The sequence below is a fragment of the Streptomyces incarnatus genome, from assembly GCF_001027185.1.
Lineage (GTDB): Bacteria > Actinomycetota > Actinomycetes > Streptomycetales > Streptomycetaceae > Streptomyces > Streptomyces puniciscabiei.
Genome location: NZ_CP011497.1, coordinates 1,489,559 through 1,547,229, shown reverse-complemented (window position 1 = coordinate 1,547,229; position 57,671 = coordinate 1,489,559). Strand labels below are relative to the sequence as shown.

The following is a 57,671-nucleotide window of genomic DNA, read 5'->3' as shown; positions in this document are numbered from 1 at the left end:
CCCGAGGGCCCGACCGTCCAGCGCTTCCAGTCCCTCGCCCGCGAGCTGGGCATCGTCCTCGTCCTGCCGATGTACGAGGAGGAACAGCCGGGCGTGCTGTACAACACCGCCGCCGTGATCGACGCGGATGGCTCCTACCTCGGCAAGTACCGCAAGACCCACATCCCCCAAGTGCGCGGGTTCTGGGAGAAGTTCTACTTCCGCCCGGGCAACAGCGGCTGGCCCGTCTTCGACACCGCCGTCGGCCGGATCGGCGTCTACATCTGCTACGACCGCCACTTCCCGGAGGGCTGGCGGGCCCTGGGCCTCGCCGGTGCCGAGATCGTCTTCAACCCCTCGGCCACCTCCCGCGGCCTGTCCCGCTACCTCTGGCAGCTGGAGCAGCCGGCGGCGGCCGTCGCCAACGAGTACTTCGTCGGCGCGATCAACCGGGTCGGCGTGGAGGACCTCGGCGACAACGACTTCTACGGCACGACCTACTTCGTGGACCCCGAGGCCCAGTTCGTCGGCGAGGTCGCGAGCGACAAGGAGACCGAACTCGTCGTACGCGACCTGGACCTGGCGAAACTCCGCGAGGTCCGCGACCGCTGGCAGTTCTACCGGGACCGGGCGCCGGGGGCGTACACGCCGCTGACCGCGCCCTGACCGTACGCCGTTCGACACAGGAGGCAGCATGAGCAGCCGTACAGTGATCCGCGGTGGTCTCGTCATCACCGCCTCGGACGAGATCCACGCCGACGTCCTGATCGAGGACGGCAGGGTCGCCGCCCTCGCGGCGTCCGGCACCCCCGCCGCCGCGACCTTCACCGCCGACCGGGTCATCGACGCGACCGGCAAGTACGTGATCCCGGGCGGTGTCGACGCGCACACCCACATGGAGCTGCCGTTCGGCGGCACCTTCGCCTCCGACACCTTCGAGACCGGCACCCGCGCCGCCGCCTGGGGCGGTACGACGACGATCGTCGACTTCGCGGTGCAGAGCGTCGGCCACACCCTGCGCGAGGGCCTGGACACCTGGCACGCCAAGGCCGAGGGCAACTGCGCGATCGACTACGCCTTCCACATGATCGTCTCCGATGTGAACGACGAGACGCTCAAGGAGATGGACCTCCTGATCGAGGAAGGGGTGACGAGCTTCAAGCAGTTCATGGCCTACCCGGGGGTCTTCTACTCCGACGACGGACAGATCCTGCGCGCCATGCAGCGCTCCGCCGAGAACGGCGGGCTGATCATGATGCACGCCGAGAACGGCATCGCCATCGACGTCCTGGTAGAGCAGGCCCTCGCCCGGGGCGAGACCGACCCGCGCTACCACGGCGAGGTCCGCAAGGCCCTGCTGGAGGCCGAGGCCACCCACCGCGCGATCCGGCTCGCCCAGGTCGCGGGCGCCCCGCTGTACGTCGTGCACGTGTCGGCCATGGAGGCGGTCGCCGAGCTGGCGCGGGCCCGGGACGAGGGGCTGAACGTGTTCGGCGAGACCTGTCCGCAGTATCTGTTCCTGTCCACCGACAACCTCGCCGAGCCGGACTTCGAGGGCGCGAAGTACGTGTGCAGCACTCCGCTGAGGCCCAGGGAGCACCAGGCCGCGCTCTGGAAGGGACTGCGCACCAACGACCTCCAGGTGGTCTCCACCGACCACTGCCCCTTCTGCTTCGCCGGCCAGAAGGAGCTGGGCCGCGGCGACTTCTCCAAGATCCCCAACGGCCTGCCGGGCGTGGAGAACCGTATGGACCTGCTCCACCAGGCCGTCGTCGACGGGCACATCTCCCGCCGCCGCTGGATCGAGATCGCCTGCGCCACCCCGGCCCGCATGTTCGGCCTGTACCCGAAGAAGGGCACCATCGCCCCGGGCGCCGACGCCGACATCGTGATCTACGACCCGCACGCCGAGCAGGTCATGTCCGCCGCGACCCACCACATGAACGTCGACTACTCGGCCTACGAGGGCAAGCGCACCACCGGCCGGGTCGAGACCGTGCTCTCCCGCGGCGAAGCCGTCATCAGCGAGCGGGAGTACACCGGGCACGCCGGACACGGCGCCTTCACCCCGCGCTCCACCTGTCAGTACCTCAACTAGGAGCAGCGCCCATGGACTTCGGACTCGTCCTGCAGACCGACCCGCCGGCCTCCCGTGTCATCAGCCTGATGAAACGGGCCGAGCGCAACGGGTTCACGTACGGCTGGACCTTCGACTCCGCCGTGCTCTGGCAGGAGCCGTTCGTGATCTACAGCCAGATCCTGGCCAACACCACGAAGCTGAAGGTCGGCCCGATGGTCACCAACCCGGGCACCCGCACCTGGGAGGTCACCGCCTCCACCTTCGCCACCCTCAACGACATGTTCGGCAACCGCACCGTCTGCGGCATCGGCCGCGGCGACTCCGCGATGCGGGTCGCGGGCCGCAAGCCCAACACCCTCGCGCGCATCAGCGAGGCGATGAAGGTCATCCGGGCGCTCGGCAGCGGCGAGGAGGCCGACCTCGGCGGCGGCACGGTCGTGAGGTTCCCGTGGATCAAGCCGGGCGCCCAACTCCCCGTATGGATGGCCGCGTACGGCCCGAAGGCGCTGAGGATGACCGGCGAGGAGGCGGACGGGTTCATCCTCCAGCTGTCCGACCTGTATCTGACCGAGTACATGGTGAAGGCCGTGAAGGACGCGGCGGCGGCCGCCGGACGGGACCCCGCCGAGGTCACCATCTGTGTGGCGGCCCCCGCCTACGTCACCGCCGACGACTCGCCCGAGGCCCTCGCGCACGCCCGGGAGCAGTGCCGCTGGTTCGGCGGCATGGTCGGCAACCACGTCGCCGACCTGGTCGCCAAGTACGGCGAACACTCCGCCCAGGTCCCCGAGGAACTCACCGACTACATCAAGGCCCGCGAAGGCTACGACTACTCCCACCACGGGCGCAGCGGCAACCCGGACACCCAGTTCGTGCCGGACGAGATCGTCGACCGGTTCTGCGTCATCGGGCCGGCCGAGAAGCACATCGAGAAACTGACCGCGCTCCGCGCGCTGGGCGTCGACCAGTTCGCGGTGTACGACATGCACGACGCGCAGGAGGCCACCATCGACGCGTACGGTGCCAAGGTCATCCCGGCCGTCAACGCCTGAACCCCTCCTCCGAGTCCACCCCCCACGCCCCTCCTGGTCTCCCCTCCCCACCTCCCCGGGGAGGGGGCCACCCTCCACGACGGGCGCGTGCAACTCGCTCCCCCGGCACTCCGCCGCCCAGCAGTCGCTGACGGCTCGTCGGTTGCTCGTCGCACTTCCGGGGACGAGTCGAGCTCCCCGGAGTCCGCATCGTCATATGAGTCCTGCGATACGAGGTGGTCCTGATGTCCTCCAGTGGAAGAACCCTGGCCGATCCGGCCGTCGCGCAGCAGGTGTATCCGGACGGCCGGGTGGCGTTGTCCGATCCGGCGGTGCTGGACGATTCGCGTTTCGCCAACGCGGACCTGGTGCCGGTCCCGATCGCGCGCCGGACTTGGGGGACTTACAACTATCTCGCCCTCTGGGTGGGAATGGCGCATTGCATTCCCTCATGGACGCTGGCTTCGGGGCTGGTGGCGCTGGGCATGGACTGGAAGCAGGCAGTGCTGACGATCGCGCTGGCGAACGTGATCGTGCTGGTGCCGATGCTGCTGACCGGTCACGCCGGCACCAAGTACGGAATCCCGTTCCCGGTGTTCGCGCGGGCGTCGTTCGGGGTGCGCGGGGCGAACCTGCCGGCGATGGTGCGGGCGGCGGTGGCGTGCTGCTGGTTCGGCATTCAGACGTGGATCGGTGGGGAGGGCATCTTCCTGCTGGCCGGCAAGCTGTTCGGCCACGGCTGGCTGCACGCCGGTTCGATCGGGGGCACGCCGTGGACCCAGTGGCTGTCGTTCGGGGCGTTCTGGCTCGTCGAGGTCGCCATCATCACCCGCGGCATGGAGACGTTGCGCAGGGTGGAGAACTGGGCGGCGCCGCTGGTGATCGTCGGTGCCCTGGTGCTGCTGGCGGTCATGGCCGACAAGGCGGGCGGCTTCGGCCCGCTGCTGGACCAGCCCTCCGCCCTGGGCTGGGGGAGCGGGTTCTGGAAGGTGTTCTTCCCCTCTCTGATGGGCATGATCGGCTTCTGGTCCACGCTGTCGCTGAACATCCCCGACTTCACACGGTTCGGCGGCAGCCAGCGCGCCCAGCTGTGGGGTCAGGCCCTGGGCCTGCCGACCACGATGACGCTGTTCGCGATCCTGTCGGTGTTGGTGACGTCCGGCTCCCAGGCCGTCTACGGGGCGCCGATCTGGGATCCGATCGCACTGAGCGCGAAGATGAGCAACGCCGTCGGCGCCTTGTTCGCGTTGCTGATCGTGATGGTGGCGACCCTGTCGGTGAACATCGCCGCCAATGTCGTCTCCCCGGCGTACGACCTGTCGCACCTGCTGCCGCGCCTGGTCAGCTTCCGTACCGGCGCGCTGATAACCGGCGTGGTCGGCATCCTGATCATGCCGTGGAAGCTGATCGCCAACCCGCACGTGTACATCTTCACCTGGCTCGGCTTCGTCGGCGGCCTGCTCGGCACGGTGGCCGGCATCCTCGTGGCCGATTACTGGATCGTGCGTCGTACCCGCCTGGCGCTGGGGGAGTTGTACCAGCCCGACGGCAGCTATTGGTACACCGGCGGCTGGAACCTGCGCGCGGTGGCCGCCTTCGTGATCGGCGGCGTCCTGGCCGTCGGCGGCTCGTACTCGACCGTGGTCAAGGGCGTCAAGCAGGGCCCCTTCCCCGCGGACGGCATCATCCCGCTCCTCAAGCCCCTGGCCGATTACGGCTGGGCCGTCGGCCTGGCCTCCGCCCTGCTGGTCTACACCCTGCTCAGCCTCAGCCGCAGGCAGGACCAGGACAGCTGAACCACGGACCGGCCGCCGAGCGCTCCTGGGCGAATGCGTGGAGTGCCTGGCGGCCGGTTCACGTACCGACACGCTTGAGAAGCAGCGCCTCACCACCCGCGGCCCGACCGACGCCGAGGGCATGCGGTACACAGGGCACGGCCGGGTGCGCTGCTCCGTGGCTACGCGGCCATGCGCGACTCCTGCACCCGGACCGCCAGTGACCGGATCGTCGGTGCCGAGAAGAGCGTTGCAACCGGCAATGAGACGTCCAGTTCCCTCCGCACCCGTGCCATCAGACGTACGGCCCGTAGAGAGTCTCCGCCCAGTTCGAAGAAGTTGTCCAGGACGGAGAGCGAGGACGCTTCGAAGAAGCCTTGCCACAGGGAGAGCAGAGCCTGTTCCTCCTCGGTGGCAGGGCGAGCGTTGTCATCCTCCGTATCCGGCTCCTCCTCGTGCCGGGCCAGTGCGGCGCGGTCCACCTTCCCGTTCGGCGTCAGGGGCAGTGCATCCCACACGGTCACAAGGGCGGGAAGCATGTACGGCGGCAGGAATTCCTCCGCGGCCTTCTTGATGTCCGCGCCCGTTCGCCTGGCGCCCGCCTCCAGCACGACGTGCGCCACGAGTCGCCTGCGGCTCCGGTCGCCCGGGGCCGTCACGACGGCGCCCGCGACCTCGGGACATCGCAGCAGCGCGGCTTCCACGTCGCCCAGCTCGATCCGGTAGCCGCCGACCTTGACCTGCATGTCGTCGCGGCCCAGAAACTCTATCTCGCCGTTGGGCAGGAGACGTCCCCAGTCACCGGTCCGGTACACGCGTTCTCCGGTGGACGGAGAGACGGTGAAACTCTTCGCGGTCTTCTCCGGGTCGCCGAGGTATCCACGGGCCAGGCCGGCGCCGGCGATGCAGATTTCGCCCACGACCCACGTGGGGCGTGGCCGTAGGAGCGTGTCGGCGACAAAGACCTTCTGGTTCCGCATGGACGTGCCGTAGGGGATGGACGGCAACGCCGTGTCTTCGGGAACGATCCGATGCCAGACCGACCAGATCGACGCCTCGGTCGCACCCCCGAGGCTCCACAGCGTCGCGTGAGGGAAGAACCGCCGGATCTCGACGGGCAGGGCCACGGGAATCCAGTCCCCGCTCATGAGGACTGCGCGCAGCGAGGACGGGACGTCCGGGGACCCGGCATCCCTGTCCGGCGACGACGTCAGGTGCTCGCACAGCATGGCCATCAGGGCGGGAACGCTGTTCCACACCGTGACCCTCCCCTCGGCCATCAGGGAGAGCCAGCCCGCCGGTTCACGGGCGTCCTGCGGACCGGGCAGCACGACCGCGCCACCGGCGGAGAGAGGTCCGAAGATGTCGTAGACCGACAGGTCGAAGTTGAGGGCCGAGAGGCCGAGGACGCGGTCGTCCGCGGTGAGCGACAGCTCGTCGTTGACGTCCAGGATCGTGTTGACCGCTGATCCGTGTTCGATCACCACCCCCTTGGGGACACCCGTGGAGCCGGAGGTGTAGATCACGTACGCGACGTCACGAGGTGTCACCGGGACGTCCGGCGCCGTGTGGACCACGGCGTTCTCGGACGGGTCGGGCGCCTCGACCGCCAGCACCGTGAGGCCGTCGGGCCAGTCGACGGCGTCGCGCAGCGCGGGCTGGGTGAGGACCGTGTCCAGCTCCGCGGCGGCGATCACCGCGGCGAGGCGCTGGGCCGGCCAGTTCGGGTCGATGGGGACGTACGCGCCTCCCGACCGCAACACGCCCAGACTGCCGACCACCTGCTCCCAGCCCTTGTCCATCACCACGCCGACCAACGTTCCGGTCGTGGTGCCGTGCTCTGCCAGGAGACGGGCCACCCGAGCCGATTCCGCGTCGAGGTCGGCATAGCTGAGCCGCCGGTCTCGTGTGATCACGGCGACAGCGCCGGGAGTCCGCGCGGCTCGCTCGACGAAACGGGAATGGAGGGTGTGGTCCGAGGGGAACCCGGGCTCCTGGGTGCGCTGGAGCCTGCCGGCACCGGGCGCAAGCTCGGGGTCGTTCGCCCAGGCGGGCGCGAACCACGCGGAGTCAGCGACAGAGTTCACGAATCAGCCTTTCGTATGCCGCGAACATGGAGTCCACGACGCCCTCCGGGAACACTTCCTCCACCACGTCCCAGTTGAGGATCAGACCGCCGTTCTCCTCGAACGCCGTGTGATCGAGGATGACTTGCGGGGTGCGGACCCCGCTCCATACCGGCGTGCCGGTCTCACCCATGCGGCACAGCGAACCCACGGGACCGGCCTCCTGCCCGCCCGCGGCGGCCCCGCCGATGGTGCTGTTGAAGACGACAGGCATGCGTGCCCGCCCCGCGCTCGCGTCCATACGGCCGAGGTCCCTGAGTACATCGAGGCCGGAACAGGCGGTGTGTTCCATGTCCTGCATCAGCTGCCGCTGGATCCGGCGGGCCGTGTCCCGGAACGGAGCGGCCTGGTCGACCCGCACTTCGAGCAGGCTCGTGGAGGAGAAGTTGCCTATGACGTTCGCGGTGTCCATACCGGCTATCGCGTCCCGCTGCGACACCAGGCAGGTGAGGGTGAAGTCCGGTGTCCTGGACCAGGCGGCGAGCACGTGGCAGTACGCGCCCAGCACGGCCCCCGAGGCCGTCAGGCCGGCTGCCGCGGCATTGCGCTTGAACCGTTCCCACTCCGGTGCGTCGACGCGCAGGAAGCGGTTGGTGAACACGGGGCGCCGTACGTCGGCGAGGCGGACCGCGAGGGGCAGTTGCGGAGCCGGGGGCAGGCTCTGGAGCCGACCGCTCCAGTACGACCTGCTCCGGTCGCTCTCCGCTGCCGCGGCCTGTTCGCGGATCCTGAGCGCGAACTCGTCGAACCCGCACCGCAGCTCCGGGAGTTCCGTGTCGGGGTCCGCGTAGAGCTGCGCCCACTCCTTGAAGAGGACGGAGGTGCTGCTGCCGTCCGAGACGAGTACGTCGATGCCGAAGTGCAGTCGCGTCACGGTCGGGCTGACGGCCGTGGCGCGCACCACGAACAGGGGCCAGCTCGTGACGTCGCACTCCGTGGCCTTCAGCTCGGCGTGTATCGCGGCGAGCCGCTTTCCACGCTCGTCCTCCGTGAGCCGGGTCAGGTCCTCGACGGGGATCGACACGCGGGGCACGCTGCCCCGCACCCGCTGGGTCCCGGTCTCCGGGTCGAAGACGGCCCGCAGCATCGGGTGGCGCCGTACGAGCCGGTCGAGCGCGTGCTCGGCCGCCGCCACGTCGAAGCCGGTCAGGTCGACCTCCACGTACAAGTACGTGGAGACGTTGCCCAGTTCGAAGTCACCGGCCCGGCCCGCGAGATAGGCCTCCTGCAGTTTGGTCAGGGGGAACGGGGCGGAGTCGGGCACGGAGGATGGTTCCTCCCCGGTCCTGCCGGCCTCCGCGCCCTGGCGCGCCTCCTGCCTCGCGGGCGCGGCCACCGGGGCCGGGGCGACGTCCGGCTCGCTGACCTTGGCTGGGCCGGGCTCCTCGGACTCGTCCGACTCCCGGCCGTCATCGGGCCGGAACAGATCCACGATGTGCGAGACGAGCGCCTCCGGAGTCGGGTGGTCGAAGACCACGGTGGCGCCCAACCGGATGCCGAGCCTGCGGCCGAGGCGGACGCGCAGCTCCATGGAGGTGAGGGAGTCGAAGCCCATCTCGTAGAAGGACTGCTGGGCGTCCAGGCGCCGGTGCTCGGTGCCGAGCAGTTCGGCCACACTCTCCTTGACCACGGTGAGCAGGCCGGCGACGCGCTGGTCGTGCGATGCCTCCGGCGAGTTCAGGAGGTCGAGGACGGTGGCCGCCTCCTGCGGGCGCGTGGGCCGGTCGGCCTCGGCGCGCGGCTGAGCGGAAGCGACAGGTGTCTGCCGCGTCCGGGGCCGGAGAGCCGGGGCGCTCGGGGCAGGCGGAGCGCTCGGGGCAGGCTTGGCGGCGGCGGCGGCGGCGGCGACGGTCGGTGCGGGCGGGGCGGCGGGTGCGGGTGCGGGTGCGGGTTCGCGCACCTTCCCGGTCCGGGTCGCTTCGCGTCCTGCCAGGCGGGAGAACAGGAACGGGCCGTCCAGCGTTGCGTCGTCGGTCGCGTCGGACACCGCCAGACGTGCCGCGATCACCGCGGTGGTGCCGCTGCCGAGTGCGGCATCGAACAGGGCGAGCCCCTCCGGCACCGTGAAAGGCGCCACTCCGTTGCGCCGCAGTCGCAGCAGATCTGCCTCGTCGAGGTGCCCCGTCATACCCGTCGCCTCGTCCCACAGACCCCAGGCGACGGAGTTGGCCGGCCGGCCCTGCGCACGGCGCCAGTGTGCGAAGTGGTCCAAGAAGGTGTTCGCCGCCGCGTAGTTGGCCTGCCCGGGGCCGCCGAGCACGCCGTACAGGGAGGAGAAGACGGTGAAGAAGCGAAGGTCGTCCGCACGCGTCGCAGCGTCCAGGTTGAGCGCCGAGTCGACCTTGCTCGCCAGGACACGGTGCAGTTGCTCGGGCGTCATGTTCGGCACGATGGCGTCGTCGAGGAGGCCCGCGGCATGGACGACGCCCGCCAGCGGACGCTCCGAGCGCAGTTGGGCCAGGGCCGCGCGCAGGCGCTCCGCGTCGGCGGTGTCGGCCTCGAGCACGCGAACCGAGGCGCCCAGGCGCTCCAGTTCGCAGGTGAGGGCCGTGATACCGGGCGCCTGCCGGCCGCTGCGGCTGAGCAGTGCCACGGACCGCACGGACCTCTGGGTGACGAGGTGGCGGGCCAGGGCACGGCCGATCGTGCCGGTGCCGCCGGTGATGACGACGGTGCCGTCGCCGCAGTCCGGGAACGAGGTGCCGGCGGAGGCGTGCGGCCACAGATGCGGGCGCAGCACCCTGCCCGCGCGTACGGCCAGCTGGGCCTCGGAACGCAGCAACGCCGCCTCGACCAGGTCCGGTTCGGCGACCGCGGCGTCATCGATGTCGATGATGCGGACATGACCGGGGTTCTCGGTCTGGGTGGTGCGGACCATCCCCCACAGCGCGCTCGCGACCAGGTCGTGCGCCTCGTCATCGGGGACGGCCACCGCGTTCCGGGTGACGAACGTGAGCAGGGCACGCTCGGAGAGGTCCTCGGCGAGCATCCACCGCTGGACGGCCTCCAGCGCCCATGCCGCCGTGTCATGGACGTCAGCCGCGGTCACGGTTCCGGAGCCCGTCGACGCGGGGGACAGGACGACCTGCCAGTCTCCGGGGAGAGCCCTGACGACCATGATGGCTTCGTCGAGCGTGGCCACCGTCACCCCGCCGTGTGCGGTGTTCCGCAGGGACGCGGCGAGCGGCCCGTCGGCGCCCACGACGCACAGGCGACGTTCCCCACCCCGTTCGCCCTCGGCCTCTGCCCAGTCGGTCGTGTAGAGCGTGGCCTCCTCGTTCTCCGGCTGCCGAGCGGGCCGCTCGAGGCCGCGGACCACCATGCGGTCGATGCTCAGCAGCACATGGCCGAGGTCGTCGGTCAGGGTGAGGGCGATGGTGTCGGGAGCCACGCGGCGGGCAGTGGCCCAGCACCGGTCGGCGGCGTCGCCGTCACCGACCCGTACGCCGTTGAACACGAAGGGGACGGCGATGTTCCCTGCTGCCGACGGTTCGATCAGGCCACAGGCCACGGCGGCGTGCAGTGCCGCGTCGGACAGCGCCGGGTGCAGCGCGAAGCCGTTGTGGTTGATGCGAGCGCTGTCCGGCAGGACCACCCGGGAGCGGGCCCAGCCGTCACCGTGCTCTCCGCCTCGTACGCCTTGGAACGCGTCGCCGTAGCCGTACCCCATCGCGCGCAGCCGCGCGTACAGCATGTCGGCGTCGAGGAGTTGGGCACCGGGCTCGGTCTTGAGGCCGGCGGGAGCCGGCCGAGGGGGCTCGGGGGACACCAAGCCCTCCGCGTGTTGGCGCCACTCGGTGTCGGCCGCCGGGCGCGAGTACACCGCCACGGCCCGCTTCCCCTGCGCGTCGGGGCGTCGCGCGGTCACCTGTACGTCGACCTGAGACCCGTCCACCGGCAGGAGCAGCGGATCCCGGAGCACCATCTCGTCGAGGTCGAGGCAGCCGAGTTCGCGCCCCGCCGACAGCAGCAGCTCCGCGAAGGCGGTGCCGGGCAGCAAGGGCGTGTCCTCGACCCGGTGATCCATCAACCACGGGTGGCTCCGGACGGACAGGCGCCCGCTCATCACCACGGTGCCGTCGACCGTCTCGACCACGGAGGTCAGGAACGGGTGGCCGCCGTCCGCGATCCGCGTCCTGCCCGCGCCCGGCCGGACGGCGGGGGGCACGGAGACGGCCGTGGTCTCCATCTGCGACGGAAGCCAGAACCTGCGTCCTTGGAACGGGTAGGTGGGAAGACCGTCCGGAGCCGGACCGCCGGACCACGCACCGGTGTGCAGGGCGGCCCAGCCGACGTCGTGGCCCTGGACGTAGGCCTCGGCGGCAGCCGTCAGGAACCGCTCGTACGAACCCTGGTCCCGGCGGAGGGTCGCGCACACCGGGGCGTCGCTGCCGGCCTGCTCCAGAATCTGGCGCAGCGAGGTGAGGAGCACGGGATGCGGGCTGATCTCGATGAAGGCGTCGTAGCCGTGCGACACCATGGCCGTGACGGTCTCGGCGAACCGGACCTGCTCGCGCAGATTCCGGAACCAGTACGCGGCGGTCAGATCCTGCCCCCGTACCCGGTCACCCTCGACCGTGGAGAAGAAGGTCACGTCCTCCGCGCAGGCCTGGAGGCCGTCGAGTCCTGCCATGATCCGGCCTTCGAGCTCGGCCATGACGGGTGAGTGCGAGGCGCACTTGGCCGGGACCCGGCGGGCGTACACGTCCCGGTCCTCGCACCGGTCCAGCAGACGCCGGATACCCGGTTCGTCGTCACCGGACAAGATGGTGAAGGCGGGGCCGTTGGTGGCCGCGACGGCGAGCTGCGCGCCCGCTTCGCGGGCGGCGGCCACCGCCTCCTCGACGCCGAGCGCCACGGCCACCATGCCGCCGCGTCCCTCGTCCTCCAGCACGCGGCTGCGGCAGGCGACCACACGGGCCGCCTCGTCGAGACTGAGAGCACCGGCGAGGCACGCGGCGGCGACCTCGCCCTGCGAATGGCCGATCACCGCGGCGGGCCGGACACCGGCGAGCTCCCACATCGAGGCCAGGCCCAGCATCATGGTGAAGGTGAGTGGCTGGACGACGTCCGTGCGCTCCCGGTTCGTCTCCCGGTCCTCGCCGGCCAGCACCGCCAGCAAGTCGTAGTCGAGATAGGGCTTGAAGGCTCCCGCGACCTCCTCGACCCTCAGCCGGAAGACGTCGGAGTCCTTCAGGAGCCGCACGGCCATGGCGTCCCACTGGGACCCCTGCCCGGGGAACACGAAGACCGGGCGTCGAATGCGCCGTGCCTCGTCGTGTACGACCGCTGGGGAGTCGGTGCCGTCGGCGAACGCCCGGAGCGCGGCGGCCAGGTGCTCTCGTCCTGCCGCGACGGCGACGGCGCGGTGGGCGTAGTGCTCGCGCTGCGTGGCGAGCGCCTGTGCGGTCGCCGCCACGGACGAGGTCCCGGAGACGAGGTGTTCGGCGACCCGCGCGGCGTGAGAGCGCAGAGCCGCGGGCGTCTTGGCGGAGAGGGTGAGGGCGTGCGTGGTGTCGTCGGAGGCGTCCGCCGGGCTCGCGGAGACCGCCGGCTCCTCGTCCCAGCTCTCCAGGACCACATGGGAGTTGGTGCCGCTGACACCGAACGAGGAGACGGCGCACCGGCGTACGCCGCCCTGTGCGGTGGGCCAGGGCCTGCTCTCGCGCAGGACGTTCACCGACGAGGACCAGTCGACGTGGGAGTTGAGTTCCTCGACGTGCAGTGTCTTGGGCATGATGCCGGCGCGCATCGCGCTCAGGCACTTGATGACACCACCGACTCCCGCCGCGGCCATGGAGTGGCCGATGTTCGACTTGAAGGAGCCGATCCACACCGGTTCGCCGGCGCGGTCCGCTCCGTAGGTGGCCTGGATGGCGTTGGCCTCGATGGGGTCGCCGAGCTTGGTGGCCGTTCCGTGCGCCTCCACGAGCTGGACCTCGCCGGGCGTGAGCCGGGCGTCGGCGAGCGCCTGCCGGATCACCTTGACCTGAGCCTTGCCGCTCGGTGCGGTGAGGCCGTTGCTCGCGCCGTCCTGATTGACGGCGGTTCCCTTGATGACACCGAGGATGCGGCGCCCATTGCGCCGTGCCGCCGAGAGGCGTTCGAGGACGAGGACGCCCGCGCCTTCGGCCCAGACGGTTCCGTTGGCGGTGTCGGAGAAGGTCCGACATCGTCCGTCCGGCGAGAGGGCGCCCTTCTTCGCGTAGTCCACGAACATACCCGGCCCCGTGAGCACGGTGCAGCCGCCCGCGAGTGCCAGGTCCGTCTCGCCGCTGCGCAGGGACCGGACGGCGGTGTGAATCGCCACGCCGGACGACGAACAGGCGGTGTCGATGGTCAGGGCGGGACCTTCCAGGCCCAGGAGGTAGGCGATCCGCCCGGACGCCACGCTCGGTGAGGTGCCGGTGCCCATGAAACCGGCCGTCTCGTCCTGCCACTTCCACAGCGGCATCCCGTACTCGTTCGGCATCAGCCCGACGAACACGCCGGTCTGTGAACCCTTGAGGCTCGACGGGACGATGCCCGCCCGCTCGATCGCCTCCCAGGCGACCTGCAGGAGCACCCGCTGCTGCGGGTCCATGGAGATCGCCTCAGCGGGCCGGATCCCGAAGAAGTCGGCGTCGAAGAGGTCCGCGTCGTGCAGGAACCCGCCCTGCCGCACGAAGCTCGGGTCGTAGAGGTCCTCGGTGTGCCACTCGCGGTTGTCGGGAAAGTCGGTGATGGCGTCCCGGCCCTCGTCGACCAGGGCCCACAGGCGCTCCGGGGTGTTCACGCCGCCGGGGTAGCGGCAGGCCATACCTACGACGGCTATGTCTTCGGGCTCCGTTGTGTGCTCAGCCACGGAGTGCCTCCAGTTCGGTGTTCAGGTGTGCCGCGAGGTCGTTGATCGTCGGGTGGTCGAAGAGCACGGACTCCGGGATCTCCACCGCGGTGGCGGCCGTGAGACGGTCCTGCAGCTCGAGCAGGGACATGGAGTCGGCGCCCAGGTCCTGGAAGGTGCTGTCGGGATCCACGCTCAGCTGGTCGTCGGCTGTCTCGCCCAGAACGTCGAGGAGTTCGCGCTCCAGGAAGGACCGCACGAGCCAGAGCCGCTCGGAAGGATCGGCAGCCTGCTCCCAGCCGTCGAGCAGGGGGCGTGGGAGGGCCTCGTCCGGCGCCGCGGTGGCCGGTTCGGGGGCCGGGGCGAGGGAGCGGCGCGGTGCGGGTCCGTGAAAGGTGTCGCGTTCGAAGGGGTACGTGGGCAGGCCGGGCACCTTGCGCAGTCCTGTTCCCAGCCGAGCTGCGACCTTGGCGATGTCCCCGTGGACGACGTAGGTACCGGCGACGGATACCCAGGCGGCTCGTTCGGCTCCTCCGTCGTGCAGCCAGTCCGCCGGTATGGCCAGGTCGTGACCTGCCACGATCTTCAGGAGTCCGTCGCGCATCTGGTCCCAGCGACCGCCGACCACCGAGACCCGGTGCTCGCCCTCGTCGCGCTGGGCGAGGGACCAGGCCACATCGCCCACGGTGCAGCGCTCCGTGGGGAAGGTGTGTTCCAGCAGGGCGCGGGCCAGGGTGCGGACCGCTTCGCGGGTGCGACCGGACAGACACCACACGGTGTCCGTGGTGGGCCGCTCGGCCGGAGTCCGGGACCCGCGTCGACCGGACGGTCCCGTGGCGCCGGGCGAACTCGCCAGGACCACGTGGACGTTGGTGCCGCCCATGCCGAACGAGCTGACCCCGACGACTTCGTCGGTTCCCAGGCTCTCGTCGTGGTCCACGCCGACGACCCGAAGGTTGAGGTCCGCCAACGGCAGTGCCTCGGGGCTGCGGTGATGGTGCAGGGTGGGCGGCAGCTGACCGTGATGCAGTACCAGGCACGCCTTGATGAACCCGGCGATGCCCGCCGCCGACTCCAGGTGCCCGATGTTCGACTTGACCGAGCCCACGAGCAGTGGCGTTGTCCGCGGGCGCTGCCTTCCGACGGCCTCGCCGAGAGCCTCGGCCTCGACCGGGTCACCCACGGGCGTGCCCGTGCCGTGCAGTTCGACGTAGCCGACCGACGCGCCCGTGACCCCCGCGGCGCGGTGGGCGGCCTCGATCACCTCGCGCTGGGCGTCCGCGCTGGGAACACCGAGACCGGCTCTGCCTCCGTCGTTGTTGGTGGCGCTGCCGCGCACCACGCAGTACACGTGGTCACCGTCGCGTACGGCGGCCTCGAGCGGCTTGAGCACGACGACGCCGCCCCCCTCGGCGCGGACGTATCCGTCGGCGTGCTCGTCGAAGGTGCGACAGCGGCCGTCAGGGGAGAGGCCGCCCCACAGTTGCACCTGGTCGGTGACGTCCGGCAGGAGGTTGAGGTTGACGCCGGCGACGAGCGCGGCATCGCATTCGCCCAGCCGCAGGCTCGCGACCGCCCGGTGCAGTGCGTACAGGGAGGACGACTGACCGGTGTCGACGACTTCGCTGGGGCCGCGCAGACCGAGGTGGTGGGAGATGCGCCCTGCCAGCAGCGAGCGGCTCGAGCCCATGTGCCCGAACCGGTCGAGGCACCCGGAGGCGAAGTACCGCGTCCTGAAGTCGTCCGCGCCGGCCCCCACATAGACACCCCAGCGCGTCGCGCGCAGGTCTCGGGCGGGAACGGAGGCGTCCTCCAGGGCCTGCCACGCGAGCTCGAGCAGGAGCCGCTGCTGCGGATCCATGTGCTCGGCCTCGCGTCGGACGATGCCGAAGAACCTGGCGTCGAACTCGTCGATGCCCTCGATGAAGCCGCCGTGCCGGATGGGGGTACGGGGTTCGGCGGGCGCCGGCCCGGCACGCTCCTCCCAGCGGCCGGGCGGAGCGCTGCCCACGCTGTCCGCCGAGGACATGAGGTTGCGCCAGAACTCGCCCGGATCGGAGGCGCCGGGAAAGCGGCACGACAGACCGATGACGGCCATGGGGGCCGCGTCTGGTTCCGCGTACGTCCGTGTGGGTCGCGGCTGGTGTGTCCGTGCGCTCATCAGGCTGCTTCACCTGCTCCTGCCGTGCCCGGGCCGGATCGCAGTGGTCCGGGGGCGACGACGAGACTCCTGAGCCCCCGGAAGGTGGGGCTGGCCTTCCACTCCATGTGCTGGGGCGGCGTGCGGACGCTGAGTTCCGGACAGCGTCGGACCAGGACGTCGAAGGCGACCTCCGCCTCCAGGCGCGCGAGGTGCTTGCCGATGCAGTTGTGGATGCCGCCGCCGAAGGCCAGGTGTTCACGGCGCGGCGTGTCGACCGTGAAGCGGTCGGGATCCTCGAAACGCGCATCGTCGCGGTTGGCCGCCGCGAAGGCCAGGAACACGATGGAGCCGGCCGGAATGAGCACCCCGCCCACCTCGACCGCCTCGGTGGCGTACCGGTACAGGGACAGATTGAAGGGGGACTGATGGCGCAGCATCTCTTCCACGGCGGTCGGCACGAGCGACCGGTCCGCCCAGACGCGCGCCTTCAGATCCGGCTCCGACTCCAGGACCAGCAGCCCCGTGACGATCAGGTTCGCCGAGGTTTCGTACCCGGCGGCGAGCAGCGCGTACGCCTGGGCGACCGCCTGCGACTCGCCGAGCGAGACGGCGAGTTGCGTCAGGATGTCGTCGGTGCCCGTCTCACGCCGCTGCGCGACGAGGCCGCGCAGGTAGCCGACCATCCGCTGCGCGTCGCTCCGGAGTACCTCGGGTTCCGCGTCACTGGTGATCGTCTGTACCCATTGGTGGAACGTCTCGCGATCCTCGCGCGGAACTCCGAGCGTGTCACAGATGACGCCGATCGAGTAAGGGAAGGCGAAATCCTGGACGAGGTCGAACGACTCGTGTCCTGCGACGGCGTCAAGGACCGATTCGGCCAGTTCCCGCATGGCCTGGCGCTTGGGAGCCACCGCCCGCGCGGTGAAGGAGCTGTTGAGCGGTTTGCGCAGGTCGGTGTGGATCGGCGGGTCGTTGTTCGCCATGTTGTCGTAAAGCAGCGAGCTTCGGTCCTGCGCCTGTCCGCCGCCCTGGGCGCTCGCCGCGAACAACGGCATTGCCTTGTCTATGCTTTTACGGAAACGGGGATCCCTTAGTACGAATTCGACATCCTCGTACGAAGTCACCACCCAGGCACGCAGGTTCGGCGGCAGGTAGGCCATGCCCGTTTCGAGTACGACTTCAGTGGGTTTGTTTCCGCGTTGCTTTATCGCCCGATAGACAGCATGCGGATCTCTGTAGAAATCCACGTCGAGACGGATGGGGCTTTTTTCAGGTATCTCGGGTGTCATGGACTTCTTTCGGTGGAAAAGTCGAGGCGATGTCGCTCGGTGACAGTGGCGCGCCAAGTCGCAGTGCCGGCTTGCGACTCGAAGCCGGCAGTCGGCGAGCCTTCCCGGTGTCAGGGACGGCCGAAGACGAGTGAGACGTTGTGCCCGCCGAAGCCGAAGGAATTGGACAATGCGACCCGGAACTGTCCCGTGCGCGGCTCGTCCGTCACCACATCGAGATCGATGCGCGCATCCACGTCCCGCAGGTTGCGGGTCGCGGGCACGACGCCGTCGCGAAGCGCCAGGATCGCCGCGGCCGCACCCATGGCCCCGGACGCCCCCAGCATGTGGCCGGTCATGGATTTCGTGGCCGTGACGACGGCATGCGTACCCACGGCCCGGGCGATGGCATCGGCTTCACTCGCGTCGCCTTGAGGCGTCGACGTCGCGTGGGCGTGGACATGTTCCACGTCCTGCCCGGTGATCCGCGCGTCGCGCAGCGACAGGGTCATGGCGCGTACCTGTCCCGCCACGTCCGATGCGGTGATGTGGGCGGCGCTTGAACTGGTGCCCGCCCCCAGGGCGGTCGCGTAGGCGCGAGCGGCGCGTGCGCGCGCGTGGTCCGCCCGCTCCAGGACCACGACCGCACCCCCCTCGGCAAGGACGAAGCCGTTGCGCCGGGCGTCGAAGGGGCGGCTGGCGTGCGCCGGATCGTCGTTGGACGTGGACAGCGCCATCATCTGCGCGAAGCCGGCGAGCGGCAGCGGCAGCACGCTGGCTTCCACGCCGCCGGTCACGACGACATCGGCCCGGCCCGCCCGGATGAGGTCCAGGCCCAGGGCGATGGCCTCGGCTCCGGACGCGCACGCGCTGACGGGAGCATGGGCGCCGCCTTGTGCGCCCAGGTCCATGCTGACCCACGCGGCAGGGCCGTTGGCCATCAGCATGGGCACGGTGTGGGGCGAGACCCGCCGTGTCCCCTTGACCTCGAGCGTGTGGTTCTGGTCCAGCAGGGACGTGACGCCGCCGATGCCGGTGCCCATGACGACCGCGAGACGCTCGGGGGGAAGTTCCGGGGAGCCGGCGTCCCGCCAGGCCTCCCGGGACGCGACGAGGGCGATCTGCTCCACACGGTCGAGTCGACGGGCTTCGGTCCGTGCGAGGGAGTCGGCGGGATCCACCGCGAGGCGCCCGGCGATCCGGACGGGCAGCTCCTGGGCCCATTCGTCCTTCAGATACCCAATTCCGTTGGCACCGCTCCGCATTGCGGCCCACGTGCTCGGCATATCCCCGCCGAGCGGCGTCATGGCGCCCAGACCGGTAACCCATACGTCCACTGTTCCGTCATCCCTTCGCTGCTGCCGGTCGGGTCCCCCGGGCCCACAAAGCCGGTAAAGGAGAGGGGCTCCGCAAGACTTCGCACGCTAGCCAATGGTCAGACGTGTCGCAAGAAACCCCAATTCCCGGGGCGTTGAGGATTAGGGGGGTGGCGGATCCCCCCTAATTCGCCGCGCAAAGAGGGCGCGACCGGTCCGGCCGCCGTCCCCTGCGGCGTCGCGGCGGGCGGGCAGCGGCAGAGTGAGGGCCACCGAGGTAGGGGGGTGTCGTTCGGACATGCTTTGATTGCATGAGCAGTGCATGTGGCGGCCGAAACCAGGCGCCCTGGAAGGAGTATGTCCGTCATGGAGTGGGCAGAGCGATGCCGAGCGCAACAACTTCTTGACGAACTCTTTAGACAGGCGCGTGACGGTAGGGGACAGGCCGCTCTGGTTCTCGGCCCCCCTGGTGCCGGGAAGACCGGGGTGGTCGACTACGTCACAGGGCAGGCGGAACGGGCGGGCGTGACCGTGCTGAGCGCCAGGGGATCGGTGGCGGAGCGCTTGTTCCCGCTGGGCGTCGTCGCCCAACTCCTGTCCTGTCTGGGCTACTCCATGGACGAGATCGCGGCCGTGTGCGAGTCGCCCGCGAAGGTCGCCGCCGCGGTGCACGACGCCGTCTCCGCGGTCGCCGAGCGCACCCCGCTGATCGTCACCGTCGACGACGTTCACGACATCGACGGTGAGTCCCTGCGGTGTCTGCTCTACGTCATCCACCGTGTGGCGCCACTGGGTGCCCTCATCCTGCTCACCGGGAGCTCCGACCTCTCCCAGCAGAGTCCGTTACTGGTCGCCGAGTACATGCGCAATCCCAGCTGCTCGCTGCTGCGCCTCGCTCCGTTGTGCGCCTCGTGCGTCGAAGGAGTGCTCGCGGAGCACATGGGGAGCGGCGTCAGCGACCGGACCGTGTCCCTGTGGCGGCGGGCGTGCGGGGGGAGCCCGCTTCTGCTGCACGCGCTTGTGAAGGACTGGGCGGGTTCCGGTGCGCCGGTCGAAGTGGATCAGGGCGCGATCCTCCCCCCGCCTGGTGGCGACGCGGTGCGGTTCGCGGTTCAGTACATCCACGGGCTGATGTCCGACGACGCACTGCGGACCGCACGGGCTCTCGCCGTCCTCGGAGAGTCGGCCACCGCGGAGCGAGTGGAACGCCTCCTGCACCACCTGGGCATGTCCGCCGGTGAGGCGGCACGGTCACGCAGTGCCCTGGAGGCAGCCGGCCTGACCGACGGCCTCCGCTACCACCTGGAGGCGGCTCGTGACGTGGTGCTGGACAGAACCCCGAGGGACGAACGGACGAGGCTGCACCGGAACGCCGCGCTGGCACTGCGCGAGAGCAACGCCGAACTGGGCGAAGTGGCAGGCCATTTGATTCACGCACGGCCCGCCCAGGACCCTTGGGCGGTCATCGCCCTGCGGGAAGCGGCCGCACAGGCCCTCCACGAGCACGACGCCGAACGGGCCATCGCCTTCCTTCGGGCCGCGTACGACGCCGCCGCCGACGACTCGCAGCGTGCGGTGGTCCGGGCCGAACTGGCGCAGGCGGAATGGGAAGTGGACCCGGGGGCGGTTCGCTGGCACCTGACCGATCTGCTCGACGAGCACCGGGCCGGCCGGCTGAGCCGGGAACACAGTCTGCTGCTGGGCATGTATCTGCTGTGGTCCGGGCGGACCCAGGAGGTCAGCGCTCTCCTCGCCGACCTCGACGCCGTGCGGGAGGAGCTGCCCCAGGACGCACGCGCCCGCCTCGACGTGTTGCGGGTGTGGTTCGCGTACTTCTTTCCCACCTACGGCGCGCGATATCGGCACAGCCCCCTGGAGTCCGCGCACGATCCGGGCCGCCGCATCGTGTCCGTGGATCCGCAGTGGGACGGAGCGCTGGTGCTCGCGCTGCTGCTGACCGAGGGACCCACCGACGTCGCGTGCGGAGCCGCCGAGCAGCTCCTGCAGGCGCAGGTGCCCCACCAGCCGCTCCTGGCGCCCACGATGGCCGCGTTGATCTCGCTGATTCGCGCCTCGCGCCTCGAGAGGGCCGCGGACTGGTGCGACCGGCTTGTCGTGGGCTGCTCGGAGCGCACGACCACCTGTCGGGCCGTCCTGTTGACCGCCAGCGCGACCCTGGAGAGCTGGCTGGGCAATTTCACGACCGCGCTGGCCCGCGCGGAGCAGGCCCTGACGCTGCTGCCCCCATCGGCTTGGGGGGTGGCTGTCGGTCTGCCGCTGTCCGCCAAGGTCCTCGCCTGTGTCAGTCTCGGGGACCTCGAGGCGGCGGCCGAATGCTTCCGTGTCCCGGTACCGCAGTCGATGTTCCAGTCCCTGCCCGGACTGCACTATTTGCAGGCGCGTGGTCGCCTCCACCTGGCTGCCGGTCGTCACCAAGCGGCGCTCGGCGACTTCTACGCGTGCCGGGACCTGATGGCCGCGTGGAAGCTCAGGGTGTCCGTCTTCACGGCCTGGCGCGTCTACGCCGCCGAAGCGCTCGCCGGGCTCGGCGACAGGGACGAGGCGGTGCGCCTCTTGGAGGAGGAGCTGGCGCAGCCGGACACGGGCAGCCCGTGGCTGCGCAAGCAGGCGCAGATGCTGTACGACCGGTTGGGCGGCGCCGGCGCCGACGCGGGGCCCGGCATGCGGCCGCCGGTGGCGACGGAGGAGCTCCATACGCTGAGCAGGGCCGAACACCGGGTGGCCCGTCTCGCCCAGGACGGTCTCACCAACCGGGAGATCGCCGAGCAGCTCGGTGTCACGCCCAGTACCGTCGAACAGCATCTGACCCGCATCTACCGGAAGCTGGGGCTGCGGGGCCGTGCGGAACTCTCCGTCGCGCTCAGCTCAGCGTCTTCCTTGGATGGTTGAGCGACACCTCACGCCCGGCGCAGTCCCCGGCCTGCCTTGCGTCCGAGATGGCCCGCGCCCACCAGCTCCCTGAGAACGGCTGGTGGTGCGCAGCCCGCCTCGGGAAACTCGGCGTGCAGACGCTCCAGGATCGCCAGGGAGACGTCCAGGCCGATGGCGTCGAGCAGAGTGAACGGTCCCATCGGGTATCCGAATCCCCGCTCCACGGCGCTGTCGAGTGCCACGACGTCGAGAGCGGCGTCGTCCGTCAACCGCAGCGCGTCGTTGAGGTAGGGAAAGAGGAGGCGGTTGACGATGAAACCCGCCCGGTCCTGGCAGGCCACCGGGACCTTGCCGAGACCGGCGCAGAACGCGCGGCCCGCAGCCGTCACGTGTGCGGCCGTGTCCGGCGTCCGTACCAGCTCCACCAGCTTCATCACGGGCGCGGGGTTGAAGAAGTGCAGGCCGAGCGTCTCCCCGGGCCGGCCGGCCGGAGCCGTACAGGCCGCGACGGACAGGCTGGAGGTGGTGGTGGCCAGAATCGCACCAGGCCGGCAGACCTCCCCGAGCCGCGCGAAGACACCGCGCTTGATCTGCAGGTCTTCCGCGACAGCCTCGATGACCAGGTCGCAGCCGGACAGCGCCGAGACGTCGTCGACGGTGGCGAGCGCGGCCAGCGCGTCCTTTTTCTGTGCCGGGGTGATCCTGCCCCGCCGCACCGCCTTGACCAGCGATGCCTCGATGGCCGCCGCGGCGCTCCGGGCCTTGTCCGTACTGCGCGCCACCAAGGTGGTGCGGAGGCCGGACAAGGCACACACCTCCGCGATCCCGCGAGCCATCGTGCCGGAACCGAACACGCCGACCTGGCGTACCGGCTCGCCGGATGACGGGGAGTCGGGACGCCGCCGTTCGTCAGGGGTCCTCTCGCCCGGCAGGCTCTGGTCGTCGTAGTGGTGGAAGCCCTGGCCGGTCTTCCTTCCCCAGGTGCCCCTTCGAAGCATCGAGGTCAGGAGCGGCACCGGGCGGAACGCTTCCTCACCGGTGCGCTTCCAGTGCGACTCCAGGCGGCTGTGGACCTCGTCCACGCCCAGTTCGTCGATCAGTTCCAACGGACCGGACGGCAGTCCGCAACCGAGCCGCATCGCGGTGTCGACGTCGCGGGGGGAAGCGAAGCCCTCCGCGACCATGGCGGCGGCGCGGTTGAGGTACAGGTGGACGAGCCGAGCGGCGAAACCGCTCGCGCGGTGCCCGAGAACGACGCATTCGAGGCCGATGGCTGTCGCGAGGCGTTCCGCCAGGTCAGCTGTTTCGTCGGACGTCAGTGACGTGCGGACGACTTCGGCGCGCCTGCCGATCGCCGGCGGGCGCAGCAGTCGCAGGCCGGCGATGCGGTCGGGACGCCCTGCGGCGGTGCTGAGCGGGAACAGCGGCAGCGAGGAGGCCGTGGTGACGATGGCCGTGTCGGGTGGGCAGGCCTGACGCAGCCGGCGAAGTACGTCGCGCTTGGCGCCGGGGTCCTCGGCCACGGCCTCCACCACGACACCGACGTCGGCCAGCGCGGTGATGTCGGTGGACAGCGTCCAGGAGACGGACTCGCCGGTCTCGCCGGTGTCGTTGCGCTTGAGTCGTTGCTCGACCCTGGCGATGACGTCGGGGTCGTTGTCCACGCCGACCACCGGGCACCCGGTGGCGGCCACCATGCTCAGCAACGCTTCGCCGACCGTCCCGAGTCCCACGATTCCGACGGCACGGCCGGGTCCCACTATGTCTTGCACGTCTGTTCCTCTGGTCTTCATCGGCTTCACTCCCGGATGTTCAGGGCCGGAAGCGGTTGATGGCGTCGATGTGCTGGGCGCGCATCTCCTCGTCGCGCACGCCGAGGCCTTCCTCGGGTGCGAGGCAGAGGACGCCGACCTTGCCCTGGTGCAGGTTGCGGTGGACGTCGTAGGCGGCCTGGCCGGTGTCCTGGAGGGAGTAGACCTTGGAGAGGGTGGGGTGGATCTTGCCCTTGGCGATGAGGCGGTTGGCCTCCCAGGCCTCGCGGTAGTTGGCGAAGTGGGAGCCGATGATGCGCTTCAGGGACATCCACAGGTAGCGGTTGTCGTACTCGTGCATGTAGCCCGAGGTGGAGGCGCAGGTGGTGATGGTGCCGCCCTTGCGGGTGACGAAGACGCTGGCGCCGAAGGTCTCGCGGCCGGGGTGCTCGAAGACGATGTCGATGTCCTCGCCGCCGGTGAGTTCGCGGATGCGCTTGCCGAAGCGCTTCCACTCCTTGGGGTCCTGGGTGTGCTCGTCCTTCCAGAACCGGTAGCCCTCGGCGTTGCGGTCGATGATGGACTCGGCGCCCATGGAGCGGCAGATGTCGGCCTTCTGCGGCGAGGAGACGACGCAGATGGGGTTGGCGCCGCCGGCGAGGGCGAACTGGGTGGCGTAGGAGCCGAGGCCGCCGCTGGCGCCCCAGATGAGGACGTTGTCGCCCTGCTTCATGCCGGCGCCGTTGCGGGAGACGAGCTGGCGGTAGGCGGTGGAGTTGACCAGGCCGGGGGCGGCGGCCTCCTCCCAGCTGAGGTGGCCGGGCTTGGGCATCAGCTGGTTGGACTTGACCAGGGCGATCTCGGCGAGGCCGCCGAAGTTGGTCTCGAAGCCCCAGATGCGCTGCTCGGGGTCGAGCATGGTGTCGTTGTGGCCGTCGGAGGATTCCAGCTCGACGGACAGGCAGTGCGCGACGACCTCGTTCCCGGGCTTCCAGGCGTTGACGCCGGGGCCGGTGCGCAGGACGACGCCGGCGAGGTCGGAGCCGATGATGTGGTAGGGCAGGTCGTGGCGCTTGGCCAGCTCGTTGGTGCGGCCGTAGCGCTCCAGGAACCCGAAGGTCGGCAGCGGTTCGAAGATCGAGGTCCACACCGAGTTGTAGTTGACCGAGGAGGCCATGACGGCCACCAGGGCCTCGCCCGGGCCCAGCTCGGGCACCGGGACTTCCATGAGGTGAAGGGACTTGCGCGGGTCCTTCACCTCCGAGTCCAGTCCGTCGAACATCCCGATGTCGTCCTTGCGGACGGCGATGCCTCGATAGCTGTCCGGGAGTGGCAGCGCCGTGTAGTCGTCGGACGTCGCCTCCGCGGAGACGATGGCTTCGACTATTTCCTTCACGTGGTTTCCTCCGGGGGCGAGTGCGAGGTGGGGCAGTGCACGCCCGTCCCGCCAGAGATTAGGCGGCCTCCTTTCTCCCGGAAATCCCCTACCGTCGGCGACCGGCTCACCCGTCCCCCCTACTGACCAACCCGGCGAAAGTAGGGGATTGCTGCCGAACCCGCCGTCCGGGCATCATGTGCAAACGCGAGGCTTCGCCCGGTGCACGGTGCAGAACGATTTGGAGTAGGCGGCGTGGTTGGTAACCCCGTTAAAGAAACCGCTTGGGTGCGCAGGTTTCACCCTTCGCCTGGGGCGCGATACCAGTTGCTCTGTTTCCCGCATTCCGGCGGATCCGCCAGCTTCTTCTTCCCGTTCTCGCAGAGGCTGGCGCCGGAAATCGACGTGTGGTCCATGCAGTACCCAGGGCGCCAGGACCGCAGGTCCGAAGCCAATGTCCCGCACATCCACGAGCTGGCCGACCGCGTCGTCGAGGCGGTGGGCTCGCGACTCGACGGCCCCTACGCCCTGTTCGGGCACAGTATGGGTGCAACGCTCGCCTACGAGGTCGCACTGAGGCTGCAGTCGGGCGGAAAGGATCCCGAAGCCCTCTTCGTCTCCGGGCGACCCGCCCCCCACCGCAACGTCGACACGGGACTGCACCGGCTCTCGGACGAGGAGATGGCGGAGGACATCCGCGCACTCGACGGCACCGGCTCGGAGATGTTCGGCGACGCGGACGTACTCAAGATGTTCCTCCCTGCGATCCGCAGCGACTACCACGCCGCGGAGACGTACGAATACGTACCCGGCCCCGTTCTGAAATGCCCCATCCGCGGTTTCACGGGATTCTCGGATCCACGGGTGGAAGTCGGTGAGCTGCACCATTGGGGCGATCACACGGAGGGATCTTTCCGGCTGGATGTCTTCTCCGGAGGTCACTTCTATCTCGTTGACGGCCAGGAGGACATCGCCAGTGAAATCGAGCGCACCCTGTGCGGTGCCGGACACGGTTGAGGAAATGTGGGATTGAGTACGTCCGGGGCGGCCGCAGGGCGTGTCGGGATATTGGGCACGGGTTCGTTCCTGCCGCAGCGTACCGTCGGGAACCAGGAAATAGCGGCCTCGACCGGTGTCACCCCGGAGTGGATCGAACGCAAGACAGGCATTGTTGAGCGCCGCTACGCGGCAGACGACCAGGCGGCGTCGGACCTGGCGGCAGAGGCCGGCCGCCGCGCCCTGGAGAACGCGGGGGTCCGGCCCACCGAGCTGGCCTGGATCATCGTCGCCACCTCCACACCCGACCAGCCCCAACCCCCTACCGCCGCCGTGGTTCAGCGTCTGCTCGGCGCCGACCGTGCCGCCGCCTTCGACGTGAACGCCGTGTGCGCGGGCTTCGTCGTCGCACTGCGGGCAGGGATCTGCCTGACACGGGAGGACGGGCCGCCCGGTGGCCGCACGCTGGTGATCGGCAGCGACGTGTACTCGCGCGTCGTCGACCCGTCGGATCGCCGCACCGCTCCGCTCTTCGGGGACGGGGCAGGAGCGGTGGTACTCGGGCCGGTCACCGAGGCCGGCGGATTCCTCGGTGCAAGCGTGGCGACGGACAGCCAACTGCTCGACCTCATCGGCATCGAGGCAGGCGGGAGCCGGCAGCCGCCCTCCTCCGACACCCTCGCCCGTGGCGGGCACTATTTCCGCATGCGCGGGCGTGAGGTCCGTGACTACGTGACCCGGGAACTCCCGCGCGCCGTTCACGACTTGCTGACGGACCTGTCCGTACCACCGGAAGAAATCCGCCACTTCGTCCCGCACCAGGCCAATGGAGCGATGCTTCAGGACATATGGGGCCACCTGGGGCTTCCTCATGCGCACCTGCACATGCCGGTCGCCCAGCACGGGAACACCGGGGCGGCTTCCATTCCCCTCGCTCTGGACCACGCGCACCGCTCGGGCCGGCTGGAGACCGGAGATCTGGTCGTGCTCGCGGGGTTCGGTGGCGGAATGACCATGGGGACCTCCCTGATCTCCTGGGGCACTCGCTAGTTCGTACCAGGACACAACGACACAAGGACTGACGTGGATCAATCCAGGACACTCGCCCCCCTGCCCGCCGAACCCCCGCCGGGCTGCCCCTTCTCCCCGCCGCGGGAGTACACGAAACTGCGCGTCGAACATCCGGTCAGCCGTGTCTCGCTGCCCGACGGCAGCTGGGCCTGGCTGCTGACGCGCTATGCGGACATCCGCGGCGCTCTGTCGGATGCCCGGTTCAGTTCCGACGTGAACGCTCCGGGATTCCCCCGAAGCGGCATGGTGACCGCCGGTGAAGGCAGCAGCCTCATACGCACCGACCCTCCCGAGCACAGTCGCCGGCGCAGAATGCTGACGCACTCCTTCACCGTGAAGAGCGTGTCCGCGCTGCGCGCTCGCATCCAGCAGATCACCGACCACCTGTGCGACGAGATGGAGGAACAGAAACGCAAGGACGGACCCGACGGGTCCGTGGACCTGGTGAGGTCCCTGGCGCTCCCGCTTCCTTCCCTTGTCATCAGCCTGCTGCTCGGCGTGCCGTACGAAGACCGGGACCTCTTCCAGTCGATCACCGCCACCGTGCTCTCCCGGGTGAACACCGAGGACGAGCGCACCACGGCCCGCAAGGAGCTGCGCGCCTACCTGAGCCACCTCGTCGCCAGCAAGGAGGGGGACCCGGGCGACGACATCCTCAGTGAGCTGGTCCACGAGCGGATGCGCCAAGGCCAGTTGACCCGGGAAGAGGTCACGGGGACCGCCACGCTGCTCTTGATCGCCGGGCACGAGACCACCGCGAACATGATCGGGCTCGGCGCGCTGACACTGATCCGCAATCCACACGCGGCCGACGAACTGCGCACGGACCCCTCCTTGATGCCGGGAGCCGTCGAGGAACTGCTGCGTTTCCACAGCATCACGCGCAGCGGGCCGCGGCGGGCCGCGATCGCGGACGTCGAAGTGGGCGGCCAACTCATCAAGGCGGGCGAGGGAATCGTATGTGCCGTCGCCTCCGCCAATCGCGACCCGGAGCACTTCCCCGACGGCGACACGTTCGACATCCGACGCCGGAACGCCCAGCACCACATCGCCTTCGGGTACGGCGTGCACCAGTGCCTCGGCCAGTCCTTGGCGCGTGCCGAGCTGGAGATCTCCCTGAACACGCTGCTGGCCCGCTTTCCGGAGCTGCGTCTGGCGGTGGAATTCGCGGACGTTCCCTTCCGCAGCGACATGTTGGTCTACGGCTGCCACGCACTTCCGGTCACCTGGTGACCGCTCAGCGACCAGCGGCCTGACACCCGAGGAGGAGAACCATGAAAATTTCCATCGAGACGGACAACTGCTGCGGCGCGGGACAGTGCGTACTGGTCGCGCCGGAGATCTTCGACCAGGACGACGACGGGATCGTGATCCTTCTGGACCCCGCGCCCTCCGACGACGCGCGTGAGGCGGTCGAGGACGCCATCGCCATCTGCCCGGCGGACGTGATCCAGCTGGAATGACACCGGCCGGCGGCACTGGTTACCGAGGTTGAACTTGATGCACCTATCTTCGAGGGAAGGTTTGATCCCATGTGCGGTATTGCCGGCTGGGTTTCGTACCGTCGGGATCTGACGCAGCACTCGCAGGTCCTCGATGCCATGACCGAGACCATGGCCTACCGCGGTCCCGACACACGAGGCACGTGGGCGGGCCGGCACGCCGCCCTCGGCCATCGGCGGCTCGCCGTCATCGACCTGCCCGGCGGCGCACAGCCGATGCGGGCGGACACCGCGGACGGCGAAGTGGTGATGGTCTATTCAGGAGAGACCTACAACTACACCGAACTGCGCGACGAACTCCGCCGCCGCGGGCACCGTTTCACCACGGACTCGGACACCGAGGTCGTGCTCCGCGGCTATGTGGAGTGGGGCGAGGCGATCGGTGAGCACCTGAACGGCATGTTCGCCTTCGCCGTCTGGGACTCACGCACCGAGAAGCTCGTCATGGTCAGGGACAGGCTGGGCGTCAAGCCCTTCTACTACTACGAGACCGAGGACGGCGTCCTCTTCGGCTCCGAGCCCAAGGCGATCCTGGCGAACCCGCTCTGCTCCGCCGTCGTCGGCCTGGACGGGCTGCGGGAGATGTTCTCCTTCGCCAAGACCCCGGGACACGCGATCTGGGACGGGATGCGCGAGCTGCGCCCCGGCCACGTCGCCGTGACCGACGTCAACGGGCTGCGGGAATACCCCTATTGGAGCCTTGAGGCCAGCGACCACACGGACGACCGGCAGGCCACCGTCGCCCACGTCAGGGAGCTGCTGGAGGACATCATCTCCCGGCAGCTCGTCGCGGACGTACCCCGCTGCACGCTGCTCTCCGGCGGTCTCGACTCCTCCGTCATCACCGCCCTGGCGGCCCAGCAGCTCAGGGAGCGGGGCGAGACGGTCCGCACCTTCGCCGTGGACTTCCCGAACCAGGAGGAGAACTTCAAGGCGATCGACCTCGCCCCCACCCGGGACACCCCGTTCGCGCACGCGGTGGCCGAGCACGTGGGGAGCGACCACCGGGACATCGTGCTCCACGGCAGCGCGCTGGCCGACCCGGAGGTACGGCGAGCCGCCGTCGGCGCACGGGACTTCCCCAACGGGATCGGCGACCGCGACAACTCGCTCCACCTCCTCTTCAAGGCCGTGCGCGAGCAGTCGACGGTGGCGCTCTCCGGGGAGTCGGCGGACGAGTTGTTCGGGGGCTACCCGTGGTTCCACGAGGACAGGTTCCGCTACGCGGACACCTTCCCCTGGCTCGCGGGCAAGGGCTCCCTCTTCGAGGCGGGCGGCCTCCTGGACGACGACCTGTCACGCCGCCTCGACCTGCGGACCTACGTCCAGGACCACTATCTCGACGCCCTGAAGGAGGTCCCGCTGAAGGAGGGCGAGACCGGCCTGGAGAAGCGGATGCGCCAGGTCTGCTATCTGAACGTGACGCGGAAGATGCAGCCCCTGCTCGACCGCAAGGACCGGATGAGCATGGCGGCCGGGCTCGAGGTGCGTGTCCCGTTCTGTGACCACCGTCTCGTGCAGTACGTCTTCAACACCCCGTGGTCGCTGAAGGCGTTCGACGGCAGGGAGAAGAGCCTTCTGCGCGCGGCGACGCGCGACATGCTGCCGCGGTCCGTGGCCGACCGCAAGAAGAGCGGCTACCCCAGCAGCTTCGACCCGCAGTACCTCGCGGCGGTGCAGTCCCAGGCCTCCGACCTGCTCGACCGCGATCACCAGGCGCTGGCACTGTGCAGCCGGGACCGGCTGAGCGAGGCGGTGAAGGCGGACAAGGACACCATCAGCCTCCAGCAGCGAACAGTGCTGGAACGCTCGCTCGACCTGGCGATGTGGCTCGATCTGCGGAACCCGACGCTGAAGTTCGACTGATCCGGCCGTCCTCGGGCTGGGCTCGCCCCTGAGACGGGGTCGAGCCCAGCCTGAACCTTCCTCTGGTTCAGTCGCATTGCCCATCAATCCGACAGAAGGAGACCATGTCCAGCGATGCGGCGAGCGCCCAAGCCCCTGAAGACGCGGTCGGTCAGACATCCGATCCAGGCGGCGGGCCTGGCCTGAAGCTGGCTGCTCTCGCGGCCGGGTTTGTCATGGCGACGGTCGACGCCACCGTCGTGAACATAGCCGGTACGAAGATCCGAACCTTGTTGCGCCTGAACTTTTCCGAGCTCACATGGGTGATCGACGGATATGTACTGACCTTTGCGTCGCTGCTGCTCCTCGCTGGTTCGCTGGCAGACCGCTTTGGCGCCAAGAAGATCTACCTTCAGGGCATGGTGGTGTTCGTAGCGGCGTCAGCCGCGTGCGGGTTCGCCTCGAACGGCCCGGCACTGATCACCGCGAGATTGATACAGGGGGCGGGAGCCGCCCTGTTCATGCCGGCCTCACTGACGCTGCTCACGAACTCCTTCCCCGATCCCAAGCTGCGGACCCGCATGGTGGGGCTGTGGACGGCGATCGTGTCCACGTTCACGGCGCTGGGACCGGTGATCGGGGGAGTCCTGGTCGGCGCGCTCGGCTGGCGCAGCATCTTTGTGTTCAACCTGCCGATCGGTGTCGCAGGTATCTTTCTGACCAGGCGATACATCGCCGCGATCCCGGCGCAACGCGTCCGGCCCCGGGTTCTGGGCAACGCTTTGGGAGTTCTCGGGCTCGTGGCACTGTCCTTCACGCTGATCGAGGGGCCCTCATTCGGCTGGTCGTCGGTCCCCGTCCTCCTCTCGGGTGTGGCAGCCGTCGTCTTTCTCGTCGCGCTGGTAGTGCAACAGCGCCGCAGCTCAGCGCCTGTCGTTCCGCTCGACCTCTTCCGCGATTCCCGCTTCACCGCAGCCAACCTCGTCGGGTTCCTCATCAACTTCGGGCTCATGGGAGGGATCTTCATGCTCGGTCTCTTCCTGCAGAACGCGCGAGGAGCCTCGCCCTTTCTGGCCGGAGTCCAGATGCTGCCCATGATGGCTGGACCGCTGGTCGGTAACCTGACTTTCGCCCGGTACAGCCACCGTTGGGGCGTGCGTCGGCCCCTGATCGCCGCCCTGTTCCTCGCGGGCGTGGCCTCCGCGGCGCTGCTCGGTATCGGCGACTCCACGCCGTACTGGATGCTGGCCGCGGCCGTTGGTACCGCCAACTTCGGTATCGGCGTCAGTGCGCCGGCCATGACCTTCGCACTGATGGAGTCCGCGGGCGCGGAGCACGCGAACATCGCCAGCTCCATGCTCAACACGAACCGTCAGTTCGGTGGACTGGTCGGCGTCGCTGTCATCGGCATCGCTCTGGCACATCCTGACAACTGGTATGTGGGAGCCCGTACCTCTTTCCTCGTCACAGCCCTTTGTTACGGCGCGGCCGCGCTGATCACGCTGAAGTACGTCTCGGCGGTGGGCCGTCGGACGGTGTGAAGCGGGACGGGCTTGGACCAGGCGATATCTGCGGAGCTTGCCCACGGCGCGCGCCGCGGGCCGTGCGTGATCCGGGGACGATCCCCCTGGACGCTGCGCTCGCGGTCGCCCTCGGCGGTGACTGGGTCGCGATCATCCACCGGGGCATGGACACCGTCCGCCGCTTCGAGGACTGGGCCACGCCCTTCCTCAGTCGCTACGGCAAAAACCGCACCGGTGGCCGCTCCTGGTACGCGGGCGGCTGGAACTGGCGGGCCGTCGTCGCGTTCCTCGCGGGCGGTGTCCTGGCGGTCGGCGGCGCCGGCTTCAAGCCCCTGATCGACGGCCGGCCCATCCCCGCCCTGTCCTCCCTCGCCGACTACGGCTGGGCGGTGGGCCTCGGCACGTCCCTGGTGCTCTACCTGGCCCTCACCCTACTGACCGGCCGCAAGGAGGCGACGCCGTAAGGGAGTCGGGGGCGCGAGGCGGGTGGGGTCGGAGGCGAAACGGGCTTGGGCGGTCAGCCGGAGTTCGACCCCGACTGCCCGCCCCCGAGCGCGCCCACCGCGGCCCGCGCCGCCTGGATGGCACCCTTGTTGATCTCGTCCGTGCCGGGCGCCTTCTTCGTGTCGAAGTTGCTGCCGTTGTAGGTGACGATCACCAGGGCGTTGGACACCCGGACCATCACCACGCCCTCGCGGGTCTGCTGCTTGTCCTCCGTGGTGAGGTTGACGACCGAGTAGGCGCTGTTCCCGAGCCCCGGTACGGCTCCGCCGCCGCTCTTCTCCTTCACCCGCTGCTCGTACTCCTGGGTCGCCTCCTGGTCCGACCCGCTGATCTCGAAGGACACGTCGAGCCAGCGGTAGTCGTAGCCCTGCAGCGCGTTCCAGGAGCAGGTGCGGCGCAGCCTGGTGTCCGTCGACGGGATCTCCTTGCCGGTCGTCTTCGCGCCCGGCACCAGGGACTTGACGGTCGCCGCGGGCACGCTGGTGCACGGGGAGGGCGCGGTGCTGTACGCCTTCGCCGCCGCGGTGGACGACGGGTCGGAGGACGACGACGAAGACGACTGGGCGGACGTCTGCTGGGCGGTCTGGTGCCCGGCCGCCGCCTGCGGCGCGGCGGGGCCGGACGTCAGCGCCCAGCCGGCACAGGCGAGCACCGCGACCGGCGAGATCCGCGCGGTGAGGGCGAGCGGCAGAGGAAGAGAACGCACGACGCACTTCTCGTGTGGGGGAGGAGGTACGGAAGGGGTCCGCAGGGGTGGACGTGGGACGCCAGTGTCACACGACTCCCTGTGGTGCGGAAGCGGAAACTCGCAGCGTGCGCGGGCGGTTACGGCAGAGCCTTCACGACGTACGGATCTGCCCGTTTTGTGCGGTGAGCCAGCGGCGGGCGCCGACCTCGCTGGGGTACTCGCGGACGGTGGCATACGCGAGGAACCAGCCGACGCACCACGCGGCCACGACCGGCATGATGGGGGCGAGGACGAGCGCCAGGCCGCGTCCGGTCACCGACAGTCCGGGGGTACGTGTCTTGTGAGCACTCATGGCCGCGAGGCTGTCGGCGGGAGTGGGCGGCTCGAGCAGGCCCGCTCGGTGATCCCGGCGCTGCTTCAGCCAGCCCCAGACCACGGCCACGCACGACCCGGCCGCCTGCACCCAGTCCGCCGCCGTGCGCGCCGGCGGCGACCACTGGCTGGTGAACCCGCCGTAGAGACTCAGTGCGAAGAACGCCAGGATCGCCGATGCCACGAGCAGGCCCAAGGCGATGCGCGCGCGGCGCAGCCAGTAGCGTGTGCCGCGCTCGTACCAGGTGGTGCCGAGCCGCGGCAGCGACGGGATCTCGGTGTGGCCTTGTGCGGCACCCATCTCAGAAGATGCTCGAGACGCCATGCCAGATGTCCTTCCCCAGACGCCCGATGTCCTTGCCTGTGTCTTTCAGGACATGACCAGTGCCTACGGCCACTCCACCGATCACACCGTGATCGTGAATGTCCTCGCTCCAGTGCTCGTGCAGGGAGTGGTCGATGAGACTGGTCGACACAACCGCCGCTCCCACACCCACTACGGCCACGGCGGCGGCCGGAGCCTCGGCCGGCAGCAGAGCGGTGGCCAGCGCCGCTCCCGCGACCAGACCACCGACGTTGGCGGTCCCGTCCACGGCGACGGAATGCTGCCAGGACCACCCCTCGTCGTGGTCGCCCTTCGCTTCGAGCACACCACAGGCGCCGGCAGCTGCCACGTCGAGCACCGGCAGTTCCTTGAACACGTCCGGCAATGCTTCCAGTCCCTTGCCCAGGCGGAGCGCGTCGGCGGCGTCGGCCAGCTTGACGTTCAAAGCGCGGTCGTAGGGCAGGTTGGTGCTGCCGTTGTCAGCGCGGGCGATCGCCTCCTCCAGCGAGTCGACCTTGGTGACCGCGTCGCGGTAAGCACTCTTGGCGGGCAGGTCGTCGGGCATCTTGCGGCCCTGCTGCTGGAACACCTTGCGTTCGGCGCCGAGCTGTTTCTTGGCCGCCTTCGCCTCGGCCTTGGCCGCGTCGATGTGCTTACGCGCCTCGATGCCCCCTGCCCGGGCGTCCTCGGCGTCGTAGGCGTACAGGGTGCGCAGTGCGTCGTACAGGGTGATCTTGTCGCCCGGGGACACACCGTCCTTCGCCGTCGCCTTGTCGTACAGCTTCTGCAACTGCTGTGCCGCCACCAGACGAGCGTGCTGGGCAGTGCGCAGGATCTCGTTGCGCGCCGTGGTGTACTCGTTCATCGCGGAGACGGCCTTCTGGTCGGCCGCGCTCGGTGGGTTCGCTGTCATGATCGGCAGAGGCGCCCCCTTGGCGTCGGTGGACACCCCCTTGCCAGCCGCGATGTGCTGCGCGTTCTGGAGGGATGTCTCGCACGTCGACAGCGCGTTGGCCAGCGTCTCGAGGATCCCGCCCGTCGCGTGCACCAGTTCGGCGAAGCCGCCGGCGGCCACCGCGTCCTCGCTCCACTTGCCGCGGAAGGTCGAGGCCGCTTCGCCCTTCCAGCTCGCGTCGTCCACGAGCTTGTCCACGGCGCTGCTGAGCGGCTTGACGATGCCGTCCAGCTTGTCCTTGGCGTTCTTGTACGTGTCGGCCATCGTGCGAAGCCCGCCGATGTCTCCGCCGACCCAGCTGTCGCTCATCAGCCTCCGTCCGGCATCAGGTCCTGGAACACGCCGTGGACGTCCACGTCGTGACGGTGGAAGGAGTCGCGCGCGTACGCGGCTTTGTCCCCGTGGTCGTCCATCCGGTCCGCGAGAAGCAGATGCAGGGAGACGATGAGATCGGCGACTTCCTTGATCGCCGAGTCGAGCCCCGGATCGCCGCCGCTCACCACGGGTGGCGCCACATCGGGATGCAGCTTGCGGTAATTTCCGGCCTCATCGTGGAAAGTCTTCGCCAGGGTGGACAGATCGCTGTACACCACCTTGAAGTCAGCCGTCACTGGCGCACCTCCCGTGCGTAGGCAGCCAGATCCTCCGGCCGCCAGTTGGGGGTTCCGGGGGCCACCCGCGGGTCCAGGACGACCGTGACACCCTGCTCGCGTACGGCCTCGGCCAGTGGTCCGAGCGAGGTGGCCGCCCAGGGCTGGGCCTCGCCGAGAGCGTCGACCAACTTCTCCAGGGTGGTGAACGCGAAAGCCACGGTACCGAGCGCGGGATGGTCGAAGAGCTCGAAGACCACGAAGGGCACGCGCGCGGGGCGGCCCGCCAGGCCCGTCCCGGCGACAGACCTGGGATGTGCCGGTACGAACACCGGTGTTCCGTAAGCCGGTATGCCCGGCTTGGGTCCGGGCCGGTCGTCCGTGCCCGGCCGGGAAGGCGGCGCGTTCTCCACCAGGTCCAGTAGAGCCGAACGGCGCGGCTCCGGGACCTGCTGTGACAGGCCGGTATGCCCGTCCGGATCCGGTTCCAGGAAGTCATGCAGCCGTGAACGTATCGGCGCCCCCACCGCCGTCACCTCTTCCCCGTGGTTCTCTGTGGCCGATCGAGCCAGACCACGGTAGCGAGCAGGCAAGAGGGCAAATCCGGCTATGTCGGGGAGGCGACGTGGGTGTGCACGGAACCCATACGACCGTTTGGCCTGGCCCAGGGCAGCCCTTGACCCGTTGCTGAACCAGCGCTTCCGGCCGGGCCGGAAGCTACGGTACCCGCGCCGTCCACTCCGCCGACGTGAACTTCGTCCGCGCCAGCTCCTGCGCGCGCGCCAGCTCCTCGTCCGTGGTCCTGCCCGGCGCCAGGCCGTACCGCGCGCGGAACGACTCGATCATCCGGTCGATGACCGCCGCCCGCGGCAGGCCGGTCTGCCGGCGCAGCGGATCGACCCGCTTCTTCGCGGACCTCGTCCCCTTGTCGGACAGCTTCTCCCGCCCGATGCGCAGCACCTCCGTCATCTTGTCGGCGTCGATGTCGTACGCCATGGTCACGTGGTGCAGCACGGCGCCCGGGCCCCCGCCGGGGCCGACGATCCGCTTCTGCGCCGCGCCCGCGATCTTGCCCTGGTCGGTCGCGATGTCGTTCAGCGGCTGGTACCAGGCCCGGATGCCCATGTCGCCGAGCGCGCCCAGCACCCAGTCGTCCAGGTAGGCGTAGCTGTCCTGGAAGGACAGGCCCTGCACGAGGGACTCGGGCACCGACAGCGAGTAGGTGATGGTGTCGCCCGGCTCCACGAACATCGCGCCGCCGCCGGAGATCCGCCGCACCACCTCGACGCCGTGCCGCGCGGCGCCCTGCGGGTCCACCTCGTTGCGCAGGGACTGGAAGCTGCCGATGATCACCGCCGGGGCGCCCCACTCCCACACCCTGAGCGTCGGCGGGCGCCGGCCCGCGGCGACCTCGGCGGTCAGCACCTCGTCCAGGGCCATGTGCAGTGCGGGCGGCTGCGGGCCCTCGTGGATCAGCTGCCAGTCGTAGTCGGTCCAGTCCGTGGCGTGCGCGAGGGCACGGCGCACCGCGATGCCCACGCCCTCCGAGGTCAGCCCGTACATCACGGTCCCCGCGGGCAGCGCCGCCTCGATCCGCGCGGCCAGGCCCGCCGCGTCGGTGTCCGCCGGGGCGCCCTCCAGCGCACGGTTCACCGCGTCCAGCGCCTCGTCCGGCTCCAGGAAGAAGTCGCCCGCCACGCGCACGTGCCGCAGCACGCCGTCCGCGGCCTCCACGTCCACGACGACGAGCTTGCCGCCGGGCACCTTGTACTCACCGTGCACCGCCTGGGCCTCCGTCCCTGCCGTCCTCCCCTGCCGTCCTCCGCACGAGATCAACGGCGCGGGTCCGTGCCCTGTTCCCCGGACGGCGACCACGCTCGTACGATCACCCGGACGAGGTACCCGAGCCGAGGAGACGTCTGTCGTGTTCGCCACCCGGCCCACCCTGCAGGGCACCTTCGGCATGGTGTCCTCCACCCACTGGCTGGCCTCCCAGTCGGCGATGGCGGTCCTGGAGGACGGCGGCAACGCGTTCGACGCCGCCGTGGCCGGCGCGTTCGTGCTGCACGTGGTGGAACCGCACCTGAACGGACCGGCCGGCGAGGTACCGATCCTGCTCGCGCCGGCCGGTGGCGAGGTGCGCGTGCTGTGCGGGCAGGGCGTGGCCCCGGCCGGCGCCACCGTCGCCCACTACCGGGGGCTCGGACTGGACCTCGTACCCGGCACCGGACCGCTCGCGGCCGCCGTGCCCGGCGCCTTCGACGCCTGGCTGCTGCTCCTGCGCGACCACGGCACCAAGTCCCTGGCGGAGGTGCTGAAGTACGCCATCGGATACGCCGAGCACGGGCACGCGCCCGTGGAGAAGCTCGGCGCGACCGTGGAGACCGTACGGGAGCTGTTCGAGACCGAGTGGACCTCGTCGGCCGAGGTGTACCTGCCCGGCGGCCGGGCACCCCGCCCCGGTGCGCTCTTCCGCAACCCCGCCCTCGCCGCCACCTGGAAGCGGCTGCTGGCCGAGACCGCGGGCAGCGGCGACCGGGAGGCCCGGATCGACGCCGCCCGCGAGGTGTGGCGCTCCGGCTTCGTCGCCGAGGCCCTGGTACGGCAGTCCGGGCGGCCCACGAGGGACACCAGCGGCGCGCGCCACACCGGCACGCTCACCGGGGCCGACCTCGCCGGCTGGTCGGCCGCCTACGAGACCCCGGTGAGCTACGACTGGAACGGCTGGACCGTGTGCAAGGCCGGCCCCTGGAGCCAGGGCCCCGCCCTCCTCCAGCAGCTCGCCCTGCTCCCGCCCGAGCTGCCCGCGCACGGCTCCGCCGAGTACGTCCACCTGCTGATCGAGGGCTGCAAGCTCGCCATGGCCGACCGCGAGGCCTGGTACGGGGACGCCGCCGAGGTGCCGGTGGCCGAGCTGCTCTCGGACGGCTATAACGCCGGGCGGCGGGCCCTGCTCGGCGCCAAGGCCTCCTGGGAGCTGCGGCCGGGCAGCCCCGGCGGACGCACCCCGCGGCTGCCGGCGCAGGCGTACGCGCGCGTGGGGACCGGCGACCGCGGCTTCGACCCGATGGGTGCCGGTGAGCCGACGGTCGCGGAGCTCCCCGGGGAGCCGCAGGTGGCCGCCGACGGCACGACCCGTGGCGACACCTGCCACCTCGACGTCGTGGACCGCTGGGGCAACATGATCGCGGCCACGCCCAGCGGCGGCTGGCTGCAGTCCAACCCGGTCGTGCCCGAGCTGGGCTTCCCGCTCGGCACGCGCCTGCAGATGACCTGGCTGGAGGAGGGCCTGCCGAACTCCCTCACCCCCGGCCGCCGCCCGCGCACCACCCTCACCCCGTCCCTCGCGCTGCGGGACGGCGTGCCGGTCCTGGCGTTCGGCACGCCCGGCGGCGACCAGCAGGACCAGTGGCAGCTGCACTTCTTCCTCGCCGCCGCCCTGCGGCCCCCGGTCCGGGGCGGTCTCGACCTCCAGGGCGCCATCGACGCACCGAACTGGCACAACGACGGCTTCCCCAGCTCCTTCTACCCGCGAGGCCACCGCCCCGGCAGCGTGACCGTGGAGTCCCGCATGGACGCCGAGGTGGTCGGGGAACTGCGGCGACGCGGCCACGACGTCACCGTCGGCCCCGCCTGGTCCGAGGGACGCCTGTGCGCGGTGGCCCGGGACCCGGAGACCGGCGTGCTGTCGGCGGCGGCGAACCCGCGCGGCATGCAGGGGTACGCGGTGGGCCGCTGAGTGATCGTCCGGCACCCGTTCTTCATCCCGATTTCACCCGCTGTGCACCGGGCGGGCGGGGATTGTCAGTGGGGCGTGGTCTCATGGAGGGCATGATCGAAGCAATGACGGAAACCATCGACGAGTTTCTCGCCCGCTGCTCGGCCGACGTGGAGGACGCGGTCCGCAAGGCCGCCGCGGCCGAGATCCTGCCCCGCTTCCGCCGCCTCGCCGACGACGAGGTGGACCAGAAGAGCGGCCCCCACGACCTGGTGACGGACGCCGACCGGCTCGCCGAGCTGCGGCTCACCGCCGACCTCGGCGCGCTGCTGCCCGGCTCGGTCGTGGTCGGCGAGGAGGCGGTGCACGCCGACCCGGCGACCTACGCGGCGCTCCAGGGCGACGCGCCGGTCTGGATCGTCGACCCGGTCGACGGCACCCGCCAGTTCGTGCACGGCGACGAGGGCTTCTGCACCCTGGTCGCCCTCGCCCACCGGGGCGTCGTCCTGGCCTCCTGGACCTACGCCGCGGCGCGCGACCAGCTCGCCACCGCGGTCCGTGGCCAGGGCGCCTTCCTTGACGGCGAGCGGCTGTTCGCGGGCCCGCCCGCGCCCGGCCGGGACCTCGTCGTCGCCACGTCCCACCCGGACTACACCACGGACGAGCAGAAGCGCGCGCTGCGCGCCCTGTGGACCGACGGCCTCGCCCCGCGCCCCTGCGGTTCGGCGGGCCTGGAGTATCTCGCCGTCGCCCGGGGCGAGTTGGACGCGGTCGCGTTCTCCTGGGAGGCCGCCTGGGACCACGCGGCCGGGCTGCTCCTGGTCGAGGAGGCGGGCGGCGCGCACCTCACCCGCGACGGCGAGCCGTTCCGCGTGACCGGCGGCAACGCACTGCCGTTCACCGCGGCCCGCGACACCGCGACCGCCCACCGCGTGGCGGAACTGCTGCGCACGGCGACCTGAGGCCCACGGGGGCACGCCCGGTTCGGCGCAGGCCGGCGACCTTGCCCCAGGGGCGCGGGGCTGTATCGATATGCGGCTCCGCCGCGTGGGCCGCGTGGGCGCGACACGCCACCATGGGTCCGCACCGTGACCGCCGACGGATGGCTGGACTGCTCCGCGCGGCGTCCTGAGGCCCACGGGGGAACCGGTTCGGCAGAGGCTGGCGACCTTGCCCTCCAGGGGCGCGGGGCTGTGTCGATATGCGGCTCCGCCGCGGGGGCGTGACGAGCCACCACGGACCGGCGCCCGAGAGCGGTCCGCATCCCAACGGCGCCGTCGACCCGGTCCCGCGCGACGCGCTACCCGGGCGCCTGCGGACGCTGGCCTCCCGGGGCCCGGCCTCCCGGCGCCCGGCCTCCCGGTCCGCGACTCCCCGCTGCCCAGCCTCCCAGCGCCCGCCCCCGGCCACCGGGTCCTCGCCACTCGACCCCCCGCTGCCCGGCCCCCGGCGCCCGCCCACCCGGCCACCGGGTCCCCGCCACCCGACTCCCCGGCGCCCGCCCCCAGCCTCCCGGTCCCCGCCACCCGACTCCCTGCCACCCGACTCCCCGGCCCCCGGCGCCCGCCCGCCCGGCCCCCCGGCCCCCCGGCCCCCCGGCCCCCCGACCCCCCGGCCCGAGGGAATGTCAGTCCTGCGGCATATCCTGACCCCGAGTGGCCATCGGCTGACGAAGGGGTCCGAAGGTGCCGTCGATGCTCGATGCGGTCGTGGTGGGTGCGGGACCGAACGGACTGACCGCTGCCGTGGAGCTGGCCCGCCGCGGCTTCTCCGTGGCCCTGTTCGAGGCGAAGTCCACCGTGGGCGGCGGCGCCCGCACCGAGGAACTGACCCTGCCCGGCTTCCGGCACGACCCGTGCTCGGCCGCCCACCCCCTCGGCATCAACTCACCGGCGTTCCGCGCCCTGCCCCTCGACCGCTACGGCCTGCAGTGGCTGCACTCCGAGCTGCCGATGGCGCACCCCTTCCTCGACGGCACCGCGGCCGTGCTGTCCCGCTCGGTGGCCGAGACGGCCGCCTCCTTCGGACCCCGGGACGCGGGCGCGTACCGCAGACTGGTCGAGCCGTTCCTGGCCCACTGGGACACCCTCGTGCGGGACTTCATGTCCCTGCCGCTGACCGCCCTCCCGCGCGACCCCGTCACCCTGGCCCGCTTCGGCCTGGCCGGACTGCCGCCGTCCACCTGGCTGCTGCGCCGCTTCAAGGACGAGCGGGCCAAGGCGCTGTTCGCCGGTCTGGTGGCCCATGTGATCGCGCCGCTCGAGGGCCTGGCCACCGGCGCCGTCGGCCTGGTCTTCGCCCTGTCCGCGCACGCCCGCGGCTGGCCGGTGCCCCGCGGCGGTTCCCAGGCCATCTCCGACGCCCTCGCCGGGTATCTGAAAGACCTCGGCGGCGCCGTGCACACCGACTACGAGGTCAAGCGACTGGACGACCTGCCGCCCGCGCGGGCGTACGTCTTCGACACCTCGCCCACCGCGCTGGCCCGCATCGCCGGCTTCGGCGACACCTACGCGCACTACCGCTACGGCCCGGGCGTGTTCAAGATCGACTACGCGCTGGACGGCCCGGTGCCCTGGACCGCGCCCGAGGCCCGCGCCGCCACGACCGTGCAGATCGGCGCGAACAAGGACGAGATCTCCACCGCCCTGCGCGCCGCCTCCCGCGAGGGCCGTGCCCCCGGCCGGCCGTTCCTGATCACCGTGCAGCCCAGCATCGTCGACCCGACCCGGGCGCCCGAGGGCAAGCAGGTCTTCTGGGCGTACGGCCATGTCCCGAACGGCTGGTCCGGCGACCTCACCGACGCCATGGAACGCCAACTGGAGCGGTTCGCCCCCGGCTTCCGCGACCGTGTCCTCGCCCGCGCCGTCGCCGGCCCCGCCGAGCTGGCCGCCCACAACGCCAACTACGTCGGCGGCGACATCGCCTGCGGCGCGGCGTCCGGACTCCAGCTGCTGCTGCGCCCCAGACTGTCCCCGTTCCCGTACCACACCCCCCATCCGGCCGTCTTCATCTGCTCCTCGGCCACCCCGCCGGGACCCGGTGTGCACGGTATGTCGGGGCACAACGCCGCCAAGGCCGTATGGCGAAGACTGAGGCAGACATGACCCGCATCACCCTGGTCCAGGGCGACATCACCCGGCAGAGCGCCGACGCGATCGTCAACGCGGCCAACTCCTCCCTGCTCGGCGGTGGCGGAGTCGACGGCGCGATCCACCGGCGCGGCGGCCCCGCCATCCTCCAGGAGTGCCGCGCCCTGCGCGCCTCCCGGTACGGCAAGGGCCTGCCCACCGGCCAGGCGGTCGCCACAACGGCGGGTGAACTCGACGCCTGCTGGGTCATCCACACGGTGGGCCCGGTGTACAGCCAGAGCGAGGACCGCTCCGCACTGCTCGCCTCCTGCTACCGCGAGTCCCTGAAGGCCGCCGACGAACTCGGCGCCCGTACGGTCGCGTTCCCGGCCGTCTCCACCGGCGTGTACCGGTGGCCGATGCAGGACGCGGCGCGGATCGCCGTGGACACCGTGCGGAACACACCGACCTCCGTGGAAGAGGTGCGCTTCGTCCTCTTCGACGAGCGGGCCTACGACGCGTTCGCGACGCAACTCCGCTGATCGGACCACGGTTCGGTTCTTCCCGTGGTGCCCGCGACTTCGCCCGCTGAGCACGGCCGGCAGGTGGAAGGCGGCCAGGTGGCACGTCAACGGTCCTTCGACGCGTTCACCGCACCGGATACGCCGCCACGCTCAGCCGAAGCGTGAAGCGCGGCGAGCCCTCGGCACCCCAGGTCACGGTCGCCTCGCCGATGCGCGCGGCACGGACCGTGACCCGCGTGACCCCCCTGCGGTCGGTGGTGGAGGAGGTCACCAGCGCCAGCATCGGGTTGCTGCTGCGCGGCTGTGGCCAGGAGCCGTGGGCGCGTGGTTCCAGGACGACGGTCACCGTCGTACCGGAGCGTACGCACAGGTGCTGGACGGAGGCGTCCCCGGATCCATGGACGACGGTGGCGGATCCTGCGGCACAGCCCGACGACGGGATGGCCGTGGCCGGGGTTGTCGCGGTGTCCCTCGGCGGTGACGGCGGTGGTCCCGAGTCCCCTGTGGCCCGAGGCGACGGGGAGCCACCGGGTCCGCAGGCGGTCAGCAGGCAGGCGACGGCGACCAGGACGGCCCCGAACCACGGCCGCCCGCACCCCCGTCCGCGTCCACGCTGCTCCAGCACCACGGCTGCCTCCTCGCGCCGCCGCACGCCCCTGTGACGTCCTGGCCCGGCGGCCGGTTCCGGTACTCGTACATCCGCCGGTACGTCCGGTATCCGCCGCAATCACGTCCCCCTGATACCCGGCCCGGGTCAGGACAGTTCGCGCAGCGTCCTGCCGAGCAGTGCCACGCCCTCGGCGATGACTCCCGGCGCGGTGGCCGCGTAGCCGAGGACCAGGCCGGGCGGGCCGGGCAACTGCCGGTGCCAGGACAGGGGTTGGCACTTCACGCCCCGGGCCAGCGCGGCGGCGGCGAGTTCGGTGTCCGGTACCTCCGCGGTGTACGTGACCGTCAGATGCAGGCCCGCCGCGGCGCCGTGCACGGTGCCGCCGGGCAGATGCTCGGCGAGCGCGGCGATCATCGCGTCCCGGCGGTCGCGGTGCCGCCGCCGCAGCAGCCGCAGCTGCCGCTCCAGCCCACCGGACTCCATCAGCCCGGCGAGCGCCAACTGCGGTAGCACCGCGTTGCCCAGGTCGTTGAACCGCTTGGCGTCGACCAGGTCCCTGCGATAGCGGGGCGGAGCCACCAGCCAGCCGATGCGCAGCGCCGGAGCCAGCAGCTTCGACACGCTGCCCATGTAGCAGACCCGGTCGGCCAGCAGCGCCCGCAACGCGGGGACCGGCGGCCGGTCGTAGCGGTGCTCGGCGTCGTAGTCGTCCTCCAGGATCAGCCCGCCGTCCCGCGCCCAGCCCAGCAGCTCGCGCCGGCGCTCGCCGCTGGTCACCACGCCGGTCGGGAACTGGTGGGCCGGCGTGAGCAGCACCGCGCGGGCGCCCGTCGCGCGCAACGCGTCCACCCGTACCCCGTCCCCGTCGACCGGCACCGGCGGGGTCTCGAGCCCCCCGTTGCGCAGATGCTGGCGCCCGCCGAGCGAGCCGGGGTCCTCCACCGCGACGGCGTCGATGCCGTCGGCGCGCAGCACCTGGTGCAGCAGCGTGAGCGCCTGGGCGGTGCCCGCCACGATCAGCACCTCTTCCGGCTCCACCCGTACGCCCCGCATCCGCGCGAGCCAGTCGGCGACGGCCCGCCGCAGTGCGGGAGCGCCCCGCGGGTCGCCGTAACCGAGGTGCTCGGCGGACAGCGCCGCGAGCACGGCACGCTCCGCACGCAGCCAGGCGGTACGCGGAAAGGCGGCGAGATCCGGCCGCCCGGGAGTGAGATCGACGACGGCCGGCGCCTCGCGCAACGCGTCGAAGACGTCGGCACCGGGGGCCCGGGAGAACGGTGTCGTGGGCGCGGTGGGGTGCGCGTGGGCGGCCGCCGGCGGCGGGGGGCGGCGGGGTGCGCGAGGGGACGGGGGCCGGCGGTGGGCTCCGGCGGGCGGTGCCCCGGGGTCCTGGGGGCAGTGCGTGCCGGGTGCGGGGTGGGGGACGGCTCCGGACGGGCGGCACGGCAAGGCGCCGGATGTGCCGGATGTGCCGGATGTGCCGGACGTGCCGGGCGGGCGGGGCGAGGTGGTGGTGGATGTGCCGGGCGGGCGGGGTGAGGTGGTGGTGGATGTGCCGGGCGGGCGGGGTGAGGTGGTGGTGGATGTGCCGGATGGGTCGGGTGACGGGGCGCCGGATGCGCCGGATGCTCCGGGTGACGGGGCGCCGGATGTGCCGTACAGAGCAGGTGAGTTGGTGCCCGGTGTGCCGGATGCGCGGGACCGGCTGGGCGACTCGGTGCCGGAAGCTCTTGACGGGGCGGGCGACTCCCTGGGAAGTGGCCTGCCGGGTGCGGCGTTCTCAGGGCCCCTCGGCGAGGCGCCACCTCCCGCAGCCTCGCCCCGGACGCCTCGTACCGGAGCGAACGGCGCCGCCACCACCACCGTGCCCCCGCGGCGGCGGCCCTCCAGGTGGCCGTCCTCGGCGAGCCGGCGGTAGGCCTCGGTGATCACCCCGCGGGAGACATGGAGCTCGCCGGCCAGCACCCGGGTGGGCGGGAGTCTGCTGCCCACCGCCAGCCGGCCGTCCGCTATCGCCTGCCGCAGCCGCCCGGCCAGCCACTCGGCCTTCCCGCCGGAGGGCACGTCGCCGGCCGCCAGCTGCAGGAAGTCCGAGCCGGGGCCGGGGAGTTCGCCCGCACCGGTCCGCACCTCTCGTTCCTCGTCCACCCTGGTCATGCTGTCATGCGCCGTTTCAGCCGCCGAAGACGAAGTCCGGCGCGGCCCGGGTGAGTACGGCCGTCTCCGTGACGGCGTCCCAGTGCGCCGCCACCTCCGCCTCGAGTTCCTTCAGCAGCTCGGGCACGCTTTCCGCGCCGGCGTCGTGCATGGCCTCCGCGACCACCAGTACCCGGCGGGTGTGCTCGCCGACCGCCGAGTGGCCGCTCTGCCGATGGCTCCAGCGCCGGGCGTGCGCGCGCCCCGCCGAGTCGGCGAAGGTCACCTCACCGGGCGCCGGATGCTCGACGCCCCCGCCGAACGCCGTGTACGTCTCGTCGCCGAGGGCCTGCCGCACCTCCAGCAGCGGCCAGGTGATCCGGTCCACGTCGAGGACCGCCACCGGGATCGCGTACGCCACCGACAGCGCGTTGCACAGGTCGACCAGCGGGTGGATGCGCGGCAGCGTCCCCTCCTTCCGCAGCCGCCGCAGCAGCGACTCCGAGGCGCACCGGTACTGCGTCGGCTTCACCCCCGTCCGGCTGAACGTCCGCCGCCAGGCCAGCACTTCGGGGAACTCGCCCTCGGTGGCGCCGGCCAGCCGGGCCAGGGCGCGGGCGGTGTACCCGGCGGCGCGCGGCGCGGTGTCCACACCGGCGCCGACGCCTTCGGCGTACAGCGCGCCGCAGGCCAGTTCGGGAAACGTGGCCCAGATGGTGTCCGCGTGCCGGAATCGCATGGTCAGGGACCTCCTCGGGTTCGGGGAGAACCACCATGCCGGTGGCGTGGTCCGGTCACCAGAGCCAAAAGCGGTGCGTGTGACCGGTCCATAATCCGCCGACCGCCTCGGCTCGTCGGCTCGTCGGCTCGTCAGCTCGTCGCCGGGGCCGTGGCGCGCCGGGCCCGCAGGGTGAGGACGCGTTCCGCGTGGTGCTCCTCGTGCAGGTCGATGCGGCGCGCGGTCAGCAGATGGCGCAGGCTGACGATGCCCTCGATGCGGGGGCGCGGCTCGCGGGTGACCACCAGCAGCCGCGTGACGTCGTGCTGGGCCATGCGGTTGGCGAGCGCCCGCAGGGTCTCGTCGGGGTGCGCGGTGACCGCCGGCCGGGCCAGCTCGCCGAGCGGGGTGGCGTCGGCGGGGTCGGCGTGGACCAGCATGCCGCGGGTGACGACGCCGGTCAGCTCGCCGTCCGCGTCCAGCACCGGATACAGCCGCTGGGCGAGCAGTCCCTCGGGATCGCCCGCCTCGTGCGCGGCGCGCAGCAGGGCGGTGACCTCGCCCGCGCCGCGGTCGGCGGCGAAGGTGACCCCGGCGGGCGTCTCCAACTGCCGTACGAGATGCACCTCGAGCGGGTCGACGGAGTACTCCCGGGTGAGGTGCAGGCCGCGCCGGGCCAGCTTCTCGGTGAGCACCGACCGCTTCAGCAGCACCACCGACAGCAGATAGGCGGCCGTGGCGGTGATCACCATGGGGATCAGGGCATTGACCTCGTGGGTGAGCTCCAGGCAGAAGACGATGCCGGTGAGCGGGGACCGCATGACCCCGCCGAGCACCCCGGCCAGCGAGACCAGGGCCCAGAAGCCGGGGCTGACGTGCGGGAAGACCAGGGCCTCGGCGGCGCCCAGCGCGCCCCCGACCATGAACATGGGCGCGAGGACACCGCCGGAGGTGCCCGAGCCGAGCGACAGGCCCCAGATCAGGGTCTTCACCACGAGGATGCCGACGATCAGCCCGACCGTGGCGTGCCCGGTCAGCAGCGCGCCGATGACGTCGTACCCGACGCCCAGGGCGCGCGGTTCCACCAGGCCGCCCAGGCCGATGACCGCGCCGCCGATCGCGGGCCACCACATCCAGTGGATGCGCAGCCGGGAGAACATGTCCTCGGAGAAGTAGACGAGGGCGGTGGCGCCCAGGGCGAGCAGCCCGGCCAGGGCCCCCGCGAGCACGCACAGGCCGTACGACGGCAGTCCGAGCCGCGCCGGCACATGTGCGCCGCCGAACAGCGGGTCGGTGCCGAGCAGGGGGCCGCGTACCAGGGTGGCGGTCACGGCGGCGACGGCCACCGGGAGGTAGGAGCGGGGCCGCCACTCGAAGAGCAGCAGCTCGACCGCGAGCAGGATGGAGGCGAGCGGTGCGTCGAAGGTCGCGGCCATGCCGGCGGCCGAACCCGCCACCAGCAGGGCCTTGCGTTCGTCGGTGGTGACCTTCAGGAACTGGGCCAGCAGGGAGCCGACGGCACCGCCGGTCATGATGATCGGGCCCTCCGCGCCGAACGGCCCGCCGGTGCCGATGGAGATCGCGGCCGACGCGGGCTTCAGCACGGCGACGCGCGGCTGCACCCGGCTGCCGCCGACGAGGATGGACTCGATCGCCTCGGGCATGCCGTGGCCGCGTATCTTCTCCGAGCCGTAGCGGGCCATGACCCCGATGGCCAGTCCGCCGAGCACCGGCATCACGGCCAGCAGCCAGCGGTGCGGGGTGTCCGCCGGTACGGCGGAGCCGAATCCGGGGCGGCCGAGGAAGGCGAGGTTGGTGATCAGGGCGATGAGCTTCAGCAGAGCGGCGGCCACCAGTGCGGCGACCGCGCCGACGGGGACGGCCAGCGCCGTGATCACGACGACGCGCGGGGGTACGTGGAAGTCGCCCAGGTGCGGGATCTTCAGGGCCGGGCGATGGCGGCCGGGGGCTGGGATTCCGGTGGACGGGGGCATGGAGGCTCCGGGTCGCGTGAGGCGGCAGGGGGCAGGGGGCAGGGTCAGTGGGCGGAGGGCAGAGAGCAGAGGGCAGGGAGCAGAGGGCGGAAGGCCGGGGCACTGCCGGGTGGTCGTGGCGACACACCGGCCGGGCCGGTTCGACCGGTCCGGGGGCGGCAGTGATCACGGGCGGCACTGCCCGTGGGGAGGAGGGGAGGAGGCGAGCCGGGTGCGGCTGCCCTTACCGGGGTACGGCGCGGGCCGAGTCGACGCGTCCCGGGCGCAGGATGCGCACCCGGTGACCACCGCACACCCGGCAGGTGCCGGCCGTGAGCGGGGACGGCACCCGGCGTCCGCCGCGCACGTGGTACACGGCACGCAGACGGCCTCGGGCGTCTCTCACGTGCCGGATCTCGTAAACCCCCTCCCAGGCGTGCCCGCAGCGCAGGCACACGAAGGAATAGGCTTCGCGTATCGGCTCGGATGTCATCGTCATCACCTTCAGCACCGGATCCGTCGCGCCCGTTCGGTCCGGTGCCCGCAGCTTATCATTGCAGTCTGCAATGGTCACCATGGGTGAGGGCAGATGTCCGGATCGTGGACAGCAGCGATCGTGGGCAGCACCGATCGGCACAGCAGCGATCGTGACAGCACCGATCGTGGACGGCACCGATCGTGGACGGCACCGATCTAGACAGCACCGATCGGGAAAACACCGATCGTGGACCGCACCGGAGGAGCGAGGAGTCCATGGCCCAGCAGGACAGCGGCCCGCAGCAGCAGGCCCCGTCGTCGGACGGCCCGGCGTCGGACGGCCCGGCGTCGGAGGAGGCCCTGGACCGGGAGGCCGAGCAGGTCACCGTCGCCGTGATGGCCGCCTCCCGGCTGATCGTCGCCCTCTCCGCCCGCGCCCTCGCCTCCGTCGACGTGCCGCTGACCCTGCCCCAGCTGCGCTCCCTGGTCGCCCTGCACACCTGCGGGCCGATCAAGCTGGTCGCCATGGCCGCCACGCTGGGCGTCACCCCGTCCACCGCGCTGCGCATGGCCGAGCGCCTGGAGGCGCAGGGTCTCACCGACCGGCGGGTCAACCCGGACAACCGTCGCGAGGTCGTCCTCCGGCTCACCACCGCGGGCGAGGAACTGGTCGAGCGCGTGCTGAGCCACCGCCGTGGCGAGATCCGGGCCCTGGTCCAGCGCCTGCCCGCCCAGGAGCGCGCCGGCCTGGTCCCGGCGCTCACCGCGTTGACGGCCGCCGCCGGCGACCTCGACCCGGGCCTCGCCCCGACCGCCGGGACGGACCGCGTGGCCGGCGTGATCGACGACCCCCTGAACCCGGCGCCGTAGCGACCCGGCGCCCCGCTCCGCATGCCGGGCGGACCTGCGACCGGGGACATCCGGTCGCCGTCCTGCGCGCGCATCCGGACACCGGGTGCTCCGACCGGGTGGTCGCACGCGGGCATCCGGCAGCTACGGCGCACACGATCCGGCCGCCCCCGGCAGGGGCGACCGCCACCGGCGTGACATCATCGGCCAGGGCCCCGAACGCCGCCGGACCAGGAGAAACCAGGAGCACGATGAACCCCGCTCTCACCGTCACCCCGGCGGTCGGCGCCGCGCTGCTGGACGACTTCTCGCTGGAGATGACCGGCAAGGACGTGCCCCGGCTGGAGGAGGCACAGGGCAGCATCCCGCGGGGCACCCGGATCAACATCACCTTCCTCGCCGGGGAGGACCTCGGCATGCGGCTGGCGGCCGCCCGCGCGGTCAAACGGCTCGGTTTCGTCCCCGTGCCCCACATCTCGGCCCGCCGCCTGCCCTCCCGGGCCGCCCTCGAAGAGTTCCTGTCCGGGCTGGCCGAGGACGGCACCGCCGACAACGTCTTCGTCGTCGGCGGCGACCCCGCCCGCCCCGAAGGCCCCTACCCGGACGCCCTCGCCGTCCTGCGCACCGGTCTGCTCCAGCGCCACGGCGTCCGGCACGTCGGCATCAGCGGCTACCCGGAGGGCCACCCCGCGATAGCCGACGGCACCCTGTGGACCGCGCTCACCGACAAGACGGCGGCCCTCGGCGCGCACCGGTTCGCCGGCGATGTCATCACCCAGTTCGGCTTCGACGTCGACCCCGTCCTCGGCTGGCTGGAGGCGGCCCGTGCCCGGGGCGTGCACCTGCCCGTGCGCATCGGCGTGCCCGGCCCGGCGGGCGTACGCCGGCTGCTCGGCTACGCCACCCGGTTCGGCGTCGCCACCAGCGCCTCAGTCGCCCGCAAGTACGGCTTCTCGCTGACCAACCTCATGGGTACGACCGGCCCGGACCGCTTCCTGCACGCGCTCGCCCACCGCTACGACCCCGAGCGGCACGGCGCGGTGAAGGTGCACTTCTACACGTTCGGCGGGCTGCGCCGCACCGCCGACTGGATCGCCGGGTTCCGGCAGGCCGTACGGCAAGTCCCGTAGGAGCAGGCAGGCCGACGCTGGTGTCGGATTTCCGCCAGCGATCGACGCCCCGGGTGGCCGATGCTGGACGCATGCAGACAGCGACCCACCTCGACCGGGAGCACTGCGTACGCGCCGTGCAGTCCAAGGACGCGCGGTTCGACGGGTGGTTCTTCACGGCCGTCCTGACCACCCGGATCTACTGCCGGCCCAGCTGTCCCGTCGTCCCGCCCAAGCCGGAGAACATGACCTTCTACCCGAGCGCGGCCGCCTGCCAGCAGGCCGGGTTCCGGGCCTGCAAGCGCTGCCGCCCCGACACCAGCCCCGGTTCCCCGGAGTGGAACCAGCGCGCCGACCTGGTGGCCCGCGCGATGCGGCTCATCGCCGACGGTGTCGTGGACCGCGAGGGCGTGCCCGGACTCGCCGGCCGGCTCGGCTACAGCACCCGCCAGGTGGAGCGGCAGCTGCTCGCCGAACTCGGCGCGGGCCCGCTCGCGCTCGCCCGCGCCCAGCGCGCCCAGACCGCACGGCTGCTCATCGAGACCACCGCGCTGCCCATGGCGGAGGTCGCCTTCGCGGCCGGCTTCTCCTCCATCCGCGCCTTCAACGACACGGTCCGCGAGGTCTTCGCCCTGACCCCGAGCGAGCTGCGCGCCCGCGCGCCGAGGTCCGGGGCCGGTACGCCGGGCGTGCTGAGCCTGCGGCTGCCGTTCCGCGCCCCGCTGAACCCCTCCAACCTCTTCGGCCACCTCGCCGCCACCGCCGTACCCGGTGTCGAGGAGTGGCGCGACAGCGCGTACCGGCGCACGCTGCGCCTGCCGTACGGCCACGGGATCGTCTCCCTGACGCCGTGCCCCGACCACATCGCCTGCCGCCTCACCCTCAGCGATCTGCGTGACCTGCCCGTGGCGATCAGCCGCTGCCGCCGCATGCTCGACCTGGACGCCGACCCCGTCGCCGTCGACGACCGGCTGCGCACGGATCCGCTGCTCGCGCCGCTGGTCGACAAGGCGCCCGGCCGCCGGGTGCCGCGCACGGTCGACGAGGCCGAGTTCGCCGTCCGCGCGGTCCTCGGCCAGCAGGTCTCCACGGCCGCCGCCCGCACCCACGCGGCCCGTCTGGTCACCGCGCACGGCAAGCCCCTCGACGACCCCGAGGGCGGCCTCACGCACCTCTTCCCGTCCGCCGAAGCCCTCGCCGCCGTGGACCCCGGGAGCCTGGCGATGCCGCGCACCCGGCGCACCACCTTCACCACCCTGGTCCGCGAACTCGCCGAGGGCACACTGCACTTGGGAGTCGAGTCCGACTGGGCGGAAACCCGCGCCCGGCTCCTCTCCCTGCCCGGGTTCGGGCCGTGGACGGTCGACGTCATCGCCATGCGCGCCCTCGGCGACCCCGACGCCTTCCTCCCCACCGACCTCGGCATTCGGCGTGCGGCACAGGAGCTGGGCCTGCCCTCCACCCCGGCCGCGCTCACCGCCCGAGCGGAGGCATGGCGGCCCTGGCGGGCGTACGCCGTGCAGTACCTGTGGGCGACCGACGGCCCCCCGATCAACTTCCTGCCCGTGTAAGAAGGTTCCCCCGTGATGTCCCACACCGTGATCGACAGCCCGTACGGCCCGCTCACCCTCGTCGCCGACGCCGACGGCATCCTGTGCGGCCTCTACATGGCCGGCCAGCGGCACCGGCCGGCCGAGGAGAACTTCGGCCCCCGGGACGACGGCCTGCCCGCCTTCGCCGCGGCACGGGAACAGCTGACGTCCTACTTCGAGGGCGAGTTGAGGCGGTTCACCCTCCAACTGGCCCTGCGCGGAACACCGTTCCAGCGCGGCGTCTGGGAACAGCTCACCCGCATCCCCTACGGCGAGACCCGCACCTACGGCCAGCTCGCCGACGCCCTCGGCAATCCCCACGCCTCCCGCGCGGTCGGCCTCGCCAACGGCCGCAATCCCGTCGGCATCATCGTCCCCTGCCACCGCGTGATCGGCTCCGACGGCAGCCTCACCGGCTACGGCGGCGGCGTGGACCGCAAACGCCGCCTGCTGGATTTCGAACGGGGGACCGCCCTCTTCTAGCCATGGCACACGAAAGCAGACTGCGGCAGAAGCTCAGGGAACACCGGGAAAGGGCCGCGCTGGAGATCATCGAGGCCAAGCTCGGCGATGTCCGCACCGGCGGCAGCCTCCAGCCCGGCACGGAGCCCGAGTGGGTGACGAGGGCGATCAGGCGATCCCGGAGCATCCACACCGACCCGACCGACCGGCTTCCCGACGACACCTCGCCGGAGGAACTCGACGCGTGGCTGGACGGGTTGCTGGCCGGGAACTCCCTCAGCGGCCGGCTCTACGTGAGGAGCCATCTCGGGATCCTGCCCTGGCTGGAGTGCGAGGTCCCCGAGCACGGCTGGACGGCGCGACTGCGCGACGCGATCGAGGAGCCGTGGATGTTCCTGTCGGGGACACGGGACTCCCTCGTCATCGTGTCCGAGGCCGAGTACTGCTACGAGGCCCATGTGAGCCACCACGACTCCTGAGACCAGCCGCTCCCTAGGCGCCGCCCTGGGCCCGGATGCGTTCCAGCAGCGCGGGCAGCGCCGTGCCGATCGGCTCGCGTACGACCTCGGCGGCGAGGTCGTCGTACGGTGTCGGCTCGGCGTTGACGATGATCAAGCGGGCGCCGTGGTCGGCGGCGATGCCGGCCAGGCCGGCGGCGGGCTGTACCTGCAGGCTGCTGCCGACGGCGACGAACACGGTGCACGCCTTGGCGATGGACATCGCCTGGCCGAGGACGACCGGGTCCAGTCGCTCGCCGAACATCACGGTCGCCGACTTCAGGATGCCGCCGCAGCCCTGGCACGGTGGGTCCTCCTCGCCGGCCTCGACGCGGGCGAGGGCGTCCTGCATCGGCCCGCGCGCGTGGCACCGGGTGCACACCACGCTGCGTGCGCTGCCGTGCAGTTCGAGCACCTTGCGGGCGGGCAGGCCGGCCATCTGGTGCAGCCCGTCCACGTTCTGCGTGATGACCCGCACCGGGATGCCGGACTTCTCGAGCTCGGCGACGGCCCGGTGCGCGGCGTTCGGCTCGGCCTCCAGCGTGCGGTTCTCGCGCCGCATCTGCCAGGACCGCCGCCGGATCTCCGGGTCCGCCATGTAGTACTCGTACGTGACGAGCTTCTCCGCCTCCGGATCCCGCCGCCACAGCCCGTTGGGCCCGCGGTAGTCCGGGATGCCGGAGTCCGTGGAGATACCTGCGCCACTGAGAAGGGCAACGAGAGGCCTGTCCATGGGCCGAGGGTAGGGCGCTGGTCCGATGGGGGCGAGCGGGTTTCGTGGGCCTCGCACCGCTGCTCACCCCGCGTGGTCCGCCGCGGGGCCGCCGAGCGTCACGCCGTGGGGCCGCCAGCCGGGTTCCAGGATGTCGAGGAGGGCGTGGAAGGCCTTGTCCGCGCGGTCCCAGTGGCCGTTCGCCAGCGGGGCGATCACGAGGCCGAGGGAGGCGTCGGTCAGCAGGGCGGCCTGGGTGCGGGCCCGGTCCTGGTTCATGCCGAGATCGCGGAAGACCGAGGTGAACAGGTCCGTCCACTCGGTGACGATGTCGTGCAGGACGGGTCCGTACCGGTCGGGGTGGAGCACGCTGGCGCTCATCACCTCGAGATAGAGGGGCAGCGAGGCACGCACCTCCGGGTCGCCGAACCGCTGCCACGCCTCCTCCAGGAAGCGGCGAAGGCCCGCCGCGTCCTTCGGCGGGCCGAAGGTCTCCAGCAGCTCGCGGGTGCGCAGCAGGGGCCGGCGCTCGTAGTCGGCGAGGGCCTCGGCGACCATCCGTTCCTTGGAGCCGAAGTAGTACAGGAGCATGCGGTCGCTGGTGCCCAGGGCACGGGCCAGGGGCCGCAGGGAGAGGTCCGCCAGCCCGTTGCGCAGGACGTACGCGCGGACCCGGGCGAGCAGGTCGCGTCGTTTGGCCGGATCGGGCGGCCGGGGCATGAGGGCTCCGTCCGTTACGGGGTTTTTGTCCCTTATGGATTCTTTTGGAGAGGTCTTTACTGTAACACCCGCTACATCTATATTTGAGGTGTAGCGACTGCTACATGTACGGCCTCGCCCAGAAGGACTGATTCCCATGGCCACCCACGCCGCCCTCTCCTGGGCCACCCGGCAGTGGGCCCTGTGGTCCCGCGCACTCGCACCGGTACGGCCGCTGGACGCGCCCCGTGGCCGCGCCACGGAATGGGACGCCTCCTGGCCCCTGCCGCGCGCTCTGACCTCCGCGGGGCGGGCCCGCCGGCTGGTCACCGCCCAGCTGAGCGCGTGGGCGTTGGCCGACCTGGCCGAGACCGCCGAACTCCTGGTCAGCGAGGTCGTCACCAACGCCCTGCGGCACACCCGCGGGCCGCTCAGGCTCAACCTGCGGGTGCGTGACTCCCGGCTGACGTGCGAGGTCGAGGACACCGAGTCCGCCGGCCCCCTGCGCAGCGTCGTCGACGCCGACGCGGAAGGCGGGCGCGGCACGGACCTCCTGGACCTGCTCGCGGACGCCTGGGGCAGCACGGAGACGCCCACGGGCAAGACCATCTGGTTCGAACTGCGGGCGGCGGCAGCCCCGGCCGCCGTCGGTGCGACCGGGAGCGGTCACGCCACCCGGTGACCGTTCTCCAGCTCCGCCGTGCCGGTGCCGTCCGCGAGGACGTCCAGGGCGGTCAGGACCCGGTGGCCGAGGGCGCCGGGGAGGTGGCCGGTGATCTCCTCGCGCGGGACCAGGCGCCAGGACAGCAGCTCCTCCTCCTGCAGCCGGATCGCCTTCAGGTCGGCCTCCGTGAGCACCCCGCCGTCGTACAGGTAGGCCACCAGCGGAGGCCGGCCCGCGCCGTGCACCCAGTCCACGGCCAGCAGCCGGCCGAGCTCCCGGTCGAGCCCGATCTCCTCCAGCGTCTCCCGGCGCGCGCCCTGGCGCGGGGTCTCCCCGTCGTCCGACTCGATGGTGCCGCCCGGAAGCGCCCAGCCCTCGCGGTAGTTGGGCTCGACCAGCAGCACGCGCCCCTCGGCGTCCCGGAAGAGCGCGGCCGCGCCGGCGAGGACACGGGGCAGGCTCGCGATGTACGTGGCGAAGTCACCAGTCGTGGTCATTGGGGAAGCGTAACCAGCCGCCGTACGGCTACGGGGCCGCCGTCGCCAGGCGCAGGGTGCGTTCCGCCAGCGCACTGATCCGTACGCCGTCGAAGCCGAACACCGCGCTCCGGGCCGTGTCCTGAAGCGGGTCCGTCCACTGGGCGGGGATCGCGGCGGCGCCGGTGAGCACCCCGGCCACCGAGCCGGCCGTCGCCCCGTTGGAGTCGGTGTCCAGGCCGCCGCGCACGGTGAGGGCGATGGTCCGGGTGAAGTCGCCGTCGCCGTACAGCAGCCCGGCGGTCAGGACCGCGGCGTTCGGGACGGCGTGGATCCAGCCGAGTCCGGCGGTCTCCGCGGCCAGCGTGGCCAGGGTCTCCTCCCAGGGCAGCCGCGTCTCGTGCAGGGTCATGACCCGCCGCACGGTACGGGCGAGCCGGCTGCTCGCCGGGATCACGCCGAGCGCCGCGTCGAGCGCGTCCCGCACGGTGGCCGCGGTGAACGCCGCGGCGATCAGCGCCGCCGCCCACATGGCGCCGTACACGCCGTTCCCGGTGTGCGACAGCACCGCGTCCCGCCGGGCGAGCGCGGCGGCCGCCGCGGGGTCGCCGGGGCGGGTCCAGCCGTAGACGTCGGCGCGGATCAGCGCGCCGATCCACTCCTGGTACGGGTTGTCGTACGTCGCCGTCAGCGGCGGCTTCAGCCCGTTCGCGAGGTTCCGGTACGCCGCCCGTTCCGCGGTGAAGGTCTGCAGGTACGGCAGCCGCAGCAGCCACAGCTCGCCGACCTGCTCGGTGCTGAAGCCGAAGCCGTGGGTCTCCAGCAGGTGCAGGCCGAGGATCGCGTAGTCGACGTCGTCGTCGCGCACGCTGCCGTGGATCCGGCCGCGCACGCACTCCCGCCACTCGGGTCGCAGTACGGCGCCGTCGGCCGCGTCGGCGGGCTCGGGCAGGTAGTCGGTGAGCGGCAGCGCCTCGGCCTTGCGCAGATAGCGGTCGATGCGCTCGTGGGTCCACACCTCGCCCTGCTCCACCGGCTTGCCGAGCATGTTGCCCGCGATCCGGCCGAGCCAGCCGCCGTGGACGCGGTCGGCGAGGGCAGGGCCGGCGGGCTGCGGGCGGGGGCTGGTCATGGCTGGGGTCTACCCGTTTTCCCCAGGCTCCTCCCAGCCGCTTCCCAGCCTTCGGTCCGGGCATGACGACGGGGGTCTCCTCCGGTTAAGGTCGCAGCGGCGCGACTGGCCCTGACGTGCGCGGGGCCCGGAGAGCAAGGGGAAAGCAAGGTGGCGGACGCTGCAGTGAACGAGACCCGTCGGGTGCTCATCGCCGCGGACAAGTTCAAGGGCTCGCTGACGGCCGTGCAGGTCGCCGAGCGGGTGACGGCCGGGCTGCGCCGGGTCGTGCCGGACCTGGCGGTCGAGGCGCTGCCCGTGGCCGACGGCGGCGACGGGACGGTGGACGCGGCGGTCGCGGCCGGTTTCGAGCGCCGGGAGGTACGGGTCGCCGGGCCGCTGGGCCAGGAGGTGACCGCCGCGTTCGCGCTGCGCGGCGAGACCGCGGTCGTGGAGATGGCCGAGGCGAGCGGCCTGCAGCGGCTCCCCGCCGGCGTCTTCGCGCCCCTGACGGCCTCCACGTACGGCTCGGGCGAGCTGCTGCGGGCCGCGCTCGACGCGGGCGCCCGGACGATCGTGTTCGGCGTCGGCGGCAGCGCCACGACGGACGGCGGCGCGGGCATGCTGTCCGCGCTGGGCGCGCGCTTCCTGAACGAGGACGGCGAGCCGGTGTCGCCGGGCGGCGGCGGGCTGGCGGAACTCGCCCGCGCCGATCTGTCCGGCCTGGACCCGCGCCTGTCCTCGGTGGAGCTGGTGCTGGCGAGCGACGTCGACAATCCGCTGACCGGGCCGAAGGGCGCGCCGGCGGTGTACGGCCCGCAGAAGGGCGCCTCCCCGGACGACGTCGAGACCCTGGACGCGGCCCTCGCCCACTTCGCCAAGGTGCTGGAGGCCGAGGTCGGGCCGCGTGCCGCGCGGTACGCGGCGTCGCCGGGCGCGGGCGCGGCGGGCGGCATCGGCTACGGCGCGCTGCTCCTGGGCGCGCGTTTCCGTCCCGGTATCGAGGTCATGCTGGACGTCCTGGGCTTCGCGCCCGCGCTGGAACGGGCCTCGCTGGTCATCACCGGTGAGGGTTCGCTGGACGAGCAGACGCTGCACGGGAAGGCGCCGGCGGGTGTCGCCGCGGCGGCTCGCTCCGCGGGAAGGACCGTGGTGGCGGTGTGCGGACGGCTCGCTCTGTCGCCGGAGGCGTTGCTGCGGGCGGGGATCGAGAGGGCGTACCCGTTGACCTCCGTCGAGCCGGACGTGGCCACGTGCATCGCGGATGCGGGGCCGATTCTGGAGCGGGTCGCCGTGCGCATCGCCGAGGACCACCTGGGCTGAGGCCCCTGGGGGCTCCGCCCCAG

General features: G+C 71.4%; 44 protein-coding genes (1 of these 44 cut by a window edge). 23 read left to right on the top strand and 21 right to left on the bottom strand.

The window, feature by feature from the left end; all coding sequences use genetic code 11:
- The 4 genes from ABB07_RS06845 to ABB07_RS06830 form a co-directional block, all read left to right on the top strand.
- Positions 1-645: the 3' portion of a nitrilase-related carbon-nitrogen hydrolase gene (locus tag ABB07_RS06845; RefSeq protein WP_208897860.1), read on the top strand. The gene continues 198 nt to the left of window position 1, outside the view; only the last 645 of its 843 coding nucleotides appear in the window; its start codon lies beyond the left edge, outside the window; it ends in the stop codon at positions 643-645.
- A gap of 28 nt (positions 646-673) precedes the next feature.
- A complete protein-coding gene (hydA, locus tag ABB07_RS06840) occupies positions 674-2,077 on the top strand; it encodes a dihydropyrimidinase (RefSeq protein ID WP_208897859.1) in 1,404 nt (467 codons plus the stop codon).
- An 11-nt stretch (positions 2,078-2,088) separates the two neighbouring features.
- On the top strand, positions 2,089-3,111 hold the full coding sequence (locus ABB07_RS06835; protein ID WP_208897858.1) for a TIGR03842 family LLM class F420-dependent oxidoreductase: 1,023 nt from the start codon (positions 2,089-2,091) through the stop codon (positions 3,109-3,111).
- Between the two features lie 224 nt (positions 3,112-3,335).
- Positions 3,336-4,886: an NCS1 family nucleobase:cation symporter-1 gene (locus tag ABB07_RS06830; RefSeq protein WP_208897857.1), complete on the top strand. Its 1,551-nt coding sequence runs from the start codon at positions 3,336-3,338 to the stop codon at positions 4,884-4,886.
- A gap of 161 nt (positions 4,887-5,047) precedes the next feature.
- On the opposite strand, the gene ABB07_RS06825 is transcribed toward ABB07_RS06830, so the two are convergent.
- The 5 genes from ABB07_RS06825 to ABB07_RS06805 form a co-directional block, all read right to left on the bottom strand.
- Positions 5,048-6,952: an amino acid adenylation domain-containing protein gene (locus ABB07_RS06825; RefSeq protein WP_208897856.1), complete on the bottom strand. Its 1,905-nt coding sequence runs from the start codon at positions 6,950-6,952 to the stop codon at positions 5,048-5,050.
- On the bottom strand, positions 6,936-13,835 hold the full coding sequence (locus ABB07_RS06820; protein ID WP_208897855.1) for a type I polyketide synthase: 6,900 nt from the start codon (positions 13,833-13,835) through the stop codon (positions 6,936-6,938). Before ABB07_RS06820 ends, ABB07_RS06825 begins: the two co-directional genes overlap by 17 nt.
- Entirely contained in the window at positions 13,828-15,975 is a 2,148-nt protein-coding gene (locus ABB07_RS06815) for a beta-ketoacyl synthase N-terminal-like domain-containing protein (protein ID WP_208897854.1), read from the bottom strand. The genes ABB07_RS06820 and ABB07_RS06815 overlap by 8 nt, the downstream gene beginning before the upstream one ends.
- Positions 15,975-17,246 carry a cytochrome P450 gene (locus ABB07_RS06810; protein WP_244189248.1) on the bottom strand — a complete coding sequence of 424 codons (1,272 nt, stop codon included), beginning with the start codon at positions 17,244-17,246 and terminating at the stop codon, positions 15,975-15,977. Before ABB07_RS06810 ends, ABB07_RS06815 begins: the two co-directional genes overlap by 1 nt.
- Positions 17,247-17,356: 110 nt before the next feature.
- Entirely contained in the window at positions 17,357-18,562 is a 1,206-nt protein-coding gene (locus ABB07_RS06805; RefSeq protein ID WP_279617381.1) for a beta-ketoacyl-[acyl-carrier-protein] synthase family protein, read from the bottom strand.
- A gap of 336 nt (positions 18,563-18,898) precedes the next feature.
- Here ABB07_RS06805 and ABB07_RS06800 point away from each other — a divergent pair, with 336 nt between their 5' ends.
- On the top strand, positions 18,899-21,451 hold the full coding sequence (locus tag ABB07_RS06800; protein ID WP_341845873.1) for a helix-turn-helix transcriptional regulator: 2,553 nt from the start codon (positions 18,899-18,901) through the stop codon (positions 21,449-21,451).
- An 8-nt stretch (positions 21,452-21,459) separates the two neighbouring features.
- Here the strand turns inward: ABB07_RS06800 and ABB07_RS06795 are convergent, their stop codons facing one another.
- Complete coding sequence (locus ABB07_RS06795; RefSeq protein WP_244189247.1) at positions 21,460-23,205, bottom strand: 3-hydroxyacyl-CoA dehydrogenase family protein; 1,746 nt, start codon at positions 23,203-23,205, stop codon at positions 21,460-21,462.
- A 40-nt stretch (positions 23,206-23,245) separates the two neighbouring features.
- Positions 23,246-24,580, bottom strand: a complete 1,335-nt coding sequence (gene ccrA / locus ABB07_RS06790) for a crotonyl-CoA carboxylase/reductase (RefSeq protein WP_208897850.1) — start codon at positions 24,578-24,580, stop codon at positions 23,246-23,248.
- Positions 24,581-24,814: 234 nt separating this feature from the next.
- Here ccrA and ABB07_RS06785 point away from each other — a divergent pair, with 234 nt between their 5' ends.
- The 7 genes from ABB07_RS06785 to ABB07_RS06755 all read left to right on the top strand — a co-directional run bounded on the left by ABB07_RS06785 (position 24,815) and on the right by ABB07_RS06755 (position 31,960).
- Positions 24,815-25,576: a thioesterase II family protein gene (locus ABB07_RS06785; RefSeq protein ID WP_208897849.1), complete on the top strand. Its 762-nt coding sequence runs from the start codon at positions 24,815-24,817 to the stop codon at positions 25,574-25,576.
- Between the two features lie 51 nt (positions 25,577-25,627).
- Positions 25,628-26,605, top strand: a complete 978-nt coding sequence (locus ABB07_RS06780; RefSeq protein ID WP_244189246.1) for a 3-oxoacyl-ACP synthase III family protein — start codon at positions 25,628-25,630, stop codon at positions 26,603-26,605.
- Between the two features lie 33 nt (positions 26,606-26,638).
- Positions 26,639-27,859 (top strand): cytochrome P450, encoded by a 1,221-nt coding sequence (locus ABB07_RS06775; RefSeq protein ID WP_208897847.1) that lies wholly within the window; start codon positions 26,639-26,641, stop codon positions 27,857-27,859.
- Between the two features lie 41 nt (positions 27,860-27,900).
- A complete protein-coding gene (locus tag ABB07_RS06770; protein WP_208897846.1) occupies positions 27,901-28,089 on the top strand; it encodes a ferredoxin in 189 nt (62 codons plus the stop codon).
- A 69-nt stretch (positions 28,090-28,158) separates the two neighbouring features.
- Positions 28,159-29,994: an asparagine synthase (glutamine-hydrolyzing) gene (gene asnB / locus ABB07_RS06765; RefSeq protein WP_208897845.1), complete on the top strand. Its 1,836-nt coding sequence runs from the start codon at positions 28,159-28,161 to the stop codon at positions 29,992-29,994.
- A gap of 104 nt (positions 29,995-30,098) precedes the next feature.
- Positions 30,099-31,514 carry an MFS transporter gene (locus tag ABB07_RS06760; RefSeq protein WP_208897844.1) on the top strand — a complete coding sequence of 472 codons (1,416 nt, stop codon included), beginning with the start codon at positions 30,099-30,101 and terminating at the stop codon, positions 31,512-31,514.
- Positions 31,515-31,645: 131 nt separating this feature from the next.
- Positions 31,646-31,960: a cytosine permease gene (locus ABB07_RS06755; protein ID WP_425264804.1), complete on the top strand. Its 315-nt coding sequence runs from the start codon at positions 31,646-31,648 to the stop codon at positions 31,958-31,960.
- A 53-nt stretch (positions 31,961-32,013) separates the two neighbouring features.
- On the opposite strand, the gene ABB07_RS06750 is transcribed toward ABB07_RS06755, so the two are convergent.
- The 6 genes from ABB07_RS06750 to lplAB form a co-directional block, all read right to left on the bottom strand.
- Positions 32,014-32,706, bottom strand: a complete 693-nt coding sequence (locus ABB07_RS06750; RefSeq protein WP_208897843.1) for a hypothetical protein — start codon at positions 32,704-32,706, stop codon at positions 32,014-32,016.
- Positions 32,707-32,839: 133 nt separating this feature from the next.
- The gene (locus tag ABB07_RS06745; RefSeq protein ID WP_244189245.1) at positions 32,840-33,361 is read right to left on the bottom strand and encodes a hypothetical protein; all 522 of its coding nucleotides are present in this window, start codon (positions 33,359-33,361) and stop codon (positions 32,840-32,842) included.
- A 1-nt stretch (position 33,362) separates the two neighbouring features.
- Positions 33,363-34,649 (bottom strand): WXG100 family type VII secretion target, encoded by a 1,287-nt coding sequence (locus ABB07_RS06740; protein WP_208897841.1) that lies wholly within the window; start codon positions 34,647-34,649, stop codon positions 33,363-33,365.
- Complete coding sequence (locus ABB07_RS06735) at positions 34,649-34,951, bottom strand: DUF6317 family protein (RefSeq protein WP_208897840.1); 303 nt, start codon at positions 34,949-34,951, stop codon at positions 34,649-34,651. The genes ABB07_RS06740 and ABB07_RS06735 overlap by 1 nt, the downstream gene beginning before the upstream one ends.
- Positions 34,948-35,262 carry an SAV_915 family protein gene (locus tag ABB07_RS06730; RefSeq protein WP_244189244.1) on the bottom strand — a complete coding sequence of 105 codons (315 nt, stop codon included), beginning with the start codon at positions 35,260-35,262 and terminating at the stop codon, positions 34,948-34,950. Before ABB07_RS06730 ends, ABB07_RS06735 begins: the two co-directional genes overlap by 4 nt.
- 385 nt (positions 35,263-35,647) lie before the next feature.
- Complete coding sequence (gene lplAB / locus ABB07_RS06725) at positions 35,648-36,712, bottom strand: lipoate-protein ligase LplAB (protein ID WP_208897839.1); 1,065 nt, start codon at positions 36,710-36,712, stop codon at positions 35,648-35,650.
- Between the two features lie 142 nt (positions 36,713-36,854).
- Here lplAB and ABB07_RS06720 point away from each other — a divergent pair, with 142 nt between their 5' ends.
- The 4 genes from ABB07_RS06720 (at position 36,855) to ABB07_RS06705 (ending at position 42,258) form a co-directional block, all read left to right on the top strand.
- Positions 36,855-38,669 carry a gamma-glutamyltransferase family protein gene (locus ABB07_RS06720; protein WP_208897838.1) on the top strand — a complete coding sequence of 605 codons (1,815 nt, stop codon included), beginning with the start codon at positions 36,855-36,857 and terminating at the stop codon, positions 38,667-38,669.
- A 92-nt stretch (positions 38,670-38,761) separates the two neighbouring features.
- Positions 38,762-39,610 (top strand): inositol monophosphatase family protein, encoded by an 849-nt coding sequence (locus ABB07_RS06715; RefSeq protein ID WP_208897837.1) that lies wholly within the window; start codon positions 38,762-38,764, stop codon positions 39,608-39,610.
- A 723-nt stretch (positions 39,611-40,333) separates the two neighbouring features.
- A complete protein-coding gene (locus tag ABB07_RS06710) occupies positions 40,334-41,752 on the top strand; it encodes a phytoene desaturase family protein (protein WP_208897836.1) in 1,419 nt (472 codons plus the stop codon).
- Positions 41,749-42,258 (top strand): O-acetyl-ADP-ribose deacetylase, encoded by a 510-nt coding sequence (locus ABB07_RS06705; protein WP_208897835.1) that lies wholly within the window; start codon positions 41,749-41,751, stop codon positions 42,256-42,258. Before ABB07_RS06710 ends, ABB07_RS06705 begins: the two co-directional genes overlap by 4 nt.
- 106 nt (positions 42,259-42,364) lie before the next feature.
- Here the strand turns inward: ABB07_RS06705 and ABB07_RS06700 are convergent, their stop codons facing one another.
- The 4 genes from ABB07_RS06700 to ABB07_RS06680 all read right to left on the bottom strand — a co-directional run bounded on the left by ABB07_RS06700 (position 42,365) and on the right by ABB07_RS06680 (position 47,698).
- On the bottom strand, positions 42,365-42,868 hold the full coding sequence (locus ABB07_RS06700; RefSeq protein ID WP_208897834.1) for a hypothetical protein: 504 nt from the start codon (positions 42,866-42,868) through the stop codon (positions 42,365-42,367).
- A gap of 126 nt (positions 42,869-42,994) precedes the next feature.
- Complete coding sequence (locus ABB07_RS40600; RefSeq protein WP_244189243.1) at positions 42,995-45,007, bottom strand: aminotransferase class I/II-fold pyridoxal phosphate-dependent enzyme; 2,013 nt, start codon at positions 45,005-45,007, stop codon at positions 42,995-42,997.
- 16 nt (positions 45,008-45,023) lie between these two features.
- Entirely contained in the window at positions 45,024-45,725 is a 702-nt protein-coding gene (locus ABB07_RS06685) for a B3/B4 domain-containing protein (protein WP_208897833.1), read from the bottom strand.
- Between the two features lie 131 nt (positions 45,726-45,856).
- Positions 45,857-47,698, bottom strand: coding sequence for a chloride channel protein (locus ABB07_RS06680; protein ID WP_208897832.1), 1,842 nt, complete (start codon positions 47,696-47,698; stop codon positions 45,857-45,859).
- Positions 47,699-48,430: 732 nt separating this feature from the next.
- Between ABB07_RS06680 and ABB07_RS06675 the strand changes: the two genes are divergently transcribed.
- From ABB07_RS06675 to ABB07_RS06655, 5 genes are all read left to right on the top strand, one after another.
- Complete coding sequence (locus ABB07_RS06675; protein WP_208897831.1) at positions 48,431-49,024, top strand: MarR family winged helix-turn-helix transcriptional regulator; 594 nt, start codon at positions 48,431-48,433, stop codon at positions 49,022-49,024.
- Between the two features lie 230 nt (positions 49,025-49,254).
- Positions 49,255-50,133, top strand: coding sequence for a methylenetetrahydrofolate reductase (locus tag ABB07_RS06670; protein ID WP_208897830.1), 879 nt, complete (start codon positions 49,255-49,257; stop codon positions 50,131-50,133).
- A 71-nt stretch (positions 50,134-50,204) separates the two neighbouring features.
- On the top strand, positions 50,205-51,683 hold the full coding sequence (locus ABB07_RS06665; RefSeq protein ID WP_208897829.1) for an AlkA N-terminal domain-containing protein: 1,479 nt from the start codon (positions 50,205-50,207) through the stop codon (positions 51,681-51,683).
- A 12-nt stretch (positions 51,684-51,695) separates the two neighbouring features.
- Positions 51,696-52,187 carry a methylated-DNA--[protein]-cysteine S-methyltransferase gene (locus ABB07_RS06660; RefSeq protein WP_208897828.1) on the top strand — a complete coding sequence of 164 codons (492 nt, stop codon included), beginning with the start codon at positions 51,696-51,698 and terminating at the stop codon, positions 52,185-52,187.
- 2 nt (positions 52,188-52,189) lie between these two features.
- Positions 52,190-52,645, top strand: a complete 456-nt coding sequence (locus ABB07_RS06655) for a hypothetical protein (RefSeq protein ID WP_208897827.1) — start codon at positions 52,190-52,192, stop codon at positions 52,643-52,645.
- A 13-nt stretch (positions 52,646-52,658) separates the two neighbouring features.
- Here the strand turns inward: ABB07_RS06655 and ABB07_RS06650 are convergent, their stop codons facing one another.
- Together ABB07_RS06650 and ABB07_RS06645 are read right to left on the bottom strand one after the other, a co-directional pair.
- A complete protein-coding gene (locus tag ABB07_RS06650; protein ID WP_208897826.1) occupies positions 52,659-53,396 on the bottom strand; it encodes an SIR2 family NAD-dependent protein deacylase in 738 nt (245 codons plus the stop codon).
- Between the two features lie 63 nt (positions 53,397-53,459).
- The gene (locus ABB07_RS06645) at positions 53,460-54,095 is read right to left on the bottom strand and encodes a TetR/AcrR family transcriptional regulator (protein ID WP_208897825.1); all 636 of its coding nucleotides are present in this window, start codon (positions 54,093-54,095) and stop codon (positions 53,460-53,462) included.
- 136 nt (positions 54,096-54,231) lie between these two features.
- Between ABB07_RS06645 and ABB07_RS06640 the strand changes: the two genes are divergently transcribed.
- Positions 54,232-54,756 carry an ATP-binding protein gene (locus ABB07_RS06640; RefSeq protein ID WP_208897824.1) on the top strand — a complete coding sequence of 175 codons (525 nt, stop codon included), beginning with the start codon at positions 54,232-54,234 and terminating at the stop codon, positions 54,754-54,756.
- Here ABB07_RS06640 and ABB07_RS06635 read toward each other — a convergent pair.
- Positions 54,741-55,235 carry an NUDIX domain-containing protein gene (locus ABB07_RS06635; protein ID WP_208897823.1) on the bottom strand — a complete coding sequence of 165 codons (495 nt, stop codon included), beginning with the start codon at positions 55,233-55,235 and terminating at the stop codon, positions 54,741-54,743. The two genes, ABB07_RS06640 and ABB07_RS06635, sit on opposite strands and share 16 nt — an antisense overlap.
- A 28-nt stretch (positions 55,236-55,263) precedes the next feature.
- Positions 55,264-56,346 (bottom strand): ADP-ribosylglycohydrolase family protein, encoded by a 1,083-nt coding sequence (locus ABB07_RS06630; RefSeq protein ID WP_208897822.1) that lies wholly within the window; start codon positions 56,344-56,346, stop codon positions 55,264-55,266.
- A 165-nt stretch (positions 56,347-56,511) separates the two neighbouring features.
- On the opposite strand from ABB07_RS06630, the gene ABB07_RS06625 reads away from it, so the two are divergent.
- Positions 56,512-57,648, top strand: a complete 1,137-nt coding sequence (locus ABB07_RS06625; RefSeq protein WP_208897821.1) for a glycerate kinase — start codon at positions 56,512-56,514, stop codon at positions 57,646-57,648.
- The last annotated feature ends 23 nt before the right edge of the window (positions 57,649-57,671 follow it).

Excerpts from the sequence above, each read along its gene's own strand:
- ABB07_RS06685 (WP_208897833.1), bottom strand. The coding sequence starts at position 45,725 with ATGCGATTCCGGCACGCGGACACCATCTGGGCCACGTTTCCCGAACTG.
- ABB07_RS06705 (WP_208897835.1), top strand. The coding sequence starts at position 41,749 with ATGACCCGCATCACCCTGGTCCAGGGCGACATCACCCGGCAGAGCGCC.
- ABB07_RS06645 (WP_208897825.1), bottom strand. The coding sequence starts at position 54,095 with ATGCCCCGGCCGCCCGATCCGGCCAAACGACGCGACCTGCTCGCCCGG.
- ABB07_RS06630 (WP_208897822.1), bottom strand. The coding sequence starts at position 56,346 with ATGACCAGCCCCCGCCCGCAGCCCGCCGGCCCTGCCCTCGCCGACCGC.
- ABB07_RS40600 (WP_244189243.1), bottom strand. The coding sequence starts at position 45,007 with ATGACCAGGGTGGACGAGGAACGAGAGGTGCGGACCGGTGCGGGCGAA.
- ABB07_RS06835 (WP_208897858.1), top strand. The coding sequence starts at position 2,089 with ATGGACTTCGGACTCGTCCTGCAGACCGACCCGCCGGCCTCCCGTGTC.
- ABB07_RS06770 (WP_208897846.1), top strand. The coding sequence starts at position 27,901 with ATGAAAATTTCCATCGAGACGGACAACTGCTGCGGCGCGGGACAGTGC.
- ABB07_RS06650 (WP_208897826.1), bottom strand. The coding sequence starts at position 53,396 with ATGGACAGGCCTCTCGTTGCCCTTCTCAGTGGCGCAGGTATCTCCACG.
- ABB07_RS06815 (WP_208897854.1), bottom strand. The coding sequence starts at position 15,975 with ATGAGCGCACGGACACACCAGCCGCGACCCACACGGACGTACGCGGAA.
- ABB07_RS06635 (WP_208897823.1), bottom strand. The coding sequence starts at position 55,235 with ATGACCACGACTGGTGACTTCGCCACGTACATCGCGAGCCTGCCCCGT.
- ABB07_RS06760 (WP_208897844.1), top strand. The coding sequence starts at position 30,099 with ATGTCCAGCGATGCGGCGAGCGCCCAAGCCCCTGAAGACGCGGTCGGT.
- ABB07_RS06810 (WP_244189248.1), bottom strand. The coding sequence starts at position 17,246 with ATGACACCCGAGATACCTGAAAAAAGCCCCATCCGTCTCGACGTGGAT.
- ABB07_RS06655 (WP_208897827.1), top strand. The coding sequence starts at position 52,190 with ATGGCACACGAAAGCAGACTGCGGCAGAAGCTCAGGGAACACCGGGAA.
- ABB07_RS06670 (WP_208897830.1), top strand. The coding sequence starts at position 49,255 with ATGAACCCCGCTCTCACCGTCACCCCGGCGGTCGGCGCCGCGCTGCTG.
- ABB07_RS06665 (WP_208897829.1), top strand. The coding sequence starts at position 50,205 with ATGCAGACAGCGACCCACCTCGACCGGGAGCACTGCGTACGCGCCGTG.
- ABB07_RS06715 (WP_208897837.1), top strand. The coding sequence starts at position 38,762 with ATGATCGAAGCAATGACGGAAACCATCGACGAGTTTCTCGCCCGCTGC.
- hydA (WP_208897859.1), top strand. The coding sequence starts at position 674 with ATGAGCAGCCGTACAGTGATCCGCGGTGGTCTCGTCATCACCGCCTCG.
- ABB07_RS06830 (WP_208897857.1), top strand. The coding sequence starts at position 3,336 with ATGTCCTCCAGTGGAAGAACCCTGGCCGATCCGGCCGTCGCGCAGCAG.
- ABB07_RS06745 (WP_244189245.1), bottom strand. The coding sequence starts at position 33,361 with ATGGGTGCCGCACAAGGCCACACCGAGATCCCGTCGCTGCCGCGGCTC.
- ABB07_RS06740 (WP_208897841.1), bottom strand. The coding sequence starts at position 34,649 with ATGAGCGACAGCTGGGTCGGCGGAGACATCGGCGGGCTTCGCACGATG.
- asnB (WP_208897845.1), top strand. The coding sequence starts at position 28,159 with ATGTGCGGTATTGCCGGCTGGGTTTCGTACCGTCGGGATCTGACGCAG.
- ABB07_RS06640 (WP_208897824.1), top strand. The coding sequence starts at position 54,232 with ATGGCCACCCACGCCGCCCTCTCCTGGGCCACCCGGCAGTGGGCCCTG.
- ABB07_RS06680 (WP_208897832.1), bottom strand. The coding sequence starts at position 47,698 with ATGCCCCCGTCCACCGGAATCCCAGCCCCCGGCCGCCATCGCCCGGCC.
- ABB07_RS06675 (WP_208897831.1), top strand. The coding sequence starts at position 48,431 with ATGGCCCAGCAGGACAGCGGCCCGCAGCAGCAGGCCCCGTCGTCGGAC.
- ABB07_RS06800 (WP_341845873.1), top strand. The coding sequence starts at position 18,899 with ATGTCCGTCATGGAGTGGGCAGAGCGATGCCGAGCGCAACAACTTCTT.